Annotated in this window: 54 protein-coding genes, 2 tRNA genes and 1 pseudogene; 15 read left to right on the forward strand and 42 right to left on the reverse strand. The window is 65.5% G+C overall.

The window, feature by feature from the left end; genetic code table 11:
* The 7 genes from B4L36_RS15050 to B4L36_RS15080 all read right to left on the reverse strand — a co-directional run.
* Positions 1-341: exodeoxyribonuclease III (locus tag B4L36_RS15050; RefSeq protein ID WP_292958849.1), on the reverse strand; the 341-nt coding region annotated here is incomplete at its 3' end.
* Positions 342-404: 63 nt separating this feature from the next.
* On the reverse strand, positions 405-1460 hold the full coding sequence (ftsY, locus tag B4L36_RS15055; RefSeq protein WP_292958851.1) for a signal recognition particle-docking protein FtsY: 1056 nt from the start codon (positions 1458-1460) through the stop codon (positions 405-407).
* 121 nt (positions 1461-1581) lie between these two features.
* Positions 1582-3192 (reverse strand): glucose-6-phosphate isomerase, encoded by a 1611-nt coding sequence (pgi, locus tag B4L36_RS15060; protein WP_292958937.1) that lies wholly within the window; start codon positions 3190-3192, stop codon positions 1582-1584.
* A gap of 11 nt (positions 3193-3203) precedes the next feature.
* Positions 3204-3875: a 6-phosphogluconolactonase gene (gene pgl / locus B4L36_RS15065; protein ID WP_292958939.1), complete on the reverse strand. Its 672-nt coding sequence runs from the start codon at positions 3873-3875 to the stop codon at positions 3204-3206.
* A 2-nt stretch (positions 3876-3877) separates the two neighbouring features.
* On the reverse strand, positions 3878-5329 hold the full coding sequence (zwf, locus tag B4L36_RS15070) for a glucose-6-phosphate dehydrogenase (RefSeq protein WP_292958853.1): 1452 nt from the start codon (positions 5327-5329) through the stop codon (positions 3878-3880).
* A 60-nt stretch (positions 5330-5389) separates the two neighbouring features.
* Positions 5390-5929 (reverse strand): RSP_2648 family PIN domain-containing protein, encoded by a 540-nt coding sequence (locus B4L36_RS15075; RefSeq protein WP_292958855.1) that lies wholly within the window; start codon positions 5927-5929, stop codon positions 5390-5392.
* A complete protein-coding gene (locus tag B4L36_RS15080) occupies positions 5929-7125 on the reverse strand; it encodes an RSP_2647 family RNA methyltransferase (RefSeq protein WP_292958857.1) in 1197 nt (398 codons plus the stop codon). The genes B4L36_RS15075 and B4L36_RS15080 overlap by 1 nt, the downstream gene beginning before the upstream one ends.
* A gap of 200 nt (positions 7126-7325) precedes the next feature.
* Between B4L36_RS15080 and edd the strand changes: the two genes are divergently transcribed.
* Positions 7326-9128, forward strand: coding sequence for a phosphogluconate dehydratase (edd, locus tag B4L36_RS15085; protein WP_292958859.1), 1803 nt, complete (start codon positions 7326-7328; stop codon positions 9126-9128).
* A gap of 183 nt (positions 9129-9311) precedes the next feature.
* Here the strand turns inward: edd and B4L36_RS15090 are convergent, their stop codons facing one another.
* The 6 genes from B4L36_RS15090 to B4L36_RS15115 form a co-directional block, all read right to left on the reverse strand.
* The gene (locus B4L36_RS15090) at positions 9312-9773 is read right to left on the reverse strand and encodes a low molecular weight phosphatase family protein (protein WP_292958861.1); all 462 of its coding nucleotides are present in this window, start codon (positions 9771-9773) and stop codon (positions 9312-9314) included.
* A gap of 4 nt (positions 9774-9777) precedes the next feature.
* Positions 9778-10257: a UPF0262 family protein gene (locus tag B4L36_RS15095; protein WP_292958863.1), complete on the reverse strand. Its 480-nt coding sequence runs from the start codon at positions 10255-10257 to the stop codon at positions 9778-9780.
* Complete coding sequence (gene hisD, locus B4L36_RS15100) at positions 10254-11567, reverse strand: histidinol dehydrogenase (protein ID WP_292958941.1); 1314 nt, start codon at positions 11565-11567, stop codon at positions 10254-10256. Before hisD ends, B4L36_RS15095 begins: the two co-directional genes overlap by 4 nt.
* A gap of 114 nt (positions 11568-11681) precedes the next feature.
* A complete protein-coding gene (locus B4L36_RS15105; RefSeq protein WP_292958865.1) occupies positions 11682-12158 on the reverse strand; it encodes a DUF2948 family protein in 477 nt (158 codons plus the stop codon).
* Positions 12159-12161: 3 nt separating this feature from the next.
* Positions 12162-13433, reverse strand: a complete 1272-nt coding sequence (gene murA / locus B4L36_RS15110; RefSeq protein WP_292958867.1) for a UDP-N-acetylglucosamine 1-carboxyvinyltransferase — start codon at positions 13431-13433, stop codon at positions 12162-12164.
* The gene (locus B4L36_RS15115; protein WP_292958869.1) at positions 13434-13604 is read right to left on the reverse strand and encodes a hypothetical protein; all 171 of its coding nucleotides are present in this window, start codon (positions 13602-13604) and stop codon (positions 13434-13436) included.
* A gap of 131 nt (positions 13605-13735) precedes the next feature.
* Here B4L36_RS15115 and B4L36_RS15120 point away from each other — a divergent pair.
* A tRNA-Thr gene (locus B4L36_RS15120) sits at positions 13736-13810 on the forward strand.
* Between the two features lie 397 nt (positions 13811-14207).
* Here B4L36_RS15120 and B4L36_RS15125 read toward each other — a convergent pair.
* From B4L36_RS15125 to nth, 7 genes are all read right to left on the reverse strand, one after another.
* Entirely contained in the window at positions 14208-14405 is a 198-nt protein-coding gene (locus tag B4L36_RS15125; protein WP_292958871.1) for a transposase, read from the reverse strand.
* Positions 14330-14725, reverse strand: a complete 396-nt coding sequence (locus B4L36_RS16195) for a transposase (RefSeq protein WP_414692192.1) — start codon at positions 14723-14725, stop codon at positions 14330-14332. Before B4L36_RS16195 ends, B4L36_RS15125 begins: the two co-directional genes overlap by 76 nt.
* A gap of 73 nt (positions 14726-14798) precedes the next feature.
* Positions 14799-15206, reverse strand: coding sequence for a hypothetical protein (locus B4L36_RS15130; RefSeq protein ID WP_292958873.1), 408 nt, complete (start codon positions 15204-15206; stop codon positions 14799-14801).
* Between the two features lie 100 nt (positions 15207-15306).
* The gene (locus B4L36_RS15135; RefSeq protein ID WP_292958875.1) at positions 15307-16053 is read right to left on the reverse strand and encodes a MipA/OmpV family protein; all 747 of its coding nucleotides are present in this window, start codon (positions 16051-16053) and stop codon (positions 15307-15309) included.
* A gap of 122 nt (positions 16054-16175) precedes the next feature.
* Complete coding sequence (locus B4L36_RS15140; protein ID WP_292958943.1) at positions 16176-18026, reverse strand: ABC-F family ATP-binding cassette domain-containing protein; 1851 nt, start codon at positions 18024-18026, stop codon at positions 16176-16178.
* Positions 18027-18451: 425 nt separating this feature from the next.
* Positions 18452-19465 (reverse strand): adenosine kinase, encoded by a 1014-nt coding sequence (locus B4L36_RS15145; RefSeq protein ID WP_292958877.1) that lies wholly within the window; start codon positions 19463-19465, stop codon positions 18452-18454.
* Positions 19462-20115, reverse strand: coding sequence for an endonuclease III (gene nth, locus B4L36_RS15150; RefSeq protein WP_292958879.1), 654 nt, complete (start codon positions 20113-20115; stop codon positions 19462-19464). The genes B4L36_RS15145 and nth overlap by 4 nt, the downstream gene beginning before the upstream one ends.
* A gap of 229 nt (positions 20116-20344) precedes the next feature.
* Between nth and B4L36_RS15155 the strand changes: the two genes are divergently transcribed.
* On the forward strand, positions 20345-21031 hold the full coding sequence (locus tag B4L36_RS15155) for an OmpA family protein (RefSeq protein ID WP_292958881.1): 687 nt from the start codon (positions 20345-20347) through the stop codon (positions 21029-21031).
* 383 nt (positions 21032-21414) lie between these two features.
* Here the strand turns inward: B4L36_RS15155 and B4L36_RS15160 are convergent, their stop codons facing one another.
* The 5 genes from B4L36_RS15160 to B4L36_RS15180 form a co-directional block, all read right to left on the reverse strand.
* Positions 21415-21978 carry a F0F1 ATP synthase subunit B gene (locus tag B4L36_RS15160; RefSeq protein ID WP_292958883.1) on the reverse strand — a complete coding sequence of 188 codons (564 nt, stop codon included), beginning with the start codon at positions 21976-21978 and terminating at the stop codon, positions 21415-21417.
* Positions 21975-22595 (reverse strand): F0F1 ATP synthase subunit B', encoded by a 621-nt coding sequence (locus tag B4L36_RS15165; protein ID WP_292958885.1) that lies wholly within the window; start codon positions 22593-22595, stop codon positions 21975-21977. Before B4L36_RS15165 ends, B4L36_RS15160 begins: the two co-directional genes overlap by 4 nt.
* A 77-nt stretch (positions 22596-22672) precedes the next feature.
* Positions 22673-22909, reverse strand: coding sequence for a F0F1 ATP synthase subunit C (locus tag B4L36_RS15170; protein ID WP_292958886.1), 237 nt, complete (start codon positions 22907-22909; stop codon positions 22673-22675).
* 66 nt (positions 22910-22975) lie between these two features.
* A complete protein-coding gene (locus tag B4L36_RS15175; RefSeq protein ID WP_292958945.1) occupies positions 22976-23683 on the reverse strand; it encodes a F0F1 ATP synthase subunit A in 708 nt (235 codons plus the stop codon).
* A gap of 47 nt (positions 23684-23730) precedes the next feature.
* Positions 23731-24078, reverse strand: coding sequence for an AtpZ/AtpI family protein (locus B4L36_RS15180; RefSeq protein WP_292958888.1), 348 nt, complete (start codon positions 24076-24078; stop codon positions 23731-23733).
* Positions 24079-24272: 194 nt separating this feature from the next.
* On the opposite strand from B4L36_RS15180, the gene B4L36_RS15185 reads away from it, so the two are divergent.
* From B4L36_RS15185 to B4L36_RS15200, 4 genes are all read left to right on the forward strand, one after another.
* Entirely contained in the window at positions 24273-24620 is a 348-nt protein-coding gene (locus B4L36_RS15185) for an ArsR/SmtB family transcription factor (protein ID WP_292958890.1), read from the forward strand.
* On the forward strand, positions 24617-25498 hold the full coding sequence (locus B4L36_RS15190; RefSeq protein ID WP_292958892.1) for a PfkB family carbohydrate kinase: 882 nt from the start codon (positions 24617-24619) through the stop codon (positions 25496-25498). The genes B4L36_RS15185 and B4L36_RS15190 overlap by 4 nt, the downstream gene beginning before the upstream one ends.
* 126 nt (positions 25499-25624) lie before the next feature.
* Entirely contained in the window at positions 25625-26545 is a 921-nt protein-coding gene (locus tag B4L36_RS15195) for a pseudouridine-5'-phosphate glycosidase (RefSeq protein ID WP_292958894.1), read from the forward strand.
* A gap of 79 nt (positions 26546-26624) precedes the next feature.
* A complete protein-coding gene (locus B4L36_RS15200; RefSeq protein ID WP_292958896.1) occupies positions 26625-27269 on the forward strand; it encodes a DUF502 domain-containing protein in 645 nt (214 codons plus the stop codon).
* Here B4L36_RS15200 and B4L36_RS15205 read toward each other — a convergent pair.
* The 8 genes and pseudogenes from B4L36_RS15205 to B4L36_RS15240 all read right to left on the reverse strand — a co-directional run bounded on the left by B4L36_RS15205 (position 27266) and on the right by B4L36_RS15240 (position 37473).
* Positions 27266-28074 (reverse strand): annotated as a pseudogene (locus tag B4L36_RS15205) (IS5 family transposase). The gene B4L36_RS15200 and the pseudogene B4L36_RS15205 overlap by 4 nt on opposite strands.
* A 70-nt stretch (positions 28075-28144) precedes the next feature.
* Positions 28145-29212, reverse strand: a complete 1068-nt coding sequence (locus B4L36_RS15210) for a patatin-like phospholipase family protein (RefSeq protein WP_292958898.1) — start codon at positions 29210-29212, stop codon at positions 28145-28147.
* A gap of 189 nt (positions 29213-29401) precedes the next feature.
* Positions 29402-30391: an aldo/keto reductase gene (locus tag B4L36_RS15215; protein ID WP_292958900.1), complete on the reverse strand. Its 990-nt coding sequence runs from the start codon at positions 30389-30391 to the stop codon at positions 29402-29404.
* A 110-nt stretch (positions 30392-30501) separates the two neighbouring features.
* Positions 30502-31629 (reverse strand): peptide chain release factor 2, encoded by a 1128-nt coding sequence (gene prfB / locus B4L36_RS15220; protein WP_292958902.1) that lies wholly within the window; start codon positions 31627-31629, stop codon positions 30502-30504.
* Positions 31630-31698: 69 nt separating this feature from the next.
* A complete protein-coding gene (locus B4L36_RS15225) occupies positions 31699-32289 on the reverse strand; it encodes an aminotransferase class IV (RefSeq protein ID WP_292958904.1) in 591 nt (196 codons plus the stop codon).
* Positions 32290-32291: 2 nt separating this feature from the next.
* Entirely contained in the window at positions 32292-33407 is a 1116-nt protein-coding gene (locus B4L36_RS15230; RefSeq protein WP_335662088.1) for an aminodeoxychorismate synthase component I, read from the reverse strand.
* Entirely contained in the window at positions 33404-36859 is a 3456-nt protein-coding gene (gene mfd, locus B4L36_RS15235; RefSeq protein ID WP_292958906.1) for a transcription-repair coupling factor, read from the reverse strand. The genes B4L36_RS15230 and mfd overlap by 4 nt, the downstream gene beginning before the upstream one ends.
* 38 nt (positions 36860-36897) lie before the next feature.
* Complete coding sequence (locus B4L36_RS15240) at positions 36898-37473, reverse strand: hypothetical protein (RefSeq protein ID WP_292958908.1); 576 nt, start codon at positions 37471-37473, stop codon at positions 36898-36900.
* Between the two features lie 102 nt (positions 37474-37575).
* On the opposite strand from B4L36_RS15240, the gene hemB reads away from it, so the two are divergent.
* Complete coding sequence (hemB, locus tag B4L36_RS15245; RefSeq protein WP_292958910.1) at positions 37576-38580, forward strand: porphobilinogen synthase; 1005 nt, start codon at positions 37576-37578, stop codon at positions 38578-38580.
* Positions 38581-38731: 151 nt separating this feature from the next.
* Entirely contained in the window at positions 38732-39355 is a 624-nt protein-coding gene (locus B4L36_RS15250; protein WP_292958949.1) for a YSC84-related protein, read from the forward strand.
* A 45-nt stretch (positions 39356-39400) separates the two neighbouring features.
* Here the strand turns inward: B4L36_RS15250 and B4L36_RS15255 are convergent, their stop codons facing one another.
* Both B4L36_RS15255 and B4L36_RS15260 read right to left on the reverse strand, forming a co-directional pair.
* Positions 39401-40045, reverse strand: a complete 645-nt coding sequence (locus B4L36_RS15255) for a GntR family transcriptional regulator (protein WP_292958912.1) — start codon at positions 40043-40045, stop codon at positions 39401-39403.
* A 53-nt stretch (positions 40046-40098) separates the two neighbouring features.
* A complete protein-coding gene (locus B4L36_RS15260; RefSeq protein ID WP_292958914.1) occupies positions 40099-40788 on the reverse strand; it encodes a M48 family metallopeptidase in 690 nt (229 codons plus the stop codon).
* A gap of 138 nt (positions 40789-40926) precedes the next feature.
* Between B4L36_RS15260 and B4L36_RS15265 the strand changes: the two genes are divergently transcribed.
* From B4L36_RS15265 to B4L36_RS15285, 5 genes are all read left to right on the forward strand, one after another.
* Complete coding sequence (locus tag B4L36_RS15265; protein WP_292958916.1) at positions 40927-41241, forward strand: TIGR02300 family protein; 315 nt, start codon at positions 40927-40929, stop codon at positions 41239-41241.
* Positions 41242-41305: 64 nt separating this feature from the next.
* Positions 41306-41692, forward strand: coding sequence for a DoxX family protein (locus tag B4L36_RS15270; RefSeq protein WP_292958918.1), 387 nt, complete (start codon positions 41306-41308; stop codon positions 41690-41692).
* A gap of 188 nt (positions 41693-41880) precedes the next feature.
* Positions 41881-41956: transfer RNA gene (locus tag B4L36_RS15275), tRNA-Ala, on the forward strand.
* A 255-nt stretch (positions 41957-42211) separates the two neighbouring features.
* Positions 42212-42556, forward strand: coding sequence for an ArsR/SmtB family transcription factor (locus B4L36_RS15280; RefSeq protein WP_292958920.1), 345 nt, complete (start codon positions 42212-42214; stop codon positions 42554-42556).
* The gene (locus B4L36_RS15285; RefSeq protein ID WP_292958922.1) at positions 42549-43043 is read left to right on the forward strand and encodes an SRPBCC family protein; all 495 of its coding nucleotides are present in this window, start codon (positions 42549-42551) and stop codon (positions 43041-43043) included. The genes B4L36_RS15280 and B4L36_RS15285 overlap by 8 nt, the downstream gene beginning before the upstream one ends.
* A 101-nt stretch (positions 43044-43144) precedes the next feature.
* Here B4L36_RS15285 and B4L36_RS15290 read toward each other — a convergent pair whose 3' ends face one another.
* The 7 genes from B4L36_RS15290 to B4L36_RS15320 all read right to left on the reverse strand — a co-directional run bounded on the left by B4L36_RS15290 (position 43145) and on the right by B4L36_RS15320 (position 50475).
* On the reverse strand, positions 43145-44647 hold the full coding sequence (locus B4L36_RS15290) for a tripartite tricarboxylate transporter permease (RefSeq protein WP_292958924.1): 1503 nt from the start codon (positions 44645-44647) through the stop codon (positions 43145-43147).
* Between the two features lie 18 nt (positions 44648-44665).
* Positions 44666-45139, reverse strand: a complete 474-nt coding sequence (locus B4L36_RS15295; RefSeq protein ID WP_292958926.1) for a tripartite tricarboxylate transporter TctB family protein — start codon at positions 45137-45139, stop codon at positions 44666-44668.
* A gap of 156 nt (positions 45140-45295) precedes the next feature.
* Positions 45296-46276, reverse strand: a complete 981-nt coding sequence (locus tag B4L36_RS15300) for a tripartite tricarboxylate transporter substrate binding protein (RefSeq protein WP_292958928.1) — start codon at positions 46274-46276, stop codon at positions 45296-45298.
* Between the two features lie 221 nt (positions 46277-46497).
* On the reverse strand, positions 46498-47808 hold the full coding sequence (locus B4L36_RS15305; protein WP_292958930.1) for a TRAP transporter large permease: 1311 nt from the start codon (positions 47806-47808) through the stop codon (positions 46498-46500).
* The gene (locus B4L36_RS15310) at positions 47805-48266 is read right to left on the reverse strand and encodes a TRAP transporter small permease (protein WP_292958932.1); all 462 of its coding nucleotides are present in this window, start codon (positions 48264-48266) and stop codon (positions 47805-47807) included. The genes B4L36_RS15305 and B4L36_RS15310 overlap by 4 nt, the downstream gene beginning before the upstream one ends.
* A gap of 129 nt (positions 48267-48395) precedes the next feature.
* Positions 48396-49397, reverse strand: a complete 1002-nt coding sequence (locus B4L36_RS15315) for a TRAP transporter substrate-binding protein (protein ID WP_292958934.1) — start codon at positions 49395-49397, stop codon at positions 48396-48398.
* A gap of 334 nt (positions 49398-49731) precedes the next feature.
* Positions 49732-50475 (reverse strand): SDR family NAD(P)-dependent oxidoreductase, encoded by a 744-nt coding sequence (locus B4L36_RS15320; RefSeq protein ID WP_292958935.1) that lies wholly within the window; start codon positions 50473-50475, stop codon positions 49732-49734.
* A 394-nt stretch (positions 50476-50869) separates the two neighbouring features.
* On the opposite strand from B4L36_RS15320, the gene B4L36_RS15325 reads away from it, so the two are divergent.
* A complete protein-coding gene (locus B4L36_RS15325; RefSeq protein WP_292958936.1) occupies positions 50870-51562 on the forward strand; it encodes a GntR family transcriptional regulator in 693 nt (230 codons plus the stop codon).
* Positions 51563-51805 lie beyond the last annotated feature (243 nt).

The following is a 51805-nucleotide window of genomic DNA, read 5'->3' on the forward strand; positions in this document are numbered from 1 at the left end:
GGATTGCCGTTGGGCAGATACAGGCCCGCAATCCTGACCGCCTCGCTGCCTGTCACCGTCGCTTCGATATAGCGCGCCTGTTCGTCGCCCTCGCCGCCCGGCAGTCCGCGGCGCACATCCTCCAGCGGCAGTTTGGACAGGATCGCAACCCCGTTGAAGCCCTTCTGGCCGTGGGTTTCGACATTCCAGCCCAGATCCTCGAAATGGTCGCGCGGGAAACCCTCGTCCACGGACTTGATCTCTTGCAGGACGACGACATCGGCGTCGGCCCCCGCCAGCCAGCCGGTCAGCGCCCCGATCCGCGCCTTGACACCATTGATGTTGAAGGATGCGATCTTCATGGCCGCAATCTAGATCACCGAGGCGCAGGTCCGCAACCAGATGCGGCGTTCCGGATCCGTAGCCTAAAGGCCGACCAGGGCGCGGGCGAAATCCCCCGCATCGAAGGCGTCGAGATCGTCGATCTGCTCGCCCACGCCGATGGCGTGAATGGGCAGGCCGAACCGGTCGGCCAGGGCGACCAGAACGCCGCCCCGCGCGGTTCCGTCCAGCTTGGTCATCACCAGACCCGAGACATCGGCCAGCCTGCGGAATGTCTCGACCTGGCTCAGCGCATTCTGACCCGTGGTCGCATCCAGAACCAGCAGCGTGTTATGCGGGGCCGAGGGATCCTTCTTGCGGATGACGCGGACGATCTTGGCCAGTTCCTCCATCAGATCCTGACGGTTCTGCAAGCGACCCGCCGTATCGATCAGCAGCAGGTCGGCACCATCGGCCTCGGCCCGGCTCATCGCGTCGAATGCCAGGCTGGCGGGGTCGCTGCCCTGCGCCGCGACCATCACCGGCACGTCCGCGCGACGGCCCCAGACCTGCAATTGTTCGACCGCCGCCGCGCGGAACGTGTCGCCCGCCGCGATGACAACGTTCTTGCCCGCCGCCCTGAACTGGCTGGCCAGTTTGCCGATGGTCGTGGTCTTGCCCGATCCGTTGACGCCGACGACCAGCACCACCTGCGGCTTTTTCGGATACAGAGGCAGCGGGCGCGCGACCGGTTCCATGATCCGTGCCAGTTCGGCGGCCAGCAATTCCTTCAGCTCCGTCGCCGAGACAGGCCGGCCCATCCGCCCCTCGGCGATATTGGCGGTCACGCGCAGGGCCGTTTCGACGCCCAGATCGGCCTGGACCAGCATGTCCTCCAGATCTTCCAGCATCTCGTCGTCCAGCGCCCGGCGGGGCTCGGCCGGCTGGGCGGGTGCACGCGCGAAAAGGCGCCCGACCATGCCGCTGGTGGGTTGCGGGACGGGCGCGGGCGAGGCCGGGCGCGGGGCGATCGGTGTCTCGGGGGGCGCGCGCTCTGCCTCTGCGTCCGCCGCGCCTTCCGCGACGATGTCGTCCAGCCCCTCGCCGATCTTCGAGGAGGATCGGCTCAGCCTTTCGCGCAGTTTGGTGAAAAACGACATGTCCGCATCCTTTTCGTCGCGCAGACCCTAATCATTTGCAACGCCGAGGGAAAGCCGATGCCCCTGCCTTGTTCCTCGAATATGCACGTGGGTCCGGGGGGGGGGAAACCCCCGGCCTCGCCTATCCGCGCATTGCCCGGAACAGGCTTGCCAGATGCCGGGTCGAGGGGTCGTGGCCGGGTGCATCCTTGCCCTTCAGCAGCGGCTCGACCTTCAGAGCCAGTTCCTTGCCCAGTTCGACGCCCCACTGATCAAAGCTGTTGATCCCGAGAATCACCCCCTCGACAAAGACGCGATGCTCGTACAGCGCAACGATCTGACCAAGGGTAAAGGGTGTCAGTTGCGGGATCAGCAGAGTGGTCGAGGGGCGGTTGCCCGGAAAGACCCGGTGACGGGCCTGTCGGTCAAGCTCGGCCCCGTCCAGCCCCTTCGCGGCCATCAAGCTGCGCGCCTCGTCCAGGCTGCGGCCACGCATCAGCGCCTCGGACTGGGCCAGGCAATTGGCGGCCAGCAGAATGTGGTGTTGGGCCAGGTCGTCCTCGTGACCGCGCGCGGCCAGGATGAATTCGCACGGCACGATCACGGTGCCCTGATGGATCAACTGGTAGAAGGCGTGCTGGCCATTGGTGCCCGGCTCGCCCCAGACCACGGGGCCGGAGGTGGTGGTCAGATCGCTGCCATCCATGGCCACGCGCTTGCCATTCGATTCCATTTCAAGCTGTTGCAGATAGGCCGGCAGCCGCAGCAGGCGGTTGTCGTAGGGCAGCACGGCGCGCGTCGGATAGCCGCAGATCTGATGATGCCAGATCCCCGTCAGCGCCAGCAGGACCGGCAGGTTCCCCGCCAGCGGCGCGGTGCGGAAATGCGCGTCCATCGCCGCGCCGCCTGCCAGGAAGCGGTCGAAATCCTCGGGCCCGACGGCCAGCATCAGCGACAGCCCGATCGGCCCCCAGACCGAATAACGCCCGCCGACCCAATCCTCGAAGCCGAACACGCGGGCAGGGTCGATGCCAAAATCCGCGGTCCTGTCGGCGGCCGAGGACAGTGCCGCGAATTGCGCCGCCGGTTCGCTGACGGATCTCGCCATCCAGTCGCGCGCCGTGCGCGCATTCGTCATCGTCTCGATGGTGGTAAAGGTCTTCGAGGCCACGATGACCAGCGTCGTGGCCGGGTCCAGCCCGGCCAGCGTATCGGCGATATCGGCCCCGTCCACGTTCGACACGAAATGCGTCCGTGGCCCGTCGTGATAGGGTGCCAGCGCCAGAACGGCCATGGCCGGGCCCAGATCGGAACCGCCAATGCCGATATTCACCACATCGGTGATGCGCCCGCCCTGCCCCGTGAAGCCGCCGTCGCGAACGTCGCGGGCAAAGGCCGCCATCCGGTCATGCGTCTCGCGCACGGCGGGCATCACGTCCTGGCCGTCCACGCTCACGCTGCCCGCAAGATTGCGCAGGGCGGTATGCAGCACCGCCCGCCCCTCGGTCTCGTTGATCTTCCGCCCCGAGAACATCGCCTCGCGCCGCGCCTCGATTTGCGCGCCGGTGGCCAGTTCCAGCAGCAGGTCGCGCGCGGTCGCATCGATCATGGTCTTGGAATAATCGAAGACCAGATCGTCGGCGCTGGCGCAGAAATCCCTCGCGCGGCCGGAATCGGCCTGGAAAAGACCGGTGATGCGATCTTCGCCCTGTTCCGCGCGGTGGGTTCTCAGGCGGGTCCAGTGATCGGCCATGATCGTCTCCGTCATTCCGCCCAGTGGACGATGGCGTTGTCCAGAAAGGCGCGGATCGGCGCCTCTTGCGGGCTCAGCTTCTGGGCGCGTTCCAGCGCCTCGCGCTTTTCCGGACCCATGATCAGAAGGTGGATGTTGATCGCGTCGGCCAGAACCGGCCGGGTCAGGGTGATGCGCGGCTCTTCCGCGCCCTCGGCGCGGATCGCCATGACCGGTGGCGCATCGCTGGCAAGGGCCGCCTCCAGATGATCGGCGCCGGGGAACAGGCTGGCGGTGTGCATGTCATTGCCCATGCCCAGCAGGGCCACGGTGATCGGCAGATGCGGTGCGATCGCCTCGGCCAGCGCCCCGGTCGCGTCATCGGGCTGCGGATCGCCGGTATAGAGGTCGATATAGCGCGCCGCCGCCGCCTTGTCCTGCAACAGGTGCCGCCGCAGAAGGCGGCTGTTGGACCGCTTGTGTTCGCCATCGACCCAGCGTTCGTCGCCCAGAAAGACCGTCACCCGCCCCCAATCCAGATCGCTGCCGCTGAGAGTGTCGAAGACCTGCATCGGAGAGGTGCCGCCCGGCACGCAGAGGCTGGCGGCCTCATGGGCGCGCAGATGCTGGGACAGTTGCGAGGCCAGCCGGTCGGCCAGCGACAGGGCCAGCATCTCGCGGTCGGGATATTCCTTGAACTCCATGCTCATGACCGGATTTCCCTCCACCTTCGGTTGTCGCGATGCATCAGCCGCAACGCTTCTTCCGGCCCCGAGGATCCCGCGTCATAGGGTTCGGGCCTGCGCTTGCTGTCCTCCCACGCGGCGATGATCGGATCGGTCCAGGCCCAGGCGGCCTCGACCTCGTCACCGCGCATGAACAGGGTCTGGTTGCCCCGGATCACGTCCATGATCAACCGTTCGTAGGCGTCGGGCATCTCGGCCCCTTCGGGGCCAAGCGCCTCGGCAAAGGACATGTCCAGCGGCACCTGCACCAGACGCATCCCGCCCGGCCCCGGTTCCTTGATCATCACCTTCAGGTTCATACCCTCGTTCGGTTGCAGCCGGATGACAAGCTCGTTCGCCTTGGGCGCGCCGGTCTCGTCAAAGATCGAATGCGGCGGCTCCTTGAAGGTGATCGCGATCTCGCTGGTCCGGGCGCGCAGCTTCTTGCCGGTGCGCAGATAGAAGGGCGTGCCCTGCCAGCGCCAGTTCGAGATGCGGACCTTCATCGCGACATAGCTTTCGGTGCGCGAATCGGGATTTTCCGCGTCATCGACATAGCCGCCATCCTTGCCCTGTGCCTGATACTGGCCGCGCACGATCTCGGACGGCTCGACAGGCTCCAGCGCGCGGATCACCTTCAGCTTCTCGTCGCGCACGGCGTCGGGGTCGAAATGGTAGGGCGGCTCCATCGCGATCAGACACAGAAGCTGCATCATGTGGTTCTGGACCATGTCCCGGATCGCGCCGGATCGGTCGTAATAGCCGCCGCGCCCGGCAACGCCCACGGTCTCGGCCACGGTGATCTGGACGTGATCGACATATTGCGCGTTCCACAAGGGTTCGAACAGGATGTTGGCGAACCGGACGGCCATCAGGTTCTGCACCGTTTCCTTGCCCAGATAATGGTCGATCCGATAGATCTGATGTTCATCGAAATGCTGCGCCAGGATCCGGTTCAGTGCGCGGGCCGATTCCAGATCGCGACCGAAGGGCTTTTCGACCACGATTCGGCTGTCAACGTCGGCAATGCCGTGGCTGTGCAACCGTTCCGCCAGATCGCCGAACAGCGAGGGCGCGACCGAGAAATAGAAGGCATGGACCATGCCGTCGCGCATTCGCTTTCGCAGTTCCTTCCAGCCGCCCTCGCCCTTTGCATCGATGGAGACGTAACCCAGCAGGGCGAGAAACCTGGCAAGATTCGGGTCATTTTTTCTGACCTTGCCGAATTCGACGATGGCCTTGGATGCCTGGTCGCGAAAGCCATCATCGTCCATCTCGGATCGCGCGGCGCCGATGATGCGTGCGGTGTCGGGGAATTGCCCGGCCACGAACCGCCTGAACAGGCCCGGCAAGATCTTGCGATGGGCCAGATCGCCCGTCGCCCCGAAGATCACGAGGTCGAAATCATCGACCGGAATGACGCGCGAGACCATGCTGTCCTCCTTGACCCTGGCACCTGCCATACTTCTTGTTAGCGTTAACAGCAACGTGCTTCAACCTTTCAGTCTCTTGGCCAGCCGCGGAAGCCGGCACCGCCTCAGCATTTCGGCGCGGCTCATCGCGCCGCCCAGCCGCGCGGCCTTGTCCCGCGCCGCATCGACGGCTTGATCGACCGCCGAAGGATCGCGGTCGTACAGATCCAGAAGGAACAGGTCGGGGTGGGTGGCGCGAAGATCAAGCCGCGCCATCAGGGACCGCGGAAAGTCGCGCAGATTCGCCGTCACGATCAGCGGCGCGGCCGCGTCCAACGCCGCCTCGACGACGTGCCTGTCGGCGGGATCGGGAAAGGTCATGTCGATCGTCCGCACGCCGTCATCGGCTGCGATCGCATCGGGGAATCGGTCCGTCAGCAGGGCGATCTCGGCCCCTGCCACGACTTCCTGATCGGATCCCAGCCGGGCGGCGGCGCGGCGCCATTCCTCAAGGATGCGTGCCGACCAAACCGGATCATAAAGTCCGGCCGCGCCCAGATCGGCCAGGATCTCTCGCAGGATCGTGGGAAACAGGATGTTGGCGTCCAGGACTGCCCGCATCAGCCGTCCAGCCGGAAGAACAGGGCTTTCAGATAGCCGGTCTCGGCCAGTTGCGGCAGAACCGGATGATCCGGCCCGGCCTGTCCGACATGGATCAGAACGCCGCGCCGGCCGCCCCGCCCGATACCGCGCGCGCTGACATTGCGAAAGGCGGTCAGGTCGGCGGCATGGCTGCACGAGCACAGGACCAGATAACCGCCCGGCGCGACCAGGGGCGCGGCCAGCTTCGCCACCCGCTCATAGGCGCGCAAACCCGCCTCAAGCGCCGGTTTCGAGGGCGCGAAGGCGGGCGGATCGCAGATGACCAGATCGAAATGCCGGCCCTCCTCGGCCATCGCCTCCATCGCCTTGAACGCGTCGGATTGGCGTGTTTCCAGACGGTCGGCCATCCCCATCGCCGCAGCCCCGCCAGCCGCCAGATCCAGCGCCGGCGCCGAGCCGTCAACGCAGACGGCGCCGGTCGCCCCGGCAGCCAGCGCGGCCAGCGCGAAACCGCCGACATGGCTGAACACATCCAGCACCGACAGTCCGGCGGCAAGACTTTGCGTGAAGGCATGGTTGGGGCGCTGATCGTAGAACAGGCCCGTCTTCTGGCCACCCATCAGATCGGCCATGTAGGTTGCGCCGTTCATCACCACCGGAACCGGCGCGTCGGGGGCCGGGCCCAGCACGACCTCGGTCCGCTCGGTCAGACCCTCCAGCCCTCGCGACCGCCCCTGACCGTTCAGGATCACGGTCGCGACGTCTGTCGCCTCGACCAGCGCCCCGGCGATCTCGCCGGTCATTCGGTCCGCCCAGGCGGCGTTGGGCTGCATCACCGCGACATCTCCGAACCGGTCGATGACCAGCCCCGGCAGACCATCCGCTTCCGCATGGACCAGCCGATAGAACGGCGCATCGTAGATCCGCCGCCGCATCGCCAGCGCCCGCGCCATCTTCGCACGCAGCCAGGCCGCGTCGATTCGCGCCGCCGGATCGGCATCCATCACCCGCGCGACGATCTTCGAGGCCGGGTTGACCGTCACCAGCGCAAGCGGACGCCGCTCGGCATCCTCCAGCACGGCAAATTCGCCCGGCGCGACGGCGCGCGTGCGCCGGTCCAGCACCGCCTCGTCGGCGAAGACCCACGGGAAACCATGGCGGATCGCCTGCGGCTTGGCCTTGGGCTTCAGCCGGATCACGGCCAGATCTGACATCGCGAACACTCCTTTGCGGCTGATCTGGCACGGGCTTTTGCGATGCACAAGCGCCGGCCCGGACTTCCGCGGGCAAATATCGCAGAGATCAACATCCCGGCGACCGGGGCCGCGCCCCCTGCCCGGCCACCGGCGGCACAGGGATTGAACCGTTACCGCTAACAGCGTATAGTCTTGCCAAAGCCAGAGGAGTTCGCCCGATGAAACTTCACGCCACCATCGACCGCGTCACCGACCGCATTCGTCGCCGGTCGCAGCAATCCCGCGACGCCTATCTGAAAAAGATCGCCAGGGCGGCCGAGGACGGGCCGCGTCGGGCGCATCTGTCCTGCGGCAACCAGGCCCACGCCTATGCGGCGATGGACGACAAGGACGACATGGCGACGACCCGCAAACCCAATATCGGCGTGGTCACGGCCTATAATGACATGCTGTCGGCGCATCAGCCCTATGAACGCTATCCCGACATCATCCGCCGCGCGGGCCATGCGGCCGGGGCGACCGTGCAGGTCGCGGGCGGCGTGCCCGCCATGTGCGACGGCGTCACTCAGGGCCGGGCCGGAATGGAACTGTCGCTGTTTTCCCGCGATGTGATCGCACTGGCAACCGGTGTGGCGCTGTCGCATGATTGCTTTGACGCCGCGCTTTACCTGGGCGTCTGCGACAAGATCGTGCCGGGTCTTGTCATCGGCGCTGCGACCTTCGGCCATATCCCGGCAGTCTTCATTCCCGCCGGGCCGATGCCCTCGGGTCTGCCCAACGACGAGAAATCAAAAATCCGCCAGCAATTCGCTGCCGGCGAGGTGGGTCGCGACGCGCTGATGGCGGCCGAGATGGCCAGCTACCATTCGCCCGGCACCTGCACCTTCTACGGCACCGCCAACAGCAACCAGATGCTGATGGAATTCATGGGCCTGCACCTGCCCGGATCCAGCTTCGTGAATCCGAACACGCCGCTGCGCGAGGCGCTGACCGTGGCGGGCGTCGAACGCGCCGCCGCGATGACGCGGCTGGGCAACGAATACCTGCCGGCGGGCGAAATCCTGGACGAAAAGGCCTTTGTCAACGGCATCGTCGGGCTGATGGCGACGGGTGGATCGACCAATCTGGTGATGCATATTCCGGCCATGGCGCGGGCGGCGGGCGTTCTGATCGACATCGAGGATTTCCACGATCTGTCCGAAGCCGTGCCGCTGATGGCGCGGGTCTATCCGAACGGCCTGGCTGACGTGAACCACTTCCACGCCGCCGGCGGGCTGGGCTACATGATCGGCCAGCTGCTGGAGGCCGGATTGCTGCATCCCGACGTGCGCACGATCAACGGCACCGGACTGGACGGCTATACCGCCGAGCCGAAACTGGACGGCGATCGTCTTCGCTGGGAAGCAGGATCGAAAGACACGCTGAACGACAGGATCCTGCGCCCGGTCAGCGATCCCTTCGCCAGAACCGGCGGACTGAAGCAGCTGGAGGGCAATCTGGGCCGGGGTGTCATCAAGGTCAGTGCCGTCGCCGAGGAACGCCACGTGATCGAAGCAAAGGCCCGAGTCTTTTCCGATCAGGAAGACGTCAAGACCGCCTTTCGCGCCGGCGAATTCACCGAAGACACGATCGTCGTGGTCCGCTTTCAGGGACCGCGCGCCAACGGCATGCCCGAACTGCATTCGCTGACGCCGACGCTGGCCGTGTTGCAGGATCGCGGGCTGAGGGTCGCGCTGGTCACGGATGGGCGCATGTCGGGCGCGTCGGGCAAGGTGCCCGCCGCGATCCATATCTCGCCCGAAGCCTCGGTCGGCGGGCCGCTGTCGCGGGTCCATGACGGCGACATGATCCGGCTGGATGCGACGATGGGCACCATCGACTGCCTGGCAGAGGACTTCGACAATCGCAAACCCGCAGCCTTCGACCCCGGCCCCAGCAGTCAGGGGATGGGCCGCGAGATGTTCGCCTTCTTCCGCGCCAATGCCTGTGACGCGACCGAAGGGGCCGCCTGCGTCGTCTGAGGCAGAGGGCGCCACCGGTTCCTCCGCGTCCCGCAGGGTGCGGCGCGACTGTTCGCCGAAATTCAGCGCAGAACGCGGCGGCGGTCGGGATCACGCCCAGGATTTCGGACCGATCCGAGGCGATGCCAAGGACGCGATCGCGCCCGGCCTGCGACCTGACACAGCGCCGGCAAAGCCATCCATTCAACCGATCTGCGGCGGACCGAAACGCCGGATCATCCGGTCGCGGATCTGGTCGCGCGTCTGGCGATAAGCGGCCAGCCTGGCTTCGCGCCCCTCTGCCAGCCCGGTCGGATCCATGATCGGCCAGTATTCGATATCCAGATGATACAGCCGCGTCATTTCCAGCGCCAGCCTCTGGCTGGCCGGAGACAGGGCGACGATCAGATCGAACCCGCCAAGATCGTCGCCCCAATCCTGCATCTCGTCGAAACTGCGGCTGCGATGATTGGCGATCACGACCCCGATCTCGTCGCAGACGCTGATCGCGAAGCCGTCCACATCCATCCCGCCCCTCACCCCGGCCGATTGGACATAGGCGGCGCGGCCATAGAATTTCTTCATCATCCCCTCGGCCATGGGCGAACGGACGGAATTGTGGTCGCAGCAGAACAGGATCGAATGCGGGATCTTGTCCTGCGACATCGGATCAGGCCTGCGGGACCAGTGCGCAAATCAGCGTGAACAGCCGCCGCGCGGTGTCGATGTCCAGATCGGCCTTGCCCTGAAGACGTTCCTGCAAGGTCCGCGCGCCCTCGTTATGGATGCCGCGACGAGCCATGTCGATGGCCTCGATCTGCGCCGTGGGCAGTTTCTTGACCGCGTCGAAATAGCTTTGGCAGATCTGGAAGTAATCCTTGACCACCTGCCGGAATGGTCCCAGCGACAGGTGAAATTCGGCCACCGGTCGATGATCTTCGGTGGCCAGATCGAAGACCAGCCGGCCTTCGCGGATGCACAATTGCAGCACATAAGGGCCTTCGGGCACCGGCAAGCCGTCCCGGCCCGGCACCACGAAGCTGTTATCCTCGATCAGATCGAAGATCGCGACGCGGCGTTCCTGCTCCATCTCGGGCGTCGCGGGCGCGATGGCCGAGTCGTCGATGTCGATCCGTGTGATCCGGCTCATGCCTCGTCCCTCTCATTCAGCAGCGCCAGCCGCGCCTCGACGGATGCGCCATGGGCGTGCAGGCCCTCGGCGGCGGCCAGCCTGACCGCGGCCGGGCCGATTGCCGCCAGCGCGCCGGGCGTCAGCCGCGCCATCGTCGTGCGTTTCAGGAAATCCAGCACCGAAAGCCCGGACGAGAACCGGGCCGAGCGTGCGGTCGGCAGAACGTGATTCGGGCCGCTGACATAATCGCCCACCGCCTCGGGCGTATGCGCGCCAAGGAAGATCGCGCCGGCATGGATGCATCTTTCGGCCAGGGCCTCGGGTTCATCGACGCAGAGTTCCAGATGTTCCGGGGCGATGCGGTTGGACAGGTCGGCCGCCTCGCCCAGATCGCGCGCGATGATGATGGTGCCATAGTCGCGCCAGCTTGCACCCGCGATTCCCGCGCGCGGCAAGGTCGGCAGCAATCGGTCAACGGCGCCGGCAACGGCATGGGCCAGCCCCGGATCGGTCGTGATCAGGATCGATTGCGCATCCGCGTCATGTTCCGCCTGGGCCAGCAGATCCAGCGCCAGCCAGTCGGGGTTCTGCGCCCCTTCGGCGATGATCAACACTTCGGACGGGCCTGCGATCATGTCGATGCCCACACGGCCAAAGACCTGTTTCTTGGCCGCAGCGACAAAGGCATTGCCGGGGCCGGTGATCTTGTCCACCGGGCGGATCGTCCCGGTCCCATAGGCCATTGCCGCCACCGCCTGGGCGCCACCCACGCGATAAATCTCGTCCACGCCGGACAATTGCGCGGCCAGAAGGACCAGCGGATTGATGATTCCGTCCGGCGTCGGCACGCAGATCACCAGCCTTTCGACACCGGCCACCCGCGCCGGAATCGCGTTCATCAGGACCGAGGACGGATAGGCCGCCTGCCCGCCCGGCACATAAAGCCCCGCCGCCGACACCGGCGTCCAGCGCCAGCCCAGGGTCGCGCCTTCGGGATCGGTCCAGCTTGCACCCTCGGGCATCTGCCTTGCGTGATAGGCGCGGATCCGCTCGGCCGCCAGGATCAGGGCGGCCCGATCCCGGGGACCGACCTTGGCCACTTCGGCCTCGATCTCGTCGGGCGCGAACCGTATCCTGTCGGGGGTCAGTTCCAGCCGGTCGAACCGCGCCGTCAATTCGCACAGGACCGCATCACCGCGCGCGCGGACATCGGCGATGATGCCCGCCACGACCGCGTTAACATCGCCTGAATCCTCGCGCTTGGCCGACAGCATCGCGGCGAAGCGGGCGTCAAAATCGTCATCGGATGTGTTCAGCGTGACCGGCATCGTCTTCCCCTGCAATCGCGCCTTGTTAGCGACAAGCCGGGGTTGCCTCAAGCCGCGGCCGGCGCCGATCCCTGATACCGGCGCGAAAGCGGCGCCCCGGCGCCGTCATGCGCCTCAATCCGGATGCGAGGGCGCCTTGCCGGACACGGCCCGATAGGGTCGGGTCACGTCGCGCAGATCCAGATTGATGCATTCCACCTCGGCGGCCAGCGTGCCATCGCCCGAAAATTCCAGCAGCAGCCGCCCGCAGCCGTCCACCCCGGCCTGCCAGCCGATCGTCAGCAATTCCAGAACCGTGTCGGCGTCACGGGTGATCCCGTCGCTTTCCAGCGAGATCACGTCACCGATGGTCAGCAGGGCCTGCACCCGTTCGAAATCGCGTCCCTCGGCGCGGGCCTTGTCCGCATCCTCCCATCGGAAGCGGTTCACCAGCAGCGCCAGACGCCGCGCCCTGGGGTCATGGATGATCTCGGACGCGGGCAGGATCGCATCCTGCACCAGCGCCGACAGGATCTTCAGATCGGCCTCGTCCTCGGCCCGCAGGGCCAGCGGTCGGGGATCTCCGTCAGCGAAACGCGCATCCTGGGCCATGTCCTATTCCTCCTTCACCCTCTCGATATGCGCACCGACGCCGCGCAGCTTGCGCACCACATGTTCATAGCCGCGATCCAGATGATAGACCCGACGCAGAATGGTCTGCCCCTCGGCCGCCATTCCAGCCAGGATCAGGCTGACAGAGGCGCGCAGATCGGTCGCCATGACCGGCGCGCCGCGCAGCGCCTCGACCCCGGTGACGGTGGCATGACCGCCATGCACGTCGATCCGCGCACCCATCCGGGTCAGTTCCGGCGCGTGCATGAAACGGTTCTCGAAAATCGTCTCTTCCAGCACGCTGCGACCGTCGGCCAGACACATCAGCGCCATGAACTGGGCCTGAAGATCGGTCGGAAAGCCCGGAAACGGCGCCGTGGTCACATCGACGGCCCGAACCCGGCCATTGCGCCGCGCGACCTTCAGCCCGCGCGGCGTTTCCTCGACGCTGATACCCGCTTCGTCCAGCTTCTCGCAGAACGCCGCCAGCAGGTCGATCCGACCGCCGAGGCATTCGACCTCGCCGCCGCAGATCGCCGGGGCCAGCATGTAGGTGCCCAGTTCGATCCGGTCGGTGACGACAGGATGGGTCGCACCGTGCAGCGAATCGACCCCTTCGATGGTGATCGTGTCGCTGCCCTCGCCCTCGATCTGTGCGCCCATCGCCCGCAGGCACCGTGCCAGATCGACGATCTCGGGCTCGCGCGCGGCATTCTTCAGGATCGTGGTGCCGCGGGCCAGGGTCGCGGCCATCAGCGCATTCTCGGTCGCGCCGACCGAAACCAGCGGGAAATCGACCACGGCGCCCCGAAGTCCTCCTGCCGGCGCGGTGGCGTGAACATATCCGTCGCGCAGATCCAGATCGGCCCCCATCGCCTCAAGCGCCTTGAGATGCAGATCGACCGGACGCGCGCCGATGGCGCAGCCGCCGGGCAACGAGACCTCGGCCTGGCCGAACCGCGCCAAGAGCGGACCCAGCACCAGGATCGAGGCCCGCATCCTGCGCACGATCTCGTAATCGGCGCGGTGGCTGGTCAGATCGTGGCTGGACATGGCCAGCACCTGCCCGTCCTGAAGGCCGCTCACTTCGGCCCCCAGGCTTTGCAGCAGGGCCGTCATGGTGCGGATATCCGACAGTCGCGGTGCATTGGTCAGCGTCAGCGGCTGATCCGAAAGCAGCGTCGCCGGCATCAGCGCAAGGCAGGCATTCTTCGCGCCCGCGATGGGAATTTCGCCCCTCAGCGGCCCGTTTCCCTGAACGATGATCTGGTCCATCTAGCTGTCGTCCCCGCCCGTCTCGCTGGCTTCATCCTCATCCGGGTCGGGGGCCGAGGCCTCGCGCGCGCGCGCCTGCGCCTTGCGCCGTTGCAGGTTGGCCCGCAACGCGGCGCGAAGCCTGTCCGCGCGCGTCTCGGGTTCCTGTCTGTTTCTGTCCCGTCCGGTCATGCTTCCTGTTATCGCCCGCGCCGGCCGCCGTCCAGTTGCCGCGGCAAGCCAGGCAGCGGCAGGCATTTCCCGATAATTCGCCCGATCCCCCTTGCGCGGCGGCACAGCTTTGTCTAAACGCCGCCCACGGCGCTGCGGTAGCTCAGTGGTAGAGCACTCCCTTGGTAAGGGAGAGGTCGAGAGTTCAATCCTCTCTCGCAGCACCATTTCACACCTATGGCTGAAAAAAATGATCTAAGCCCTTGAAAGACAGGGTCATTTCTATTGCGTCATACACATCTTCCGGCGTGAATGTCAGAGGATCGGAAAAAGCCAGTCTCAGCACTGTTTGGCGAACCGTTTAGCTCCCATTCCCGTAAATATCCCCGCGCCTCGAGAGGAATCGCACGGAGAGTTCAATACACTCTTCAAATTTGCCTGCGTTTGGCAGCGGCTCAGCGGCCTCCTCGACCAGAGCATGGGAACGCCTGAACTACACTTTCGGCTTCGCCGAACACCCGCCATCCGTCGCTTGAAGCGGTCTGGCGGCCGCTGGAGGGGCAGTTCGTCGCCCCCTTCGGCCCGTTTTGGAGCGGATCTGGCGATTTTGGACGGACTCGTCCCTCATGCACCCAGCCTCCGTCGCGCCAGGAACAGGTTGCCGAGCGCGAACAGCGTGAGCAGTTGGGCGGGGTTCTTGGCGAGGCCGCGGTATCGGGTCTTCGCGCCGCCGAACTGGCGCTTGATCACCCGGAAGGAATGCTCGGCCCTGGCGCGCACCTTGGCGATGATCCGGTCAATCCGCGCATCGACGGGATGCAATTGGTCCCCTTGGGAGCCCTGCGCATCACGCCCCAGAGCTTGCCTGGCCCCTTGAACTCGGCCTCGCGCTCGGCGCTGACATATCCCTTGTCGGTCCAGACCGAGCCTTCCTCCCCATGCAGCAGTTCGTCCCAGACCTGGCTGTCGTGCAGCCTGGCGGTCGAGGTCTCGAGGCTGTGCGTCACGCCCCTGTAGGCATCGATGCCGATGTGCGCCTTCATGCCGAAATACCAGTCGTTGCCCTTTTTCGTGGACAACATCTGGGGGTCACGGGCGCCCGACTTGGTCGAGGACGGCGCATCTATGATCCTTGCATCCACCAGCGTCCCCGAGCGCAAGCCGATACCCTTGTCCGCAAGGTGGACAGCGTCACCTACGGCCGCGCGGCTGGCGCTACGCCATCACCGGCGACACAGCCTTTGCGGCTGTATCCATCATGCGCTTCAGCGGGGAGAAGGCGCGCTTCGCCAAGGGCTCCAGCCCTAGCTTCATCATGCGATAGTTTGTTCGGTCATGATGCAACTCGCGTAGAACCGCAGCATGTCGGTCGCGCGCCGCCCGAATATCGACCCGGAGCGTCTGGCGGTCCTTTGGCTGGGCTTCGACCAGGGCATGACGCTGTTCACGATCACGCTGAAGCGGCCAGATGACTTCCATCTGGCTTTGCTTTTCAAGCGAAGTGCGTTTGACGGTCACGCGGTCCGGAAGGCCGCATAAGCCTTTGCGCAATTGTGCCGATCTTGCCGCTGCTTCGGAAACGGCTCGCTCTTTCTGCCTGAGGACCGGAATGCGAATCGGCATGGCGCGACCATTCCGCCCCTCGAAGGGTCCCGGATCCGGCGACGGTCAGCGTGCCGCGACACCACCGAGGAAGCCTTGCCTGCCGGACCAGCCGATCCGATCAGAACCCGAACGAGAATTTGCGCACGATGCCCAGTCGCAGGGCGGGCTGGTAATCATCCTGCACGATGGGCGAATCCGCCGCATCGCCAATCAGCTTGCCATATTCAACCTCGCCCAGGATGGCGGTCTTGTCGTTGATCGCGTAGCGCGCGCGAAACTTGATCGCGGCGGAATTGAATCCGCCGCCGGGGCTGTATGTCGAATAGCCGCTGGCGATCGCCTCGGAGGGCGAGACGCCGAAATAGGTGCCGTTGTAGTCGTCGTTTCCGTAGCCAAGCTCCAGCCCCGACCACAACGTCACGCGGTCGCTGAGATCGGTCCGGTAGGTCGCGCCGACCTCGCCCGTCAAGCCCTCGTTGCCGCCAAAGCCCCGCCGCAGCGTTCCATAGGCGGTGACAGGCCCGGCACCATAGCTGACCTTGGCCCCAACCTCATAGGAACGGTCGATCTTGTCCAGCCCGGCCAGCGCCGCATCGTCGGAAGGATCGCGCGGGCCGACCAGACCCAGCGACGGCGCGATCGAAAAGCCCTGCTTCTCGCCGCCGGCGCCGCCCAGCCGCGCGTTCTGCCAGATTACCCAGGGCGAGACCTCGGCATCCTCTGCGCCCGGATAGGTCGGCTTGCCCTGCACCCCCAGCCCCAGTTCGACCGAGAAGTCGCGCCCGCCGGTCGCGCCGAAATCCTGCGCCAGCGCCGGCGCGGCCAAGGGTGCTGCAAAGAGCGCGGCAAGCAGAAGCTTTTTCATCAAGCAAAATCCGTCGGCATGACTATCTGAACTCTCTTTACGGGCGAATCGGGCCGTCGCACAAGCCGGTGCCTCACAATCCGCGCGGATGGCCGCGACGCGCGCGCATCCTGGCAACAGAATCAACCGGTTTCGGCGGCTTCCAGGTTTTCCAGCGCGGTCAGCCACAGTGTTTCGGCCCGCGCCATGGCCTGCGTCGCCTCATCGCGTTTCAGGGACCATTTCCGCGCTTCGTGCGGATCGTTGTAAAGTGACGGGTCGGCCAGTTTCACATCCAGCTTTTCCAGCATCTCGGTCAGCTTCTGCACCCTTTCCTCGGCCCGCCGGACCTGGGACCGCAGCGACAGCAATTCATCGCGCGGCGCGCGCCTGGGGGCGGGTTTCGACGTCTCGGCCTTCGGCTTGGGGTCGTCATCGCCCGACAGCAGGAAACGGCGATAATCGTCCAGATCACCCTCGTAGGCCGTTACCGCGCCCTCGTTGACCAACCACAGCCGGTCTGCGACCAACCCCAGCAGGTGCATGTCGTGGCTGACCAGCACCACCGCGCCGGTATAATCGTTCAGCGCCTCGGACAGCGCCTCGCGGCTTTCGATGTCGAGATGGTTGGTAGGTTCATCCAGGACCAGAAGATGCGGCGCGTCGATGGTCGCAATCAGCAGCGACAGCCGCGCCTTCTGGCCGCCCGACAATTGCCCGACGCGGGTTTCCGCCTGCGCCTCCATCAACCCGAATCCCGCGAGCCGGGCGCGCAGCCGGGCCGGAGCCTCGTCCGGGCGCAGGCGGCGCACATGGTCGATGGGGGTTTCGTCCAGGTAAAGCTCATCGACCTGATGCTGGGCGAAATAGCCCACGCGCAGCTTGCCCGATCGGATCAGCTTGCCCGCCATCACGTCCAGCCTTTCGGCCAGCAGCTTCGACAGGGTCGATTTGCCCTGCCCGTTCCGGCCCAGAAGCGCGATCCGGTCGTCCTGGTCGATGCGCAGGTTCAGCTGCCGCAGCACCGCGCGATCGCCATAGCCCACGGCGACATTCTCCATCGCCACGATGGGCGGCGACAGATCCTCGGGCTGGGGAAAGCCGAAACGATGGAACCTGGCCTCTTCCGGCGCCGTGATGGGCTGCATCTTCTCCAGCATCTTGACCCGTGCCTGCGCCTGCCGCGCCTTGCTGGCCTTGGCGCGAAAGCGGTCCACGAAGCTTTGCAGATGCGCGCGCCGGGCGTGCTGTTTCTTTGCCTCGGCCGCCTGAAGCGCCCGCTTCTCGGCCCGAAGCCGGGCGAAATCGTCATAGCCGCCCGTGTAAAGCGTCAGCTTGCGCTGTTCGAGATGCAGGATATGGCCCACGGCGCGGTTCAACAGGTCGCGGTCGTGGCTGATAATGATGACGGTATGGGGATAGCGGGCCAGATAGGTCTCCAGCCACAACGCGCCTTCCAGGTCCAGATAGTTCGTCGGCTCGTCGAGAAGCAGCAGGTCGGGCCGCGCGAACAGCACCCCGGCCAGGGCCACGCGCATCCGCCAGCCACCCGAGAAATCGCTGGTCGGGCGGGCCTGATCGGCGGGCGAAAAGCCCAGCCCAACCAGAATCGAGGCCGCCCTAGCCTCGGCCGACCATGCGTCGATATCGGTCAGCCGGGTCTGGATCTCGGCGATGCGATGGGCGTCGGTGGCGCGGTCTGCCTCGGCCAGCAGGGCAGACCGTTCGCGATCTTCGGCCAGGACGGTTTGCAGCACCGGCAGCGCGGTTCCCGGCGCCTCCTGCGCCACACCGCCGATCCGGGCACGGCTGGGCAGCGCGATCTCACCCCCGTCCGGTGCGATCTCGCCGCGCAGCAGCCGGAACAGCGTGGTCTTGCCGGCGCCATTGGGGCCGACAAGGCCGACCTTGTGGCCTTCGGGAATGGTGGCCGAGGCCGCCTCGAAAAGCGGCCGGCCCTGAATGGAATAGAAGATGTCATCGATGCGCAGCATCCGCGCGACATGGCGCAAGGCAAGCGGGTCGTCAATGCCTGGTGGGGTGGCCATGCGCCCACGCTCATGCGTCGGACCGGCGAAGCCCGCGATCGGACCGATCGCCGTCAGACCGGACATGAAACCGCCCCGCGCAAGACGACGCTGCCTTGCAGATGCGCGGCGGCCATTCAGGTTCGCTCACGGCCCTCGGCCAAAGGGCTGGCGCCGGGGCAGAGGGCGGAATGTTCAAATCACCGTGGGATATCCGCATCGACCGGATCCAGGACTGGCGCACGGCAGAATCGCCATCCAGGCCGCAGGCGGCCAATCGGTCACAACCGCGCCAACTCCAGCCCGGGTGCGCCCTCGTTCTCCGTGAGCAAATACCCCGGGGGGCGCGGGGGGCTGGCCCCCCGCCGTCGCGGGACGCAGGAAATCCTGCCTCAGATCAGGCCTTCGGCGCGGAACTGCGCACGAATGTCGCGTTCGGGGCGCGGACCGACATGACTGATCACCTCCGCGGCGGCGATGCAGCCCATCCGGCCGGCGACCTCCAGTGGCGCGCCAAGCGCCAATCCATGGATCAGCCCTGCCGCGAATTGATCGCCCGCCCCCGTCGCGTCCACCGGCACGACCTTGTGGACCGCCGCCCCGACCCGTTCGTCGCCGCGTATCAGGATCGCGTCCTCGCCCGAGCGGGTGCAGATCACGGTGTCGCAATCGGCGCGGGCCAGAGCCAGGGCCTGCTCCAGATCCTCGGTTTGATAAAGCGAGGTCCATTCATGGACATTCCCGATCACGTAATCCATCGGTCCCGCGACCAGCCGGCGGAAATCCTCGCGGTGCCGATCGACGCAGAACGGATCCGACAGCGCGATGCCCGCCTGTCCGCCCGCCTTGTGACAGCAATCGGCGGCCTTCAGGAACGCCTCCTTTCCCTTCGGCTTGTCGAAAAGATAGCCCTCCAGAAACAGCCATCCGGCACCCTGAAAGACCGACGGGTTCACGTCGTCGGGGCCGAGTTCGGCCGAAATGCCCAGATAGGTGTTCATCGAGCGTTCGCCATCCGGCGTCACCAGGATGATGCTGCGCGAGGTCGGCAGCGCGTCACCCGCAACCGGTGGGTTGACAAAGACCGTCCCCGCAGCCTCGGTCTGCTCGGCATAGGAAAGGCCCAGGGCATCCTCGGCCACGCGGCCGATGAAGGCGGTCTTCAGCCCCAACGCGCCGATCCCCGCCAGCGTGTTGGCGACCGAGCCGCCCGGCACCAGCCGCGCCTGCGCCCGGCCCGGCCCGTGATCGTCGGCCTGGGCGGCCATCAGATATTCGGACCTGTCGCGTTCGATCAGCTGCATGATCCCCTTGGTCACGCCAAGCGCGCCCAGCCGCGCCTCGTCTGTGGGCGCGATCACGTCCATGACCGCATTGCCGATCCCGATGACATAGGGCGTGGTCATTCGGTCTTCTCCTCATAGGGACACAGGTCGCGGAAGATGCAGATGCCGCAGCGGGGGCGGCGGGCCTGGCAGATATAGCGCCCATGCAGGATCAGCCAATGATGGGCGTGGCGCTGAAAGCGGGCGGGAACGTTGTCCTCGATCGCGCGCTCGACCTCGCCCACGTCGCGGCCGGGCGCGATGCGGGTGCGGTTGCCGACGCGGTAGATATGCGTATCCACCGCCTGCGCCGGCTGACCGAAGGCGCTGTTCAGCACGACATTGGCGGTCTTGCGACCGACCCCAGGCAGGCTCATCAGCGCAGCGCGGCTGTCGGGGACGACGCCGCCATATTCCTCGACCAGGATTCGCGACAGCGCGATGACGTTCCTGGCCTTCTGCCGATAAAGCCCGATGGTCCGGATATGCCCGGTCAAGCCATCCAGCCCCAGATCCAGCATCTTCCGGGGCGTGTCGGCCACCGCGAACAATTCCCGCGTGGCCTTGTTCACCCCCAGATCGGTCGCCTGCGCCGACAGCGCGACGGCCACGACCAGCGTGAAGGGATTCGAGAAATTCAGTTCGCTCTCGGGCCGGGGATTGGCCTCGCGCAGCCGCGAAAAGATCGCGACCTGCTGATCGAAGGGCAAGGGGGCGGGCAGACGGGCCATGACGCGGTGCTTGTGACGCCGGTCGCGCGGCTTTGCAAGCCAGGTGTTCCCGCGTCGCGATTCTCACCGGATTGTGCCGACAATCCAGCCACTTCCACGCGGACGTGACTTTCCTTCCGGCGGGAACTGCGACAGCGTGACGCGCGTTGGAAGGCGGTCCCGCGCGGGGTCCGCTGGTCTTCGGCCCGGCGCCAGGCAAGGGCCTTGACGAACAAGGAAGGGGAATCCCATGAAGATTCGCGTCACCACGATCCTCGCCGCATCGGGCCTGATCGCCCTCGGCGCCTGCACCGATCCCTCGCTGAACGGCGGCACGTCCGGCGCCGGCACAGGCCCCGGCGGCCTGAGCCGCACCCAGCAAGGTGCCCTGGCCGGTGCGGCGATCGGCGCCGTGCTGGGTGGCACGCGCGACGAGGACAAGAACAACCGCGGCCGCGACGCCGCACGGGGCGCGATCCTCGGCGCGGCGGCAGGGGCCGTCGCGGGCAATATCCTCGACCGCCAGGCGGCCGCGCTGGAACAGGCGGTGCAGAACCCGAACGTGCAGATCGTCAACCGCGGCTCGTATCTGCAGGTGACCCTGCCCGAAGGGATTCTGTTCGCCACCGATTCGGCCGCCGTCTCTGGCCCGGCGCAAAACGATCTCTATGCTGTCGCGCGCAACCTGAACCAGTATCCCGACAGCCGCGTCGAGGTGGTGGGTCACACCGACGATACCGGCAGCGCCGCCTATAACCAGGATCTGTCGGAACGCCGCGCCCGGTCGGTCGCGGGCATCCTGACGGCAGGCGGCGTGTCGCCCGCGCGCGTCGTGGCCGTGGGTCGCGGCGAAAGCCAACCCGTTGCCTCGAATGCGACGGCGCAGGGCAAGGCGCAGAACCGCCGTGTCGAAATTCTGATCCGCCCGACCCGCTGATCGCGGAGGACGGAACACAGGATTGGCAAGGGCCGGTTTCGACCGGCCCTTTCATGTTGAATTTCCGGGCAACCGACCGGCAAGAAATCGCGGAAATCCGCGCCACGACGTTGCGTCGCGAACCCTCCGACGCGCGAAGAGTTGTGGTCTGGTGGAGGCGATCGCTGTAAAAGCCGCACCTGCCCCGTATCGGACAGCCGGCCCCGGGCGAGCCCTGTGCAGGTTCGGCGCGGACATCCGACCCGCCCGGGCATGCCGCCACAGCCCGATCGCCGCATGTCGGTGGCCGGCCGATTCGTCCGTGTGAGCAGACGCGAGACGCGGACGAGGAAACCCCCGGCCATGCGGCCGGGGGTTTTTCACTGTCCGACTGAACGAAAGGCTCAGTTCAGGCGACGCGCCACGTCTTCGATGGCGTCATCGATACCGGCCGACCGCTGCCCTGCGGCGACCTGCTGCGCCAGAAGTTCGGATGCGGCGGCGACGGCGGTGCGGACCGCGCGGTCGCGGACGGCACGAACCGCATCGCTTTCGGCGCTGGCGATCTGTTCCTCGGCGGCCTTCAGGCGACGCTCGATCGAGATCTTCAGATCTTCCTTGGCCTTGGCGGCCTGCGCCTCGGCCTCGCGCTTGGCATTGGCGATGATCTGGTCCGCCTGCCCCGAAACCTCGCGCTGCCGGCGTTCATAGCTGGCATAGATTTCCTGCGCTTCCTCGCGCAGACGCTTGGCTTCGTCCAGATCCCTGCGGATGCCACCGGCGCGCTTGTCCAGCAGATCGCCGATGATCGTGGGCACCTTGTAGTAGATCAGGATGCCGACAAAGATCAGGAAGGCAATGGTGACGATGAAGTCGGTATTGCCGAGCGAGAAGAACGACCCCGGTGCCGCGGCGGCCGGTCCGGCGGCGCCTGCCGCAAATACGGCGATGATGCCGGTTTTCTTCATTGCAACGCCCTCTCCATACGGTTGTCCACAGCCTGATCGACGGCGCCCTGATCAACCTGGCCACCGAAGGTTTCGACCAGTTGCGCGGTCACCTCGCGGGCGACCTGACGGGCATCGGCCTGGGCGGAATCGCGGATCTCGCGGATGCGCTTTTCCGATTCCGACACGCGCGCGGCGATTTCCGCATCGGCATGGGCGATGGCGGCATCCAGTTCCTTCTGGATCTCGGCGCGGTTGGCCGCGACGATCTTTCCGGCCTCGCCGCGGGCCTCTGCCAGCGCCTTGTCATAGGCCGCCTCGGCATCCTTGGCGCGCTGCTTGAACTCTTCCGCCGCCATCAGATCCCCGGTGATCGCGCCCTGACGGTCCGAGATGACGGCCGCGATCCGGGGCAGCGCGATTTTCGACAGAACCCAATACAGCACCACCAGCGAAATCGCGAGCCAGAAGATCTGGTTCGGGAACGTGTCGAAGTTCAGCTGCGGCATGCCGGGCGCGCTAGCCTCGCCGGCAGCCGCGGCGGCTTGCGCAGTTGCCCCGCCATGCTCTGACGCGGCTGCGGCGCCTTGGGATTGTTCGACCACGGTCGTCGCGGCCTCTTGCAACAGGCTTATCATGTCCTAACCCCCTGGCCTCTCGGGTCACGAAGGGGCGAAGGCGTCGGCCCTCACCCCGCCGCAAGGATGGCGTGGGATCAGACCGCGAACATCAGCAGAAGCGAAACGAGGAACGCGAAGATCCCCAGAGCTTCCGCGAAGGCGATGCCGATGAACAGCGTCGCGGTCTGGCCGGCTGCGGCCGACGGGTTGCGCAGGGCGCCGGACAGGAAGTTGCCGGCGACATTGCCAACACCGACGGCGGCCACGCCCGAACCGATGGCAGCCAGACCGGCACCGATATACTGACCCAGTTGAGCGATATTGCCTTCCATGATGAATCTCCTTGCGGTTGGAAGTGATGAATTGGCGGATGGATTGACCTGACGGCCGGCCGGCGCCTAGTGCGACGGGTGCAGCGCGTCCTTCAGATAGACACAGGTCAGGATCGTGAAGACATAGGCCTGGATGAAGGCCACCAGCAGTTCCAGCCCGAACATCGCGGTCACGGCCAGGATCGACAGCGGCGAGATCACGGCGATGGCCGAGAAGCCGGCAAAGACCTTGATCACCGCGTGACCGGCCATCATGTTTCCGGCGAGACGAACGGAATGGCTGACGGGGCGGACGAAATACGAGATCAGCTCGATCAGCGCCAGGACGGGGCGCAGCACCAGCGGAGCGGATGTCACCCAGAACAGGCCCAGGAACGCGGTCCCGTTCTTGAGGAAACCGATGGTGGTGACGCTGATGAAGACGGCCAGCGCCAGAACGCCGGTGACGGCGACATGCGAGGTGACGGTGAAGGACTTGGGCAGAAGGCCCAGCATGTTGCCGAACACGATGAACATGAACAGCGTCATGATATAGGGGAAATATTTCAGCCCATCCTTGCCGGCCACGTCCTCGACCATCTTGTGGATCATGCCATAGGCCAGCTCGGCCACGGATTGCAGGCGGTTGGGCACGATGGCCCGGCCGCGCGTGCCCAGAACCATCAGCGCGGTGATCGCCAGCACAGCGATCGCCATCCACAGCGTCACATTGGTGGGCGTATACCAGTGGACCGGGCCATCGCCGAAAAGCGGACTGACCTCGAACTGCTGCATGGGATGGAAGACAAGGCCGGTTTCTTTCTCCGTATCGGATGCCACGGTCAATCCCTCTTCTCGGTCTCCGGCGCGGGGCCGGGCTTGCGGTCAAGTTCGGCTGCGGTGCGCATCATCGTCTTGATGCCGGCCGCGAAGCCGAGGAAAATGAACAGGATCATCAGAAGCGGCGTGGTGCCGAGCAGATAATCCAACCCGTAACCGATCCCGAAGCCGATCCCGATCCCGGCCACGATCTCGATCACCATGCGCCAGGCCAGATGGGCCTGGTCATGGCCCGCCATCGGCGCGTCGGCCTTCGGCTTGGGCGTCAGCTTCGACAGCCGTTCCTCCAGATCGCGCAAGCGAGAGGCCTCGTCCTCTCTGTCGCTGCCGGTCCGGGGCCCTTCGGCCATCTCTGCTGCCCCCTTGTTATCCGTGCGGTGTCTAGGGTGGTTTGGCAGCCAAGTCAAGCAACCGGGAAAGATGCGCAATGGTTTGTATGGAAACGACATTTCTATTTTCGGGCAGGGATGCGCGGCGGTTGCAATCGCGCCCGCGCGCGGACATTATTCAACCGCGCAGTTGACCTTTGCCAGCCCGGAAAGCCATGACCCTCCCGGATCCCGACCGCCTGAACCTGATCTTCGCCGCGCTGGCCGATCCGACGCGGCGCCGGGTCCTGTCGATGCTGCTCGAGGACGACATGGCCGTCAGCGACGTTGCGCATCCTTTCGAGATGAGCCTTGCGGCGATCTCGAAACATCTGACGGTGCTTGCGGCGGCCGGATTGATCCGGCAGGAGAGGCGCGGCCGGATCACCTGGTGCATGCTGGATCCCGACGGGATGCGTCGCGCCTCGGTCTGGATGCAGGGTTTCGGTCAGTTCGATCCCGTCGATCTGGACGATTTCGAACGGTTTCTGAAAGCCGAGATGAAGGAATGGACCGAAGAATGACCGACCGCCCCGACATCCTGTGCATCGGCGCGATGCTGTGGGACGTGATCGGGCGCGCGCCACGCCGGATGGCGCCGGGCGCCGACGTTCCGGGCCGAATCCGTCACCTGCCGGGCGGAGTGGCGCTGAACGTGGCGGTGGCCCTGGCCCGCCGGGGCCTGGCCCCCGCCGTGCTGTCGGCGGTCGGTCGCGACCCCGAGGGCTGCGCGCTGGTGGCCGAGGCCCAGCGGCTGGGCGTGCTGACCGGCTGGCTGTCGCGCGAAACCGGCCTGCCCACGGATTGCTACATGGGCATCGAGGACAGCGAGGGCCTGATCGCGGCCATCGCAGACGCCCATTCGCTGGAACGGGCGGGCGGCGCGATCCTTGCGCCGCTGTCGGGCGATCTGGCGGGCTGGACGGCGCCCGTGGTTCTGGACGGCAACCTGACCGAGGATCTGCTGTCCGCGATCGCCCGCGATCCGCGTCTGGCAGGGGCCGACCTGCGGATCGTGCCCGCCAGTCCCGGCAAGGCCGAGCGGCTGGAACCGCTGATCGCCGCCCGCCGCGGTTGTTTCTACCTGAACCGGCTGGAGGCCGAGATTCTTGCCGGCCGATCCTGCCCCGATGCCGCCGCTGCCGCCGAGGCCGTGGTGGCGCGCGGCGCGGCCCGTGTCCTGGTCACCGACGGCGCGCATCCGGCGGCCGAGGCGATGGCCAATGCACCGACCCTGACCTGCGCCCCGCCGCATGTGACGGTGGCGCGCGTGACCGGCGCGGGCGATTGCTTCCTCGCCGCGCATCTGGCTGCCGAATTGAAGGCCCAGCCACGCGGCGACGCGCTGCGCCGGGCGGTCGAGGCATCGGCCGCCCACGTCTCGGGGCGCGACGTGCCATGAAACACCGTTGCCGGTACCCGTCCGCCACCATGCCGCCGAGGCAGAACCAGCCGGCGCGCGTTCACACCGCCAGTCGGGCGCGGCCCTCTGCACCCTGTTCGTCGAAGCCCATCTGAAAGCCGTATCATGACCGCCCCCCTGACCTTCTCGCCCGAAGTCTCTGCCGCCCTGGATGCCGGCGATCCCGTCGTCGCCCTGGAATCGACCATCATCACCCACGGCATGCCCTTTCCGCAAAACCTGGACATGGCGCGGCAAGTGGAAGCGGTGGTCCGGCAAGCCGGCGCGACGCCCGCCACGATCGCCGTCATGGGCGGACGGATCCATATCGGCCTGACCGACACGGCGCTGCAGGACCTGGCCCGGACCCCGCCCGAACGGGCGATGAAGCTCAGTCGCGCCGATCTGGCGGTCTGCGTGGCCGATGGCCGGACCGGCGCGACCACCGTCGCCGCGACCATGATCTGCGCCGCGCTTGCGGGAATCCGGGTTTTTGCCACCGGCGGCATCGGCGGCGTTCATCGCGGGGCCGAGACCAGCTTCGACATCTCGGCCGATCTTCAGGAACTGGCCCGGACCCCGGTGACCGTGGTGGCGGCCGGCGCCAAGGCGATCCTCGATCTGCCGAAGACCTGGGAAGTGCTGGAAACGCTGGGCGTGCCGGTCATCGCCTATGCGCAGGACGAATTGCCCGCCTTCTGGTCGCGGACCAGCGGTATTCCGGCGCCGCTGCGCATGGACAGCGCGGACCAGATCGCCAGGGCCGCCGCGATGCGCGCCCGGCTGGGCCTGGCGGGTGGCCAACTGGTCGCCAACCCGATCCCCCACGAGGCCGAGATCCCGCGCGATCGGATCATGCCGGTGATCGAACAGGCGCTGGCCGAGGCCGCAGCGCAGAAGATCGCCACCAAGCAGGTGACACCGTTCCTGCTGCAACGGATTTTCGAACTGACCGAGGGACGCTCGCTGCACTCCAATATCGCCCTCGTGCTGAACAATGCGCGACTGGCGGCCGAAATCGCTGCCGCGATGGCGAAAGCGGCTTGACCGCCCGGCCAAGCCGCCCGATCCATTCCTCATGCGCATGGACCCTGCCCTGCCTCCAAGACGCCCGGGACTTCTGGGAATGCTGCGGTCGAACTTTCTGGCCGGGCTGGTCGTGGTCGCGCCGATCGGGATCACGGTCTGGCTGATCTGGACGCTGACCGGCTGGATGGACAGCTGGGTCCTGCCGATGGTGCCGCCGCGCTGGCGACCCGAGAATTACATCGGCATCCCGCTGCGCGGGGTCGGCGTCGTCTTCTTTTTGCTGTTCACGGTGCTGATCGGCTGGGTCGCCAAGGGCTGGGTCGGTCGCGCGCTGCTGCGCACCGGCGAGCGGATCGTGGCCCGGATGCCCATCGTGCGATCCGTCTATGGTGCGGTGAAACAGATCGCCGAGACGATCCTGTCGCAGGACGAGGCCCGGTTCGACCGCGCCTGCATGATCGAATATCCGCGAAAGGGCCTGTGGGCCCTGGGCTTTGTCGCCGGGCCGGCCAAGGGCGAATTGGTCAGCCGCACCGCCGATGACCTGATTGCCGTCTTCGTGCCGACGACGCCCAACCCGACCTCTGGCTTCCTGATCTACGTCCCGGCCAGCGACGTCACGATCCTGTCGATGTCGGTCGAGGATGCGGCCAAGCTGATCATCTCGGCCGGGCTGGTCTATCCGGCGCAGTCGTCCAAGACCACGCCGCGCGAGGACAGGGCGGGCGACAGGAACGGCTAGGTCACCGACTCATAAGCGCGCAACCAGATGCGTGTTGCGGCAAGTTTGACGAGTGCGAGGAAGTTGGCGTCGTGTTTCTCGTATCGGGTCGCTATCGCCCTGTAATGCTTGAGCTTTGAGAAGAACCGTTCGATCCGGTTGCGACGGCGGTAGGTGTTCTTGTCCAGCGGCGGCGGGGCGGAGCGTCGTGGGATCTGTCTGATGACTGCTTTCGCGCCAACCCGCGCGAGATGATCGCGCAACCGATTGCTGTCCTAGGCCGCGTCCGCGAGCAGGGTCTGGCCCGATCCGATCGTGCCCAGCATGTCGTCGGCAGACCGACCGTCATGGGCATGCCCGGCGGTCAGCTTGAGGGTGATCGGCAGGCCCTGGGCATCGGTGACGGCGTGGATCTTGGTCGTCAGGCCGCCCCGCGAGCGCCCCATGCAGACGGCTCGAAAGTCACCCACACCGGCGGGGCCGGCGGGCGCTTTGCCCCCGTTTTTGCGTTGGCTCCGTGCTGGTGGACGCGGATCGAGGACCTGTCCACCGACTGTTCCGAACCTTCGTAAGCCGCTGACACAGCTTCGAATATCCGATCCCATACACCCAGACGCGCCCAACGGACAAAGCGGTTATAACACGTGGTGTAGGGGCCATGGCGCTCGGGGATGTCGGCCCAGGGAGAACCGGTCCGGAGCCGCCAGTAGATGCCGTTCAGGACCCGACGATCATCGACCCGCGCAACCCCGCGCGGCTTGTTCGGCAAAAGTGGCGCGATGACAGACCACTCGAAATCGGTCAATTGGTAGCGACGTTGGGACAAGCTGCTCTCCTCTTTGCAAGGAATGAATCAGCAAAGCTCAAACGCCGCTAGTCATTTATGAGTGCATGACCTAGCCCACGACCTCGGATCCCGCGAACAGCGCCCGCAGATCGACCGTGTCGCGATCGCCCAGGGCATCGCCATGTTCATCGAGAAATCCGTCGGCGGCGGCCTGTCCAGCCTCTTTCATCCGCGCCAGAAGGCCGGGCGCGGGCATCATCTTGGACCGCGCGGTCAGGTCATTCATCAGCGTGTCGTCCAGGATCATGTGGATCAGCGGATTGGCCATGACGCGATCGTGCAGCCGATCCTCCTGGTGCAGCTTCTTGACGAAGTTGATGGCGCGAAGCTGCGCCATCAGCGACGAGTTGAAGCTGATCTCGTTGACCCGATCGGCGATCTCGACCGGTGTCTTCGGCACCCCGTCGCGCATCAGCGGATTGATGTTGACGATCACGATGTCACGCGGAAAGCGCGGCTGATAGAATGGAAACAGCGCCGGATTGCCGGTGAAGCCGCCATCCCAGAACGCATCCAGCTTGCCAGTGGCCGGATCGCGGATCTCGACCGCGCGGAACAGGTTCGGCAGGCAGGCCGATGCCATCACCGCGTCGGGCGTCACCGCCTCGCCGGTAAAGACCCGGATGCGACCGGTGCGGACATTGGTGGCGGCGACGAACAGTTCGGGGCCCCGCCTGTTGCCGAAATCGCGATGCGGCAATTCGCGCAACACCGGCCCCAGCGGATTGACGTAGAAAGGTCCGTAATCATAGGGGCTGAAAATGCGGGTCAGATTGTCCAGCCATGCGGCGGGCGAGAACATCTCGGTCAGGCGGTGCATTCCGCGCGGCATCGGCATCAGCGAATTCATCCAGCGAACCAGGCGGTTGTCGGAAAGCTGCCCGACCTCGGACCACAGGTAGTCCAGGTTGCGCCGGGCGGCGAGCCTGCCGGCGGGTCCCGAATGCGCCGACAGGCCGGCCTTGAGCGCGGCCCCGTTCAGCGCCCCGGCCGAGGTGCCGCTGATCCCCGCGATGCGCAGCCAATCCTCGTCCAGCAGCCGGTCCAGGACGCCCCAGGCGAAGGCCCCATGGGCGCCTCCGCCCTGAAGGGCCAGATTGATGCTTGTCTCTTTCATGCCACGATCCGCCATTTCGCACCCGCAGCATAACCAAGCCCGATCCCGGCGCAAGTCCGGCCTTGTCCGGCCGGATTGGCTGCCGCCACCGCCGCAATCCCTGCCGTGAAGGCCGGGTCATCCGCGCGACGGCCATGGATCGGGGCCGCCAGCCAGCCACGCGATCCGGCCAGCGGGGGGCCGCCGCGCTCAGCAATAGGCTTGCGGTCCGTTGGACATGGCGGGACCGTAGCGCGCGCCGTGCGCCCAGCCGACCGGCAGGATCTGGTCGATCCGGGCGATCTGATCCGGCGTCAGATCCAGCGTCGCGCCAAGGGCGTTGGCGCGCATGTGATCGGGACTGCGCGATCCGGGCAGCGCGATGACATGCGGTCCGCGCGACAAGAGCCAGGCAATCGCGAGGCTTGCCGGATCATGGCCGATATCGCGAGCGAAGTCCTGAAACGCTCGCAGCCTGACCAGATTATGCGGCCAGTTCTCGGCCGAAAAGCGCGGCATCGCCTGCCTCAGATCGGTCTTGCCGAATGTCGCGGGATCGGGGATGGCGCCGGACAACACGCCGCGTCCCAAGGCCGAAAACGCGACAAGGGCCGCATCGCCGCGACCCGTCGCCTGCAACATCCCCAGTTCCACCTGCCGCGTCCACAGCGAATATTCCGACTGCACCGCCGCGACCGGCCCCACCGCCCGCGCCCTCTGCAATGTCGCGGGCGAAACCTCGGACAATCCCACGGCACCGATCTTGCCCTCGTCGCGGAACCGCAGCAACACCTGCATCACCTCCTCGATGGGGCGCGCGACTTCGTGGCGGTGCAAGTAATAGAGATCGATCCGCTCGACCCCCAGCCGCCGCAGCGAATCTTCCAGCGCCTGCCGCATGTGGTCCGCGGAATTGTCGAAAGGGTGATCGGGATTGCGGGTGATCCCGCATTTGCTGGCCAGAACGACCCGGTGGCGGTGATGCTTGAGAAACCGCGACAGCAAATCCTCGGCCCGGCCCATTCCGTAGACATTCGACGTGTCGAAATGATCGACGCCCAGGTCCAGACATTCCGCCATGCAGCGCAGGGCCTGATCCTGTGTCGTCTCGCCATAGGTGCCGCAGAAATTCATCGTCCCAAGGGCCACCGCCCCCACCATCGGACCATTCTGCCCCAGTTGCCGCTTCTGCATCCGCATCCCCCGCCTTGTCGCGCCGCGATCAAACCCTGACGCCGGGGCGGCCGCAAGCCGCGCGAAGGCTTCTTTCGGCCTGATCCCGGCGAAGCGCGGCTTCGACGCCGGCGGGATCAATCGTCGGACTGCGCCTCGGCCCGGGTCTTGCCCGCGACATCCAGCGCCAGCGTCGCCGCCATGAAGGCGTCCAGATCGCCGTCCAGAACGCCCTGTGTGTCGCTGGTCTCTTCCGAGGTGCGCAGATCCTTGACCATCTGGTAGGGATGCAGCACGTAGGAGCGGATCTGATTGCCCCAGCCGGCCTCGCCCTTGGCCGCGTGCTGGGCGTTGACCTCGGCGTTGCGACGATCCAGTTCCATCTGATACAACCGCGCCTTCAGCGCTGCCATGGCGTTGGCGCGGTTCTGGTGCTGCGATTTTTCCGAACTGGTCACGACGATCCCGGTCGGCAGGTGGGTGATCCGCACCGCCGAGTCGGTCGTGTTCACATGCTGCCCGCCCGCGCCCGAGGACCGATAGGTGTCGATGCGGATTTCGTTGTCGGGCACGGTGATCTCGATATTGTCGTCCACGACCGGATAGACCCAGACCGACGAGAACGAGGTATGCCGCCTGGCCGCGCTGTCATAGGGGCTGATGCGGACCAGCCGGTGCACGCCGCTTTCGGATTTCAGCCAGCCATAGGCGTTGCGCCCGCTGATCTTGTAGGCGGCGCTTCGGATGCCCGCCTCGTCGCCGCCGGTCTCGGACAGAAGGTCGACCTCATAGCCCTTCTTCTCGGCCCAGCGGACATACATCCGCGCCAGCATCGCGGCCCAGTCGCAGCTTTCCGTGCCGCCCGCGCCTGCGTTGATTTCCAGAAAGGTGTCATTGCCATCCGCCTCGCCGTTCAGCAGCGCCTCAAGCTCTTTCTGCCGGGCCAGTTCGGCCAGCGATTTCAGGTTCGCCTCGGCCTCGGCGACCAGATCGGCATCGCCCTCTGCCTCGGCCAGTTCGACCATCTCTGCATTCGCCGACAGATCGCCCTCGATCCGGCGATAGGTCTCGATCGCATCGGACAGGGCCTGCCGCTCGCGCATCAGCTTCTGCGCGCGCGCCGGATCGGACCACAGATCGCCATCCTCGATCATGGCGTTCATCTCTTCCAGACGGTGCGGCGCGGTCTGCCAGTCCAGCCGCTGGCCCAGCAGGCTCAGCGATCTGCGGATCGTGTCGATTGTGGACTGCGTCTCGGCGCGCATGGCAGAACCCCCTGGAATTCAGGCGCGACAGATAACGCGGGGGCGGGACGGGAACAAGTGGCCGGGCCTTCAGCGCGCGAGGCGCAGCGGAATCAGCCCGCGCAGCGCGTTGCCACAAAAGAGATCGCCCCGGTGCAGATCATCCGCGTGCAGGACGGCCTCATGGGCGCGGCCCGAAGACAGCAGCGATGCGCGCAGCACACCGGGCAGCAGCCCGCAGGACAAGGGCGGGGTCAGCAGCCGATCGCCCCGACGCAGGAAGATGCTGGTGATCGTGCCCTCGCAGACCTGGCCGCGTTCATTGAGCAGGACCGCCTCGTCGCAGCCCGCGGGCATCGCCCGGCGCGCCGCATCATAGGCCGGGCGGTGCGAGGACTTGATCCGCAGCCACGGATCGGCGCTGTCCAGCCGGATATCCGAGACGACCGCCCGCCAGAAATCCGGGTTCGGCGCCAGCGGCTGATGCGTCAGCCCGGTCCCCGACGCATCGACGGTCAGGCGCAGGCGCAGCACGCCACGACGCGGGATCCCTGCCAGCCGCGCCGCCAGCGCATCTTCGTCCACGGCAAAACCGACGGCCGCGCAATCGCGCCGCATCCGGTCCCGATGCAGGGACCACAGCGCGATGCGGCCATCCTCGGCCCGCATCGTCTCGATCACGCTCAGCTTTTCGGGGACAGGTCGAGGAATGCGGATTTGCAAAGAGCTTCCTCCCATTCGGAACCGGCGCGGCTGTCATGGGTGATGCCGCCGCCGACATTCAGCCGCAACAGGCCCGGTTGCGTCATGACCGGCGATCGGATGGCGACGCTGAAACGCATCGGCCCGGCCGGATCGACCCAGCCGATGGCGCCACAATAGACATCGCGCGGCGCCCGTTCCAGCTCGGCGATGATCTGCATCGCGCGGATCTTCGGCGCGCCCGTGACCGAGCCGCAGGGAAACAGCGCGCACAGGATATCGGTCAGGCTGGTGCCGGGCGCAAGCCGGCCCGCCACGGTCGAGGTCATCTGATGCAGCGTCGCATAGGGCTCGATCCGGAACAGGTCCGGGACATGGACGCTGCCCGGCAGGCAAACCCGGCTGATGTCGTTGCGCAAAAGGTCCACGATCATCAGGTTCTCGGCCCGGTCCTTCTCCGAGCCGGCCAGACGGGCCGCGGCCTGCGCATCCCCGGCCGGGGTCGCGCCGCGCGGGGCCGTGCCCTTCATCGGTCGCGTCTCGATCCGGCCCGCGGCATCGGCGGCAAAGAACAGCTCCGGGCTGCGCGACAGCACCACCGGCCCGCCCAGATCGACAAAGGCCCCCTCGCCCACCGGCTGCCGCGCGGCCAGCGCCGAATACAGCGCCAGCGGATCGCCCGTCGCCCGCGCCTCCATCGGGAAGGTCAGGTTGACCTGATAGCAATCGCCCGCCTCGATATAGCGATGGGTCGCAGCGATCGCCCGGTCATAGCGATCCCGCGACCACAAGGGCCGCGGCGCGCCGATCGCCCCGCCGGGGGCGGGCAAAGGCAGTGCCGGGCGCGGGCCGTCGAACACGCCGATCAGGATCAGCGGCATGGCGCGGCCCGCAGGCATCAGCGGCGCCAGTTTCGGATCCAGGACATAGCCCAGCTCATAAGAGAAATACCCCGCCAACCAACGGCCGCGCGCCCGCGCGGATTCGATGGCGGCGAGGGCCGGGATCACGCCCGCCGCCGTATCGGCGCGGATCACGGCTTGCGGGGCCTCGAAGATCGTCCCGCCCGGCAAGGGACCGTGATCGAAGCGGATCACCTTGCCGCCCTGGCCTTCTGGGCCAGATCGCGGGCGATGCCGAAGGCCCCCTTGATGCGGTCCGCATCCGAGGACCAGTCGCGGCGGATGACGATCTTGTTGCCGTCCACCTTTGCCTGTCCGTGCTGATCGGTCAGGAATTCGACCAGCCCGGCCGGATTGGGGAACTTGTCGTCATGGAACTGCACCGTGGCGCCCTTGGGCCCCGCATCCAGGCGCGCGATACAGGCACGTTTCGCCATCGCCTTGATGCGAATGACCAGAAGCAGCGTGTTCACCTCGCGCGGAAGCGCCCCGAAACGGTCGATCAGCTCGGCCGCGAAGCCTTCCAGCTCGACCTTGGTGGTCAGGCTGGCGAGGCGGCGATAGAGGCCCAGCCGCACGTCGAGATCGGGAACATAGCTTTCGGGGATCGTCACCGGCACACCCAGGTTCAGCGTCGGCGCCCATTCGTCCTCGGGCGTGCCCTCGATCTCGCCCGACTTCAGCTTGGCGATGGTTTCCTCCAGCATCTGCTGGTAGAGTTCGAAGCCGACCTCCCTGATATGGCCGGATTGTTCCTCGCCCAGCAGATTGCCCGCCCCACGCAGATCCAGATCCTGAGAGGCGATGTTGAACCCCGCGCCCAGGCCGTCGATCGCACCCAGGAATTTCAGCCGCCGCAGCGCCTGCGGGGTCAGCGGCGCGCGCGGCGTGGTCGTCAGATAGCAATAGGCGCGGGTCTTGGATCGCCCGACGCGCCCCCGGATCTGATACAGTTGCGCCAGCCCGAACATGTCCGCCCGCCAGACGATCATCGTGTTTGCAGTCGGGATATCCAGCCCCGATTCCACGATGCTCGTGGCCAGCAGCACATCATGGCTGCCGTCGTAGAAGGCGTTCATCCGCTGATCCAGATCGCCGGCGGCAAGCTGGCCATGGGCGACGATGAAGCGGATTTCGGGCACGTTTTCGGCCAGCCAATGTTCGACATCGGGCAGGTCCGACAGGCGCGGCACGACGAAAAAGCTTTGCCCGCCGCGATATTTCTCGCGCAGCAGCGCCTCGCGGATGGTCACGCTGTCGAATTCGCTGACATAGGTGCGGATCGCAAGCCGGTCGACCGGCGGCGTGCCGATCACCGACAGGTCGCGCACGCCCGTCAGCGACAATTGCAAGGTGCGCGGGATCGGCGTGGCGGTCAGGGTCAGGACATGGATGTCGCTGCGCAGTTCCTTCAGCCGTTCCTTGTGGGCGACGCCGAAATGCTGTTCCTCGTCGATGATCAGCAAACCCAGCCGCTTGAACCGCACCCCCTTGGCCAGCACCGCATGGGTGCCCACCACGATATCGACGCTGCCATCGGACAGCCCCTCGCGGGTCTTCGCGGCATCCTTCGCACCGACAAAACGCGACAGCGGGCGGACGACGATCGCACTGCCCCGGAAACGGTCCGCGAAGGTCCTGAAATGCTGCCGCGCCAGCAGCGTGGTCGGCGCGACCACCGCCACCTGCATTCCCTGGCTTGCGGCGATGAAGGCCGCGCGCATCGCGACCTCGGTCTTGCCGAAGCCCACATCGCCGACGATCAGCCGGTCCATCGGCCGGCCCGCGGCCAGATCCGCGGCCACGTCCTCGATTGCGGCCTGCTGGTCGTCCGTCTCGCTATAGGGGAAACGCGCGGCAAAGGCCTGCCAATCGTGGTCCTCGGGCTCCAGCACCGGGGCGGGACGCAGCAGGCGTTCGGCGGCCACGCGCATCAGCTTGTCCGCGATCAGCTTGATCCGTTCTTTCAGTTTCGCCTTGCGGGCCTGCCACGCGCCGCCGCCCAGACGGTCCAGCAGACCTTCCTCGTGGCCATAGCGCGACAGCAATTCGATATTCTCGACCGGCAGGAACAGCCGGTCCCCGCCCGCATATTCCAGCGCCACGCAATCATGCGGCACGCCGGCGGCCTTGATCGTCTCAAGCCCGGTATAGCGCCCGATGCCATGTTCGACATGGACGACCAGATCGCCGGGCGTCAGGCTGGTCGTGTCTTGCAAGAAATTCTCGGCCTTGCGGCGTTTTTTCGCGCCCCGGATCAGCCTGTCGCCCAGCACGTCCTGTTCCGAAATCACGGCGATCGGCCCAAGCGCCCGACCTTCGGCCACGAAACCCTCGTCCAGCGGCCACACCGCCAGCCCGAGCGCACCGGCGCTTTCCGGCAGATCACGAATATCGCCGATCTCCCTGGCGCCGGTCAGTCCCTCATCGGCCAGCAGGCCGGCCAGACGGTCCCGCGCGCCATCCGAAAAACTGGCCACGATCACACGATGATCTTTCGATAATGCCTTTATATGATCGGCCAGAACCTTGAACAGGTTGAGATTTTCAGACTGGCGTTCCGGCGCGAAATTGCGCCCGGGACGGCCGCCGGCATCCAGAATGCCCGGCCCGGGCGGCTGCGCCAGCACCGACAGGCGCAGCACCCGGTGCGCGTCCAGCCAGCCGGCCCATTCCGTCTCGGGCGGAAAGATCAGATCGGGGGGCACGGGCTTGTAGACCGTGTCGCTGCGCCCCTTGGCCGCCAGCGCGGCGCGGCGGGCCTCGAATTGTTCGCGGATCATCTCGCGCCGCGCAAGGGCCACCTGCCCCAGATGGTCGTCCAGAACGACGGATGCGGCGGGCAGATAGTCGAACAGGCTTTCCATCCGGTCGTGGAACCAGGGCAGCCAATGTTCCATTCCGGCCATCTTGCGGCCGGCGCTGACGCCTTCATACAGCGGATCGCTGGTGCCGCCGCCATATTCTGCGCGGTAACTCTGTCGAAACCGGGTGATCGACGGCTCGTCCAGGATCACCTCGGACATGGGCGCAATCTCGACCCGGCTCAGCTTTTCGGTGGTCCGCTGGGTTTCGGGGTCGAACCGGCGCGCGCCGTCCAGCACATCGCCGAACAGGTCCAGCCGGACGGGACCGGATTCGCCGGGCGGAAAGATGTCGATGATGCCGCCCCGGACTGCGTAATCGCCCGGCTCGGTCACCGTTGGCGATTGCACGAACCCCATCCGGACCAGGAAGTCGCGCAAGGCGGCCTCGTCGATTCGCTGACCGACGCGGGCCGAGAAACTGGCCCCCGCCACCAGATCTCGCGGCGGCACCCGCTGCATCGCGGCGTTCAGCGTGGTCAGCAGCACGAAAGGCCCCCTGATCGCGCCCTGCGCCAACCCCGCCAGCGTCGCCATCCGTGCCGCCTGAAGATCGGCCGATGGCGAGATCCGGTCATAGGGCGTTGTGTCCCAGGCCGGAAAGTCCAGCACCGGCAGGGCGGGCGCAAGGAAGGCCAGGGCCGCGCGCATCGCCTGCATCCGGCGGTCGTCGCGGGCGATGTGGATCACGGCCGCGCCAGTGCCGGATTGCGCGGCCTCGCGGGCGATCAGGGCGGCATCATAGCCCTCGGGGGCGCCGGAAAGGGTCAGTTGTTCGGACATGGCCCGTCAGGTAAAGCGCCGCGCCGCGGAGTCAAGCGTCACAGCCCGTTGGGGTGAACCAGCGCCCAGAGCGCGCCCCAAAGCGCGGTCGCCGCGACCGACACGACCGACAGCAGAAGGACCAGGCGGCGGTGCCGGTTCATCAGCCGGACCGCCCCGGCGGCGACATCTGCGATGGGGGTCTCGCCCGCCTGCCCTGCCTGCAACAGCGGGATCAGCCGCCGCGCCAAGCGGACGCGCATCCAGAACAGCGCCATGAACGGCGCCATCAGCAGCGCCAAAGCCTGCGCCATCTCCAGCCCGTAGCCAAAGCCCAGAATGGCCAGCGAAGTCAGCAGAAACGTGGTCACGCCCGACACGATCGCGCCCTCGCGCCTGCCAAGCTGCCATCGCGGCAGGGTCAGCGACAGCCAGTCCAGCAGCGTGATCGCGGCCAGCCCTTCTTCGGAGGCATCGCGGACCGAAGCGCGACGGGCAGCGGCCAGCACCTCGACCGGGACGCCGATCACGTTGCGGCCGGTGGCCGACCACATCCCGACCAGAGCCAGCCAGAACCAGATGGACCCGAAAGAGCGGCTGTCGAGAAAGCTGATCAATCCGTCGAATTGCGGCACGTCCGCGCCTTCCTTGTCCTTGGCTGCGCGCGACCTTAGAACGGGCGCGCGGGAAGGGAAAGCAGTTGCCTTTCCCGGCCGCCGCCGCGAAAGGACCCCGCCATGGCCAGCCCGATCATCGCCCCCTTCCCCGCTTCGCGCCTGCGCCGCCTGCGCCGAACGCCCGGCCTTCGCGCCATGGTCGCCGAGACCAACCTGACATCCGCCAACCTGATCTGGCCGATCTTCGTCACCGAGGTCGCCGGCGCCGAGGGCGAGATCGCATCCATGCCCGGGGTCGAGCGGCTGACACTGGACGGCGCGCGGCGCGCTGCGGAACGCGCCGCCCGCCTGGGCATTCCGGCGATCTGCATCTTTCCCCATTCGGATCAGGACCTGAAGACGGAAAGCTGCGAACGCGCCTGGGATCCCGACAATATCGGCAACCGCGCGATCCGCGCGGTCAAGGAGGCGGTACCCGATCTTGCCGTGATGACCGATATCGCACTGGATCCTTATAACGCCAATGGCCATGACGGCATCGTCGTGGATGGCGAGATCCTGAACGACGAAACGGTCGAGGCGCTGGTCAGGATGGCACTGGTCCAGGCCGAGGCCGGGGCCGACATCCTGGGTCCTTCAGACATGATGGACGGCCGGATCCGCGCGCTGCGCACGGCGCTGGAGGCGCAGGGCCACAAGAACGTGGCGATCCTGTCCTATGCGGCGAAATTCGCCAGCGCCTTCTATGGTCCGTTCCGCGATGCGGTGGGCGCCACGGGACGGCTGGTCGGCGACAAGAAGACCTATCAGGTCAATCCCGCCAACCGGGGCGAGGCGATGCGCTGCGTGGCTCGCGATCTGGCCGAGGGCGCGGATATGGTGATGGTCAAGCCGGGCATGCCCTATCTGGATATCTGCCGCGCGGTAAAGGACGAATTCGGCGCGCCGACCTTTGCCTATCAGGTCAGCGGCGAATACGCGATGCTGGAGGCCGCGATCCGAAACGGCTGGCTGTCGCGCGAGGCGATGCGGGAAAGCCTGCTGTGTTTTCGCCGCGCCGGCTGCGACGGCATCCTGACCTATTTCGCGCCCCAGATGGCCGAACTGGCCGCGCAAGCGGGCTGATCGGCGGAAATCCGGCGCACGGCCGGACATCCGCCCGAATCCGCCACCTTGTGCAGTGCGGCGATGACAGGGCGCGGCGAATGGCATAGGCTTGCGGCGAAGGCCGCGCCATGACGGCCATAATGCGACGAGGCAAGAGACAATGACAACCATGCACTTGATGACGCGCCGCACCCTGCTGCTGAGCGCGGGCGCGGTTCTGGCCACGGCCACGCTGGGCGGCTGCAGCAATGCGGTGGGCACGGATGCGGCCGCACAACTGGATGCGCGTGTCGATGCGACCCGACAATATCTGCTGCAGACCTATCCCGCCGCCGCGCCGATGGTCGAGAATGCGCGCGGTGTGCTTTACATGCCGCTGATGACCGAGGCCGCGCTTGGCGTCGGCGGCGCCTATGGCCAGGGCGCGCTGCGGATCGGCGATGCGACGGTGGATTACTATTCCGCGACGCAGGCCAGCGTCGGCTTTCAGGCCGGCGCGCAGCAATACGCCCATGTTCTGATCTTCCAGACCGACGCGGCGCTGGCCGCTTTCCGCGCCGCTCCGGGCTGGGTCGCGGGCGCCGATGCCTATTACGCGGTGCCCGCCGGGGGCATGTCGCTGGGGGCCGATACGATCACCGCGCAATATCCGGTCGTGGCGATGATCTTCGGCCAGTCCGGGCTGATCGCCGGTGCCGCGATCGACGGGACGAAATACAGCCGCATCATTCCCTCGGCCCTGCTGACGATGGCCAATCGCAACATGCCGTCGCTGGGGCTGCCGCCGGGCTGATCGACCGGCAGGGACGGAATCGGGCGACCTGCGGGGCGTGAAGGATCACGCCGCTGTCAGGTGCCGCAACCCACGGGTGACGTCGGCGCGCACCGCCAGCCGCAAGGCGGGTTCATCGCCGGCGCGCAGCGCGGCCAGGATCATGCGGTGATGGCGCGGCGGCTCCTGCCGTTTCACCCGGCCATAGAGCGCCCGCATGGTCGGCCCCAGTTGCAGCCAGATCGTCTCCAGCATGGCCAGCATCGCCGGGGCCTGCGCGCGCAGATACAGCATCCGGTGAAAATCCAGGTTGCAGCGGATGTAACCCACCGAATCGTGGCGTTCGACGGCATCGGCGATGCGAGCATTCATCTGTGCCAACCGGTCGATCAGCGCAAGATGCGCCCTCGGCAGGGCGCGGGCCGCCAGTTCCGGCTCGATCAGGGCGCGCAGGGCGGCAAGTTCCTCGATCCGGTCATCCGACAGCGCCGGCGTGGTGACGCGGCCCGAGCCCGACAGACTCAGCGCGCCCTCGGCCACAAGGCGCCGCACCGCCTCGCGCGCGGGGGTCATCGACAGATGGTATTCCTGCGCGATTCCGCGCAGGGTCAGCGGCTTGCCGGGCGGCAATTCGCCCAGCATGATCCGGCTGCGGAGGCTGCGATAAAGCCGCTCATGCGCGGCGGGGTCGGACGATCGGGACGGGGTCATGCGCGCCTTGTGATCACAAATGCGCCGCCCGTCAATCCCGCCCGGCAGGCCGATCAGACCGAATCGAAGCGCCAGATCAGCAGATCGCCGCCATGACGCCGCAGCCAGGCCCGACAGGTCCCGTAACCGGGCTTCAGCGCCTCGACCGCGGCCCAGAACCGGGGCGAGTGATCCATATGCGCCAGATGCGCGACTTCGTGGGCGGCGACGTAATCCAGCACCTCGGGCGGGGCCATCGCCAGCCGCCACGAGAACATGATCCGTCCGTCCGAGGTGCAACTGCCCCAGCGTGATCGTGTGTCACGCAGGACGATGGCGCGGAACGGCCTGCCCAGCCGCGCGGCATGGCGGTCGCAGGCCGATCCCAGACGCTGATGGGCCAGATGTTTCACGAAGGCTTGAACGACGGGTCCGGCCGGTCGGTTGGCAGGCAGCATCAGGCGATCGCCCTCGATCCGGGCAAGACGGGTCTGTGCAGGGGTCAGGATCAGTCTCCGGCCCTCGATCGGAAAGGCCGTCCCGATCTGAACCCGCTGAGGCTGCGGCACGCGCCCGCTGGCCCCGCGCAGCCAGTCGAGCCGCGATTCCAAGAAGGCGCGCCCCTCGGCCTCGGGGATGTGACTGGGCAGCGTCAGCACCGGCGCACCACCATCGCGCGGCACCCGCAGAATCATGCGCCGCGCCCGCGCCGAGCGGCGCAGAAGGACGTGCAGGCCGTCCTCGATCCGGATGCTTGCGGCCATGTCCCGCCCCTTCTGCCCGACCGGCCGGCGCGCAGCTTGCAACGCCGCGCGGGGCCTGTCAGAAAAGCCTTTGACACCCCTCTGGCGCTGTGGCAGGGGGACCACCGATTTCCCTAAACGCGGCGGAAGGAGAATGCCATGCCCAAAGAGGAATGGGGCACGAAACGCCTGTGCCCGCATTGCGCAACGCGCTTTTACGATTTGCAGAACGATCCGATGACCTGTCCGGCCTGCGGGGCCCAGTTCACGCTGGAAAGCCTGACCGATGGACGCGGCAAGACGCTGGTTCCGGAAAAGGCCGCCTCGCGCGACACGAGCGAGGCCGCCGAGGAAGAGGACGACATCGACAGCGACAGCGGCGATCTGGACGACGACCTGCTGGAAGAGGAGGACGACGACGGCGACGTGTCGCTGGACGATATCGCCGACGTCTCGGACGACGACGAGGACTGATGCGATTGCGGGGGCCGGCTGCGGGGCCGGCCCTTCTTGCCCTGCCCCGACCAAGGATATCCCGATGGCCCTCAACGCCTATGCGCCGCTGATGCGCAGCGTTCTGCGCATTGTCAGCGCGCTGACGTTCTTCGCCCATGGCACACAGAAGATTCTCGGCTTCCCGGCCAGCAACCTGAATCCCCCTGCCCTCTCGCTTCCCTGGATTTCGGGCATCATGGAGCTGGTTGGCGGCGCGCTGCTGATCGTCGGATTGTTCACCCGTCCGGTGGCCTTTCTGCTGTCCGGCCTGATGGCGGTCGCCTACTGGATCGCCCATGCGCCGCAGGGTCCGTTTCCGGCCCTGAACGGGGGCGATCCGGCGATCCTGTATTCCTTCGTATTCCTCTACCTGGTCTTCGCCGGCCCCGGCCCGCTCAGCGCGGATGCGGTTCTGGGTCGTGACAAATAGTCGTTCAGGGCGATCGAACACGCGCAGGACGGGATCTTGCATCCCGTCCTTTTCCCTGTCGCGGCCTGCCACCGGATTACCTCGGGATTTCGGACCGGCCCGGCGAATTTTCCACTTGCACCCTCTTCGGCGCGCCCCTATAGACCGCCCCACGCAAGCGCAAAGCAGCGCCCGCGCAGACCTCCGGTGGGGCCATAGCTCAGTTGGTAGAGCGCTTGAATGGCATTCAAGAGGTCAGGGGTTCGACTCCCCTTGGCTCCACCAGGTTTTCCCGAAAATGATACCTGCCAGATCGTCTCGACTTTTTGTCACAACGATGAACAAGGCAGCCGCGTCTAGTCCGGGATCATCGGTATCTGACTGAACAGAGGCGCATCTTTTTTTCCATCCTTGCGGCGAACGGCAAGTCCGAGCCCCTGTTTTCAGGCACAACACTGACGCCGATTGACCCCTTCCCGAAAATCGTGCCGTGATAGTCAGGTGTTGACCTAATATGTTCCGCCCGCCTAGTTCTGGCTGATGGCCAACTTTGATACCGTGATCGAAACAACATTCAGCGCACTTTCCGACCCGACGCGGTGCGCAGTGGTGAAAGCCCTCAGCCAAGGACCGGCGGCGGTCTCGAAGCTGGCACAGCCCTTCGACATGGCCTTGCCATCCTTTACACAGCACTTGGCAGTTCTGGAGGACGCTGGGCTTATCTCATCGGAACGGCAGGGACGAACGCGCATCTGTTCTCTTGATCCAGATGCACTTCGCAGGGCTGAAGATTGGCTGGCAACATACCGCCGGCAGGCAGAAGAACGCCTCGATCGTCTTGAGGCACATCCGGACCAGCAAAAGAAGGATAATCCCGATGACTGAAAAAGTCAGAAGCACAGCAAAGGATTGGTCATCGGCCCCGCTTGATCGTGAAATCGTCATCACCCGCGTGGTAGACGCGGATCGCGCAACTGTCTGTGCGGCGTGGACGGATCCCGAACAGATCGTGAAATGGTTCGGGCCGGAGGGTTTCAGATGCAAGACTCATGAAATCGACATCCGGACGGGCGGCGTGTGGCGGTTCGACATGACCTCACCTGATGGCACGAACTTCTCGAACAGGATGGATTTCGTCCGCGTCGAAGCTCCGGACCTGATCGAGGCGGTCCATGGCAAGGACGAAGCCAACGATCCGGATCGGTTCCGTCTGCTTGTAACCTTTGATGAGCAGGAAAACGGAAAATCGGTCGTTACCCTGCGACAGATCCATCCGACGCCGGAACGCCGGAACACCGTCATTGCCTTTGGCGCCGTCGAACTTGGTGGTCAGACCCTCTCGAAACTGGCTGCACAAGTCGAAAGCCGGTGACTGACTGGCAAAATCGGACGTGAACCGTCAGATGCCCCGCATCCGTGCAAATCGGCGATGCTGCCTGCGAAACCCTTTGCCGGCGATGGAAAAGCGACCGGTCAGGCCCCGGCCTCGATCCGCTGGCTGCGGCGACGCAGGGCCATGGTGACAAGCGGTATGACCCAGATCAGGATCGTGAAGGCGCCCAGGGCGCCCGAGACGGGGCGATCAAAGAACCCCACGATACCGCCATCGGACTTGATCACTGTCGCCATGAAATTGTCCTCGAGCATCGGGCCGATGACGATGCCCAGGATGGCCGGCGCGATCGGGAAGCCGTTTTCCTCCATGAGAAAGCCAAGAACCCCCAGCACCAGCATCACGGCGATGCCGAAGACGCTGTTGGTGATGGCGAACGAGCCGACGATGCAGAACAGCAGGATCACCGGCATCAGCAACCGCGCCGGGGTCTGAACGACGAACCTGGCGCCGCGGATCGCGAAATAGCCCAGCACCAGCAGCAAAAGATTGGACAGGAAGAAGGTCAGGAAAATGGCATAGGTCAGGTCGGCCTGCTGGACGAAGACCATCGGACCGGGGGTGATGCCCTTCATGAAAAGGACGCCGACCGCGATGGCGGTCACGGAATCCCCCGGAATGCCGAAGACCAGCGCGGGGATCCAGACACCGCTGAGCGCCGCATTGTTGGCGGCGCCCGCCGAGGCAAGTCCCTCCGGATGACCGGTGCCGAACTTCGCGGGCGTCCGAGAGATCTTCTTGGCCATGGCATAGGCAACCCAGGCAGCGATATCGGCGCCGGCGCCAGGCAGGATGCCGATAACGGTTCCGATCAGGCTGCCCGAAACCAGATGCCGCTTGTTTTCGCGCACCATCTTCCACTGACCGCCATAGACGGTGGAATTGGATTTGGGTGCGGAACTGGTCTGGTGCGACGCGTTCATGGAAAAGCGCAGTATTTCGGTCACGGCGAACATGCCGATCATTGCCGGAATGAAACTGACCCCGCCCATCAGGTCGACCGATCCGAAGGTGAAACGCGGGTAACCGCCGGTCACATCGATGCCAATGGTCGAGATGAAAAGACCGATCAGCAGTGACACCAGCCCCTTGATCGGCGAGCCGCGCGAAATGATGACAGAGCAGCTAAGCCCCAGAACTGCCAGCCAGAAATACTCTACCGTGCTGAACTGAAATGCGAATTCGGCAAGGAAGGGCGCCCCGAGGGTCAGGATGATGGCGCCCACGAAGCCGCCGAAGACCGAACTGACCAGCCCGATCCCAAGCGCCCGCTCGGCCTCTCCGCGCAAGGTCATCTGATAGGCGTCATCGACATAGGCGGCCGAGGCTGGGGTTCCGGGGATGCGCAGCATCGCGCCGGGAATGTCTCCGGCAAAGATCGCCATGGCGACGGCGCTGACGATAGAGGCGATCGCCGGCAGCGGATCCATGAAGAAGGTAAGCGGCACCAGAAGGGCCGTGGCCATCGTGGCCGAAAGCCCCGGAATCGCCCCGACAAACAGGCCGAAAAGCGACGAGGCGATGATGACGCCAAGCACCGAAGGATCGGCGATCATGGTGAAAGCGTTGAGAATGTTGTCCATGACGTGCCCCTTGTCGACCTACCAGGCGACCGATTGCAGGATGCCCCACGGCAGAGGCACCAGAAAGACCTTGCTGAACAGGGTGTGGATCGCCAGCGATGCCGTTACCGACACCAGGACCGAGGTCATCACGTCCACCCGCAGCGACAGCAGGAATGCCAGAAGCATCGCGATGCTGAGGACAGGAAACCCGATCACGTCCAGCAGCGGGATGAAGCTTGCCGTTCCCAGCAGCACGATCGCCACCCGGATCAGACGGCGGTGGTCGGAAATCCAGTCGCCCGGTTCGGCCAGTTTTGGCCGCGGCCTCGCGATCATGTCTTTCACGATGAGAACGAGCGAGCAGAGGATGAGGCCCGAGGCCACGATCATGGGCAACAGGCCTGAACCGATGGACAATCCCGGGATCAACGGAAAGCGGCTGGCTTCCACCAGGATGGCTGTCGCAAACAGCAACAGCACGAAACCTGTCAAACGGTCACTGATCTTCATGTCGTCTCCCGCAAGTTACCCCGATTTCCGACGATGATCCCTGCCGGATCGTCCGGGCGGTAATCAGTCCGCCCGGGCGGCGTACCGGTCGCGGCCGGTGGCGCGAGGGTCGGGGATGATCCGGCGCAACGGCCTGTGGCCGATGCGCCGGGCTGGCTATTTGGCGAGGCCGGCGGCCTTCATGACCATGCCGTTGGCAGCATCGGCATCGGCCATGAATTTGCCGAATCCCGGTCCGTCCAGCCAGACCTTGCCGAAACCGCGTTCCGCCATGAAGGCGGTGAATTCTTCGGATTTCCAGGCAGCTTCCAGCGCGGTCGAAAGCCTGGCGACGACATCGTCGGGCAAGCCGGCGGGCCCGGCCAGGCCACGCCAGGTGGAAACCGTCAGATCAATTCCGGTCTCTGATTTTACGGTCGGCAGATCGGGCACGTCGGCAAGCGGTTCGTCCCCCATCACCGCAAGCGACTTGACCTTGCCGGCCGAAATCAGCGAGGCGGCCTCGGGATAGGAGGATGCGACGATGTCGACGCCGCCCGACACCAGGTCCTGCAGGCCCGCGGCCGCGCCCTTGGATGGCACCCAGGGCACCGTGTCCGGAGCAAGGCCGCTTTCGACCAGCAGACCGGCCATGGCAAGGTGCCAGATGCCGCCCTGACCGGTTCCCGAAGCCTTCATCTTGCCCGGATCGGCCTTGGCGGCCTCGAGAAAGGCCGGAAGCGTATCGAATTCGGAATCGGCGCGAACGTGGAAGGCGGCCGGGTCCGCATTGAACAGCCCGATCGGAGTATAATCCGAATAATCCAGATCGGTCAGGCCCGCGTGCCGCATCATGGCGATCTCGACGGTCACGGTGCCGATCGTATAGCCGTCGGGCTGCGCGTTGGCGATTGCCGAATGGCCGACAACGCCCGATCCGCCGTCACGGTTGACCACGTTCACGGGAACCCCGAGTTCCTGTTCCATCAGCCCGGCAAGCATCCGGCTGGTGGCGTCGGTGCCGCCGCCGGCGCCCCAGGGCACGATCCAGGTGATCGGCCGCTCGGGATATTCCGCGAGGGCGGACTCGGACAGAACAAACGTTCCGGCGGCAAACGCGGCCGCGCCGAGGCCGAGAGTGAAGAAATTGCGAAGCATGAACATCCTCCTTACATGCATTTGATTGTGACCTATCCGCGCTCTTCGGTGCGGTTCCGGTCGTGAACGAAGCGACATGGCGCTTCGAAACTTGATCCTATGACGGCTTTCCGGCTTTTCGACCTCACGTTAGCGATCTTCTTCGGACCGTGTCATGGCCGGGCCGCGGCGAGCGGCGGGAAGAATAGTGCATATCGCCGTCCCTCCTGTCTCGATCCGTTTCAACGGAACGCGCCCGGCATCAGGGTTCGCGGCAGCCAGAGCGCCAGTTCCGGCACCAGAATGATCAGCAGCAGGATCAGCAGCATCGGCATCAGGATGATGACGACATCCCGCATCACCTGCGCGACGTTCATTCCGCCTATCGCGGCCGAGATCAGCAGACAGAGCCCATAGGGCGGCGTCACCAGTCCGAAGGCCAGCGAGACGATCCCGATGATCGCGAAAACGACCGGGTGGATATCGGCCGCGGCCGCCACCGGCAGCAGCACGGTGCCCAGGATGATGATGGTGGGAATCGCATCGATGAACAGGCCGAAGAACAGGAACAGGGCGGCAATGACGATCGCGGTTCCGAAAGTGCCGAACTGCAGGCTGGTCATGCCCTCCACGATCAGCCGGGGCACGTTGAAGAAGGCCAGCATCCAGCCGAATGCGGAGGCGGTGCCGATCGCGAACAGCGAGATCGAGGCGAACCGCCCGGTCTCGTAGAAGATGCCACCCAGATCGCGCAGCGAAACCGTGCGATAGACGAACATCCCCAGGATCAGGGCATAGGCCGCGGCGATGATGGCGCTTTCGGTCGGTGTCACGATGCCGCCGACGATGCCGCCGATCACCAGAATCGGCGTCAGCATCGCCAGCGCCGCACCCTTCAGCGCGTGCCAGAACTCGGACCAGTTGGGGCGGCCCGCCCTGGGGTAGTTGCGGACCTTGGCATAGGCATAGACCGTCCCCATCAGCGCCAGGCCGATCAACAGGCCGGGGATGGCGCCAGCCAGGAACAGCGCCCCGACAGAAACCTGCATCACCCCGCCCCAGACCACCATCAGGATGCTGGGCGGGATGATGACGCCCATCACCGACGAACAGGCCGTGATGGCGATGGCAAAGCGGGTATCGTAGCCTTCCCTGACCATTGCCGGGATCAGGATCCTGCCGCAGCCGGCCGCATCGGCGGTCGACGATCCCGAAATGCCGGCAAACAGCATCGACACCGCCACATTCACATGTCCAAGCCCGCCGGGCATCCAGCCTGTCAATACTCTGGCCAGTTCGATCAGCCGGTCGGTGATCTTGCCCGAATTCATCAGATTGGCGGCCAGCAGGAAGAACGGCACCGCCAGCAGGACGAACGAATTATAGGACTGAAACATCCGGTCCAGAACGATGAACGGCGTCAGACGGATATCCAGAAGCACGATCGGAACCGTGGCGATGCCAAGCGCGAAGGCCACGGGCACGCGGATCAGGACAAGAAGCAGAAACCCGCCAACCAGGACGGCGCTGGCCAAACCTGTAGACACGATCATGACGTGACCTTTCGCGATGCGCGATAATTGCTGAAAGTCTCGGCCAGGCGGTAGAATGCGAAGATCGCCCAGACCGCGCCGGCGATCGGCACCGAAATGAAGGTGACAAGCTTGTTGGCCTGCATCATCACGGATCGCTGCAAGGCGCCGAACCTCGCATATTCAAGACCGTACCAGGCGAAAAGCAGGGCGAAGCAGCCGATCAGCAGGAACACGACGCCCTGCTGCAGAAAGATTGTCAGCGGGCGGCTTGCGTCGGGCGTCACCCGGACATCGAAATGGGTGCCTTCCCAGACCGCGATCATCGACCCGATCATGACCACCCAGACGAAGATGAAGGTGGCGAGTTCCTCGGTCCACAGATAGACCGGGATCATGCCGGTATATCGCGCGATAACCTGCATTCCGACCGGAATGGCCAGTATCGCCGTCATTGCGCCCAGCAGGATGCGCAGCACCTGGCAAAATCCTTCAAGCATCCGTTTCACGCCGTCTTCTCCCCCCTGCCCTCGCGGCCTGTCCCGCGCTTTGAAAAGCGCGTTGCGGACGATGCCGCCGCGAGGGCGTTCCAGCTGTTCGGACCCCGATCACATGCCGCGGATGGCGGTCAGCAAATCGGTCGCACCCAGGCTTTCGGCATAGGCATCCTGCACCGGAACCACCATTTTCAGCAGTTCGTCGCGACCTTCGAATTCCAGGACGGTCAGTTGGCCGGCATCGACCATTTCCTGCAGTTTCTCTGCATCCTCGCGGGATTCCAGTTCGCGTCCGAAGGCTCCGGCCTCGTCGCCGGCTTCCAGGACGGCGGCCTGCAAATCCTCGGGCAGATTGCGGAAAGTCTTGCCGCTCATCACGATCGGGCGGACGGTGATCGCGTGGCGAGTCAGCGTCAGATAGGGCGCGACCTCATAGAACTTGAGGTTCTGGATGCTCGCAGCCTCGTTCTCGAACCCGGCGATGACGCCGGTCTGGATGGCGTTGTAGACCTCGTTATAGGCAATCGCCGAGGGCGCGGCGGTCAGCGCCGAAAAGATCTGGGCCTGGATCGGGGCCCCCATGACGCGCATCTTGAAGCCGTTCAGTTCTTCCAGATTCTGGATCGGCGCGTTCGAGATGATGTTGCGCACCCCGCCCCCGGTATAGCCGATCACCATGATGTCGGCCTTTTCCAGAAGCTCGTCTTCCAGCGGCTTCAGGACATCGCTGGACAAGACCGCCTCCCACTGGGCCTGGTCGCGAAACAGGAACGGCATGTCCATCAGCGGGATGGACGGCGCGAAAGTCGCCATGTTCGACGGCGCCATGATCGTGTAGTCGATCGCGACACCCTGCTGCAGGAACGTCACGTAGTCGGCTTCGACCCCCAGTTCGCCGTTCAGGCGCAGGTCGAATGTGACGTCGCCGTCATATTTTTCGTTCACCAGTTCGGCAAAACGGCGCATCGTCTTGGTGAAAGCATGGTTCTCATCGAACATGCTGGCACCGCGCAGCGTGATCTCCTGCGCGCTGGCGGCCGAAACCGTGGCCACGAATGCACAGGCAAGGCCGACGCCACGCAGCAGCGTTCCGGCGGAAAAGTGGTTTGTCATGTGTTCCTCCTCGAAAATTCCGGGGCGCGAGTCCGTTGGCCCGGCGCGGCAGGTCGAAGCTTCAGTCAGGGCTGAACGGATCGACCAGACTGCCGTATTGATTCGGACTCCCCCTCCCCATCTTTGCACTAGCATGTTGTCTTCTAGTATACCAGATCAATCTTGCCGAATGGTCCTGCTGATCGACGGGTCGGGACGTTGATTGTGCAACGCCCTTCAGCCCCCTTGCCAAAAGCGGAAGGATGGGACGATCGGGCCTGACGGCTACGGCAAAGCCTGTTGCCCGACCCTGTCTCCGCGACGGTCCGGCACATGGGCGCGGCCCGTCCCTGCCTCAGGAGAACAGCATCCCGCCATTGATGTCGACATTGGCTCCGGTGATGAAACCGGCTTCGTCACTGACCAGGAAATACACCAGATTGGCGACATCTTCCGATGTCCCCTGGCGCCTGACCGGCGATGCCGCCTCGACGTTGCGACGCACCTCGTCCTTGGTGTGGATGTTGTGAAAATCGGTGTCGATCATGCCGGGGCAAAGCGCATTGACGCGAATCTTCGGACCAAGTTCCTTGGCAAGACCGCGCGTCATCGTCATCACCGCGCCCTTCGACGCGCCATAGGCCACCGAACCCGGCCCGCCGCCGTCGCGCCCGGCCTGGCTTGCAAGGTTGACGATCGAACCGGATTTCAGGTGCGGCAGGCAGGACTTGATCATCAGGAATGTGCTCGTCACATTCAGGTCCATGACTGCCTGCCAATGCTCCAGCGACATTTCCGGAATGGTCTTGCGCGCGATCAGACCGCCGGTGTTGTTGACCAGGATGTCGATGCCGCCAAATTCTTCCAGGGTTCGCTTCACCAGCGCATCCGCGCCGTCCCGGGTGGTCAGGTCGCCGCAAAGCGCGAAAGCCTTGCCGCCCCTGGAACGAATTTCTTCGACCGCGCTGTCCGCCCCGGCGCTGCTGGAGAAGTAGTTGATTGCGACCATCGCGCCTTCTTCGGCAAGACGCATGGCGCAAGCGCGCCCGATGTCGCGACCTCCGCCGGTCACGATAGCGGTTTTTCCCTTGAGCGTCATGTCTGGTCCTTCTCTTACGTTTCTGTCTGTCTGTCCGGGCGGCAACACGCCGCCGGGTCAGGCCGTTGGCCGATCCTCGCAGTCAGGACTTTGAAATACCGCGATCCGCGCCCGGACATCAGCTTCCTCCCCCTGTGCGACGCCTCCATCTGTCGCCTGTGAACCGGCAAGCCGATTCGCTGTCGTGTCTTTCTGGTATACTAGTAATCTTTGTGGTATACTAGATGAGAGTAAGGTAGGGTCATTCGACGGGTGGAACCCTTGAAAAACAAGGCAACAGCCCGATGGGTCATCGAGTTCGCCGACGAAGTTGGCGTTTACCCATGGACGCCACCAACCCGATGGTGTGCCTTCGCGTCGAGGCTTCGAATGAACACAGGATGGAGATGAGGCGATGGTGCAGCCAAGCCATTTGAGTGAGCGGCGGACAAGCGTCGATGACATTTTCGACTATCTCCACGACGAAATCCTGTCGTTGCGCCTGCGGCCCGGTGACAAGATCTCCGAGGCAGAGATCGCGTCGCGATTTGGCGTCTCGCGTCAGCCCGTGCGCGATGCATTCAGCCGTCTCGCGAACCTTGATCTTCTTTTGATCCGCCCGCAGCGGGCAACGGAAGTCAGGCGATTTTCGTCCCGAGAGATCGAGAAATCGCGTTTCATCCGCGCGGCGGTCGAAAAGGAAGTCCTGCGACGGGCGGCACAACATTGCGAAGCCGAGGGTGCCGCGCAGCTCGACGCAGCGCTTGCCAGCCAGGAAAAGGCGATCCGGGACAGCGACGTCGAGGGTTTCGGCGCGCTCGACTATGAATTTCACAAGACGCTTTGCGCCATCGGCCGGGCAGACTTCGCCTTCGATGTCATCATGAGCGAGAAATCCAAGGTGGATCGGCTGTGTACGTTGGGCCTTTCGAAAGAGGATCGCATGCCCCATCTGGTGGCGGATCACCGCGGCATCGCAGAGGCGGTCAAGAACCATGATGCCGAAAAGGCCGTCGAGATCGGCGTGCTGCACCTGTCGCGGCTGGACGACACGATCGCGCGGATCTCGGCAACCAACGCGAATTACTTCGAGCCGGAAGAAACCTGAAATTGCTCTGACCTGCCGGGGACGAATTCGGTCCGGAAGACCCAGGAAAAAACCGGCCCATGACGGGGCCGGTCAAGTTGCGCGTGCAGGGGACAGATTCGGCGCACAGGCGCGGCGCCGTCGCAACGCGGGGCAGAAACGGAAATCAGGCTTGCAGGATCGCGGGCAGCCACAGCACGATGCCCGTGGTGACGGACAGGGCGACAACGCCAAGAAGATCGGACAGAAACTCGCGGGTCATGG

This window comes from Paracoccus sp. UBA889, from assembly GCA_002294185.1.
Lineage (GTDB): Bacteria > Pseudomonadota > Alphaproteobacteria > Rhodobacterales > Rhodobacteraceae > Paracoccus.

Coding starts and splice junctions, on each gene's coding strand:
- ftsY (WP_292958851.1), bottom strand. CDS start 1,460: ATGTCGTTTTTCACCAAACTGCGCGAAAGGCTGAGCCGATCCTCCTCG.
- pgi (WP_292958937.1), bottom strand. CDS start 3,192: ATGGCCGATCACTGGACCCGCCTGAGAACCCACCGCGCGGAACAGGGC.
- pgl (WP_292958939.1), bottom strand. CDS start 3,875: ATGGAGTTCAAGGAATATCCCGACCGCGAGATGCTGGCCCTGTCGCTG.
- zwf (WP_292958853.1), bottom strand. CDS start 5,329: ATGGTCTCGCGCGTCATTCCGGTCGATGATTTCGACCTCGTGATCTTC.
- B4L36_RS15075 (WP_292958855.1), bottom strand. CDS start 5,929: ATGCGGGCAGTCCTGGACGCCAACATCCTGTTTCCCACGATCCTGCGA.
- B4L36_RS15080 (WP_292958857.1), bottom strand. CDS start 7,125: ATGTCAGATCTGGCCGTGATCCGGCTGAAGCCCAAGGCCAAGCCGCAG.
- edd (WP_292958859.1), top strand. CDS start 7,326: ATGAAACTTCACGCCACCATCGACCGCGTCACCGACCGCATTCGTCGC.
- B4L36_RS15090 (WP_292958861.1), bottom strand. CDS start 9,773: ATGTCGCAGGACAAGATCCCGCATTCGATCCTGTTCTGCTGCGACCAC.
- B4L36_RS15095 (WP_292958863.1), bottom strand. CDS start 10,257: ATGAGCCGGATCACACGGATCGACATCGACGACTCGGCCATCGCGCCC.
- hisD (WP_292958941.1), bottom strand. CDS start 11,567: ATGCCGGTCACGCTGAACACATCCGATGACGATTTTGACGCCCGCTTC.
- B4L36_RS15105 (WP_292958865.1), bottom strand. CDS start 12,158: ATGGCCCAGGATGCGCGTTTCGCTGACGGAGATCCCCGACCGCTGGCC.
- murA (WP_292958867.1), bottom strand. CDS start 13,433: ATGGACCAGATCATCGTTCAGGGAAACGGGCCGCTGAGGGGCGAAATT.
- B4L36_RS15115 (WP_292958869.1), bottom strand. CDS start 13,604: ATGACCGGACGGGACAGAAACAGACAGGAACCCGAGACGCGCGCGGAC.
- B4L36_RS15130 (WP_292958873.1), bottom strand. CDS start 15,206: ATGCCGATTCGCATTCCGGTCCTCAGGCAGAAAGAGCGAGCCGTTTCC.
- B4L36_RS15135 (WP_292958875.1), bottom strand. CDS start 16,053: ATGAAAAAGCTTCTGCTTGCCGCGCTCTTTGCAGCACCCTTGGCCGCG.
- B4L36_RS15140 (WP_292958943.1), bottom strand. CDS start 18,026: ATGCTGCGCATCGATGACATCTTCTATTCCATTCAGGGCCGGCCGCTT.
- B4L36_RS15145 (WP_292958877.1), bottom strand. CDS start 19,465: ATGACCACGCCCTATGTCATCGGGATCGGCAATGCGGTCATGGACGTG.
- nth (WP_292958879.1), bottom strand. CDS start 20,115: ATGGCCCGTCTGCCCGCCCCCTTGCCCTTCGATCAGCAGGTCGCGATC.
- B4L36_RS15155 (WP_292958881.1), top strand. CDS start 20,345: ATGAAGATTCGCGTCACCACGATCCTCGCCGCATCGGGCCTGATCGCC.
- B4L36_RS15160 (WP_292958883.1), bottom strand. CDS start 21,978: ATGAAGAAAACCGGCATCATCGCCGTATTTGCGGCAGGCGCCGCCGGA.
- B4L36_RS15165 (WP_292958885.1), bottom strand. CDS start 22,595: ATGATAAGCCTGTTGCAAGAGGCCGCGACGACCGTGGTCGAACAATCC.
- B4L36_RS15170 (WP_292958886.1), bottom strand. CDS start 22,909: ATGGAAGGCAATATCGCTCAACTGGGTCAGTATATCGGTGCCGGTCTG.
- B4L36_RS15175 (WP_292958945.1), bottom strand. CDS start 23,683: ATGCAGCAGTTCGAGGTCAGTCCGCTTTTCGGCGATGGCCCGGTCCAC.
- B4L36_RS15180 (WP_292958888.1), bottom strand. CDS start 24,078: ATGGCCGAAGGGCCCCGGACCGGCAGCGACAGAGAGGACGAGGCCTCT.
- B4L36_RS15185 (WP_292958890.1), top strand. CDS start 24,273: ATGACCCTCCCGGATCCCGACCGCCTGAACCTGATCTTCGCCGCGCTG.
- B4L36_RS15190 (WP_292958892.1), top strand. CDS start 24,617: ATGACCGACCGCCCCGACATCCTGTGCATCGGCGCGATGCTGTGGGAC.
- B4L36_RS15195 (WP_292958894.1), top strand. CDS start 25,625: ATGACCGCCCCCCTGACCTTCTCGCCCGAAGTCTCTGCCGCCCTGGAT.
- B4L36_RS15200 (WP_292958896.1), top strand. CDS start 26,625: ATGCTGCGGTCGAACTTTCTGGCCGGGCTGGTCGTGGTCGCGCCGATC.
- B4L36_RS15210 (WP_292958898.1), bottom strand. CDS start 29,212: ATGAAAGAGACAAGCATCAATCTGGCCCTTCAGGGCGGAGGCGCCCAT.
- B4L36_RS15215 (WP_292958900.1), bottom strand. CDS start 30,391: ATGCGGATGCAGAAGCGGCAACTGGGGCAGAATGGTCCGATGGTGGGG.
- prfB (WP_292958902.1), bottom strand. CDS start 31,629: ATGCGCGCCGAGACGCAGTCCACAATCGACACGATCCGCAGATCGCTG.
- mfd (WP_292958906.1), bottom strand. CDS start 36,859: ATGTCCGAACAACTGACCCTTTCCGGCGCCCCCGAGGGCTATGATGCC.
- hemB (WP_292958910.1), top strand. CDS start 37,576: ATGGCCAGCCCGATCATCGCCCCCTTCCCCGCTTCGCGCCTGCGCCGC.
- B4L36_RS15250 (WP_292958949.1), top strand. CDS start 38,732: ATGCACTTGATGACGCGCCGCACCCTGCTGCTGAGCGCGGGCGCGGTT.
- B4L36_RS15255 (WP_292958912.1), bottom strand. CDS start 40,045: ATGACCCCGTCCCGATCGTCCGACCCCGCCGCGCATGAGCGGCTTTAT.
- B4L36_RS15260 (WP_292958914.1), bottom strand. CDS start 40,788: ATGGCCGCAAGCATCCGGATCGAGGACGGCCTGCACGTCCTTCTGCGC.
- B4L36_RS15265 (WP_292958916.1), top strand. CDS start 40,927: ATGCCCAAAGAGGAATGGGGCACGAAACGCCTGTGCCCGCATTGCGCA.
- B4L36_RS15270 (WP_292958918.1), top strand. CDS start 41,306: ATGGCCCTCAACGCCTATGCGCCGCTGATGCGCAGCGTTCTGCGCATT.
- B4L36_RS15280 (WP_292958920.1), top strand. CDS start 42,212: ATGGCCAACTTTGATACCGTGATCGAAACAACATTCAGCGCACTTTCC.
- B4L36_RS15285 (WP_292958922.1), top strand. CDS start 42,549: ATGACTGAAAAAGTCAGAAGCACAGCAAAGGATTGGTCATCGGCCCCG.
- B4L36_RS15290 (WP_292958924.1), bottom strand. CDS start 44,647: ATGGACAACATTCTCAACGCTTTCACCATGATCGCCGATCCTTCGGTG.
- B4L36_RS15295 (WP_292958926.1), bottom strand. CDS start 45,139: ATGAAGATCAGTGACCGTTTGACAGGTTTCGTGCTGTTGCTGTTTGCG.
- B4L36_RS15300 (WP_292958928.1), bottom strand. CDS start 46,276: ATGCTTCGCAATTTCTTCACTCTCGGCCTCGGCGCGGCCGCGTTTGCC.
- B4L36_RS15305 (WP_292958930.1), bottom strand. CDS start 47,808: ATGATCGTGTCTACAGGTTTGGCCAGCGCCGTCCTGGTTGGCGGGTTT.
- B4L36_RS15315 (WP_292958934.1), bottom strand. CDS start 49,397: ATGACAAACCACTTTTCCGCCGGAACGCTGCTGCGTGGCGTCGGCCTT.
- B4L36_RS15320 (WP_292958935.1), bottom strand. CDS start 50,475: ATGACGCTCAAGGGAAAAACCGCTATCGTGACCGGCGGAGGTCGCGAC.
- B4L36_RS15325 (WP_292958936.1), top strand. CDS start 50,870: ATGGTGCAGCCAAGCCATTTGAGTGAGCGGCGGACAAGCGTCGATGAC.